Origin of the sequence: Clostridium sp. NSJ-145 (genome assembly GCF_021044725.1) — a bacterium.
In the GTDB taxonomy this organism is placed as follows: Bacteria; Bacillota; Clostridia; order Clostridiales; family Clostridiaceae; genus Clostridium; species Clostridium disporicum_B.
This window is the reverse complement of the sequence record NZ_JAJNOS010000001.1, coordinates 115,343-173,013: the sequence shown is the minus strand read 5'-3', so window position 1 is coordinate 173,013 and position 57,671 is coordinate 115,343. Positions and strand designations below refer to the sequence as shown.

Sequence of the window (57,671 nt, the reverse complement as noted above, 5' to 3'; positions counted from 1 at the left end):
ATTAAAGCAATATTTAAAAGAGAATTATGATAATTTATGTGATTTATGTAAATCTAGATTTGAAAAGAATCCAATGAGAATTTTAGATTGTAAAAATCATAAATGTAATGAAATAACTAAGAATGCACCAATAATATTAGATTTTATGTGTGATGAGTGTGATACTCACTTTACAAAGGTAAAAGAGTATTTAGATGCATTAAGTATTCCATATAAAGTTGATCCAGGTATAGTTAGAGGATTAGACTATTATACTAAAACTATTTTTGAAATTTTAAATGATGATTTCACAGTTTGTGGTGGTGGTAGATACGATAAGCTAATAGAACAACTTGGTGGACCTGAGATGCCTGCTGTTGGGTTTGGTATGGGTGTAGAGAGATTAATAATGATTTTAGAAAAGGAAGGTATTGAGATTCCAAACGAAATTCTTTTTGATCTTTACATTGGAGCTAGAGGAGAGGAAGCAAAGCTTGCTGCATTTACTTTAGCAAATAAATTAAGAGAAGTAGGTATAAAAACAGAAGTAAATCATATGGGAAGAAGCATAAAAGCAGAAATGAAGTATGCTAATAAAATAGGTGCTGCATTTACAACAATTTTAGGTGATGACGAACTTCAAAATAAAGTAATCAAACTTAAGAGAATGAGTGATGGAGAACAATTTGAAGTAAGTTTAGATCATATAGAAGAAATAGTTAATGTAATAAGATAATTAGGAGGAAATGACGATGGGTGAAGCTTTAAATGGCTTAAAAAGAAGCCTTATGTGTGGAGAACCTAGAGAAACTAATATAGGACAAAAAGTTACTCTTATGGGATGGGTTCAAAGAAATAGAAAATTAGGAGGTCTACAATTTATAGATCTTAGAGATAGAACTGGAATAATGCAAATAGTTTTTGGTGAAGAAATAAATGCTGAAAGCTTTGAAAAAGCAAAAGCTGTAAGACCAGAGTACTGTATAGCAGTTACAGGAGAAATAGTTAAGAGACAATCTCCTAATGAAAATATGGCAACTGGTATGGTTGAGTTAATGTGTGAAAGTATAAAAGTTCTTTCAGAATCTGAAACTCCTCCAATATATATAAAGGAAGATTTAGATGCAGCAGAGAATATAAGACTAAAGTATAGATATTTAGATCTTAGAAGACCTGACATGCAAAGAATTTTTATGATTAGAAGTAAAGCGGCTATGGCAGTAAGAAATTACTTAAGTGATAATGGTTTCTTAGAAGTTGAAACTCCAATACTAACTAAGAGTACACCAGAAGGAGCTAGAGATTATTTAGTTCCATCAAGAAACTATCCAGGAATGTTCTACGCACTTCCTCAATCACCTCAAATATTTAAACAATTATTAATGGTATCTGGATTTGATAGATACTTCCAAATAGCTAAATGTTTTAGAGATGAAGATTTAAGAGCAAATAGACAACCAGAGTTTACTCAAATAGATTTAGAAATGAGTTTTGCTGAGCAAGATGATGTAATGGCTATGAATGAAGGTCTTGTAGCCCATGTATTTAAAGAGGTATTAGGTCATGAAATAAAACTTCCAATTAGAAGAATGCCATTTAAAGAAGCTATGGAAAAGTACGGTTCAGACAAACCAGATTTAAGATTTGGAATGGAAATAACTGATATAACAGAAGCTGTTAAAGATATGGATTTTGTAGTATTTAAATCTGCTATAGAAAATGGTGGATCTGTTAGAGCTTTATGCTTAAAAGGTGGAGCTGATTTAGGAAGAAAGCAATTAGATAAATTAGTTGATTTTGTTAAGACATATAAAGCTAAAGGGCTTGCTTGGATTCAACTTAAAGAAGATGGGAATAAATCTTCTATAGCTAAATTCTTAACTGATGAAGTTACAGAGAACATAGTTAAAACTATGGGAGCTGAAAATGGAGATGCAATACTTATGGTTTCTGATAAAAATTCTGTTGTATTCCAAAGTTTAGGTGCACTTAGATTAGAATTAGCTAAACAATTTGATTTAATTAAAGATAAATCAGAATTTAACTTCTGTTGGATTACAGAATTCCCATTATTTGAATATGATGAAGAAGAGGGAAGATATTTTGCAGCTCACCATCCATTTACAGCACCAATGGATGAAGATTTAGATATGTTAGAATCAAACCCAGGAGCAGTTAGATCTAAGGCATATGACTTAGTTCTTAATGGTGAAGAGCTAGGTGGAGGATCAATAAGAATACATGATTCAAACTTACAAACAAGAATGTTCAAAGCTTTAGGATTTACAGAAGAATCAGCTCAAGAAAGATTTGGATTCTTAATAGATGCATTTAAGTTTGGACCACCACCACATGGAGGATTAGCATTTGGACTTGATAGAATGGTAATGTTCTTATCTGGAACAGACAATATTAAAGATGTTGTTGCATTCCCTAAAAACCAAAATGCATACTGTTACTTAAGTGAAGCACCAAACGTAGTTGATCAAAAACAATTAGATGAATTAGGAATTGCTAAAGTAGATAAAGCTGAATAATTGTAAAAGAGCTAAAGGAGATAACTTTAGCTCTTTTGTATTAATGAAGTTTACTTTTATAATCTGTTTTACAAAAGTACAAGGATAAAAAATTATATTTTGTATAAAATATATATTGTACTTACTATAGTAAAGATAGGAGGAACTTAAGATGAAAAAAGGTCCTATGAAAAATGTTAAGAGAAAACTTCATAAAGGTAAATTAAAAGGAAATCTTTTAGTTGAAATGGCTGATGATTTTATGGACTTAATTTCAAATGCAAAATTATATAAAAAGTTAACAAAGAAAAAATAGAAAAATCCCAGCTGTAAAGCTGGGATTTTATAATTAAAAAAGATTTTCTTATAATAATTTATATATTGAAATATGATTTTATAACAAAATTTCACAAATTCTAATTTAAGTGTTACAATATAGCATATGTAGGTATTAGGAGAGAAAATAATGGATAGTAATGATAAACTTAATAAAGATATTATAAATAGACTAAAGAGAATAGAAGGACAAGTTAAAGGCATACAAGGTATGGTTGAAAAAAATGTATGTTGTGATGATATATTAATTCAAGTGTCAGCTGTAAGATCTGCTATTAATAAGGTTGGAGGACTACTTATTGAGAGTTATGCAAATAATTGTTTGCAATTAGATGAAGAATCTAAAGAATATGAGAGTATAAAGAAGCTTATAAAAAATATAAATACTTTTATAAAGTAATTAGAATTACAAATAATGTAGATTATTAAAAAATAAATATATTGATATAGTTTATTAGTAAATTGATAAAAAAAATAATAAATTATTGACAAATAATTTATTAACTTGTACAATTCAAATATGAGTTAAGACATTTTGCAAATGAGATTTTATATTTCTCCTTAACTTAAAAAAGGAAATGATTTAGTTCATTTCCTTTTTTAATGTCTTTTATGTGTAGTTACTAATTTTGTTATAGTAGATACGAAAATTATTCCTAGAGCAAGTGTTCCAGCAGATGCTAGAGTATTTAAACCTAGATCTAATGAACTTGATACATTACCATTTACGGCTTCTAGCATAGTATAATACATACCACCACCAGGTACTAATGGAATAAGTGAACAAATTACTAAAGTAGTAACTGGTGTTTTTAATATTCTTGCAAATATTTCACAATAAGAGCTAAAAAATATAGCAGATATAAATAATGATGATAGCTCAGAAAAATTAAATTTTAGTGATAATGAATAGAAAAACCAACCAATAGCCCCACCAAGAGATGCAAAAAAAAGTTTTTTTCCTTTAATATTAAAAATTATTCCAAATCCTAATGTAGCTAAAAACGCTGAAAAAGTTTGAAAAATTAACATCTATATACCTCCAATATTAGATAACCAAAAGCTTAATACAGCTCCTGAACCTACTGCAATTGAGATAGCAACTAAAAAAGCCTCAGCTGCACGTGTAAGTCCTGATAATAAATCGCCAGCAATAGTATCTCTAATAGCATTAGTTATTGCAAGACCAGGAACTAATAGCATAATAGATCCTATTATAGTCTGATCAAGGTTTGCTGCTAAATTTATTTTTACAAGTATTATCGCTAAGAATGAAGCTACAGCAGCAGATAGACTATTTATAAAAAATTGATTTATTTGCATATCACTTCCTTTTATTGTTATGAATTTTATAATAAATCCTATTATAAAAGCTGCTAGAAAGTCTTTCATATTACCACCAAATAATATAGCAAAACCTGCAGCACCTAAAGCTGAGAAAAGTAATGTTATATTATTTGAATATCTTTCACTAATATTTATTTTTTGAAGCTCAGACTTAAAATCTTTAACTGAAAGATTCTTTGTAAGAATATTTCTAGATAAGTCATTTACTAAATCGATTTTATATAAATCAACAGTTCTTTTTGACACTCTCTTAATTAGAGAATAGGTTTGACCTTTATGGCAAATAGAAGCCATAATTCCTGTTGGAGTAGCAAAACTTTCTGCTTCTTCAGCACCAAAAGCTTTACAAATTCTACAAATTGTTTCTTCAACTCTATAAGTTTCTCCACCATTTTCAAGAATCATTTGTCCTGCAAAAGTAGCAACTTGAAGTATTTCATTCATAATTATCTCTCCTAAATTAATTTTACTTATGTATTATAACATTAGATAAGAGAAAAAAACAGTTGATATGTATTTAGAAAAAAATTATAATTTAGAAAAAAAGAAAAAGGTGATGAGAATGAATTTTAATAATTTAAAAGATAGTGATAAAGAAATTTTTGATTTAGTTCAAGGTGAATTAGATAGACAAAAAAATGGAATAGAGTTAATAGCTTCAGAAAATTTTACATCTAAAGCTGTAATGGAAGCAATGGGTTCTTATCTAACAAATAAATATGCGGAAGGATATCCAAATAAAAGATATTATGGAGGATGTCATATAGTTGATACAGTAGAAGAAATAGCACGAGAGAGAGCCAAAAAGTTATTTAATGCTGAACATGCTAATGTACAACCACATTCAGGATCACAAGCTAATATGGCTGTATATTTTTCAGTATTAAATCCAGGAGATACTGTATTAGGAATGGATTTAAGTAACGGGGGACATTTAACTCATGGGTCACCAGTAAATTTTTCAGGAAAGTTATTTAAATTTGCTTTCTATGGTGTAGATAAAATTACAGAAGAGATAGATTATGAAGAAGTTAGAAGAATAGCTGTAGAAACAAAACCTAAGCTTATTGTAGCAGGAGCTAGTGCTTATTCTAGAATAATTGATTTTAAAAAATTTAGAGATATATGTGATGAGGTAGGAGCTATTCTTATGGTTGATATGGCTCATATAGCTGGATTAGTTGCAGCAGGGGTACATCCTTCACCTATTCCATATGCAGATTTTGTTACATCCACAACACATAAAACATTAAGAGGACCTAGAGGTGGATTAATTTTATGTAAAGAAAAGTATGCTAAAGAATTAGATAAGAATATTTTTCCAGGGATGCAAGGTGGACCACTTATGCATGTTATAGCAGCAAAAGCTGTGTGTTTTAAAGAAGCTTTAGAAGAAGAATTTGTTACTTATATAAATGATGTAGTTAAAAATTGTAAAATCCTTTCAAGAGAATTAATTAATTTTGGATTTAAGATAGTATCAAATGGAACAGATAACCACCTGTTATTAGTAGATTTATCTAATAAGAATATTACAGGAAAAGAGGCAGAGAAACTATTAGATAGTATTGGAATTACTGTAAATAAAAATACTGTTCCGAATGAAACAAGAAGTCCGTTTATTACTTCAGGTATTAGAATAGGAACTGCTGCTGTTACAACAAGAGGATTTAAAGAAGAGGATATTATTGAAGTAGCTTCAATAATTAATGATGCAATATCTAATAGAGATTTAGATTTAGGAGAGTTGAAAAATAGAGTAACAGCTTTATGCGAGAAGCACCCATTATATAGTTAAAGATTAATTAAAGTTAATGATTAATTATGGAAAAGTATTATTTTGAAATAAAGCTTTAAAGTTTATATCTATATGGATTATAGTATAAATAAAATATTAAAATATAAATGATAAGCAATGGAGGAAAATATGAGATTAATATCTTGGAATGTAAATGGAATAAGAGCTTGTGTGCAGAAAGGATTTCTAGAGTTTTTTAAAGAAGTAGATGCAGATATTTTTTGTATTCAAGAAAGTAAATTACAAGAAGGACAAATAAACTTAGAGTTAGAAGGATATTATCAATATTGGAACTACGCAGAAAGAAAAGGATATTCAGGAACAGCAATATTTACAAAAGTTAAACCTTTAACTGTTTCATATGGAATTAATATTGAAGAGCATGATAAAGAAGGTAGAGTAATAACATTAGAATTTGATGATTATTATGTAATTACTGTATATACTCCAAATTCACAAAATGAATTAGCTAGATTAGATTATAGGATGAAGTGGGAGGATGATTTTAGAAACTATTTAAAAAGCTTAGAAAGAAATAAGCCTGTAATTTTATGTGGAGATCTAAATGTAGCACATAAAGAGATAGATTTGAAAAATCCTTCTACAAATAGGAAAAATGCTGGATTTACTGATGAAGAAAGAGAGAAGTTTTCTACTTTACTAAATTCAGGATTTATAGATACATTTAGATATTTTTATCCAGATTTAACTGGAAGCTATTCTTGGTGGTCATATAGATTTAATGCAAGAAAAAATAATGCTGGATGGAGAATTGATTATTTTGTAGTATCAGAAGCTTTAAAAGATAAGTTAGTTAGTGCTAAAATACATACAGAAATATTTGGTTCGGATCATTGTCCAGTAGAACTAGTAATTAAATAAGTTTAAATCAGAAATATAGATATAAGTAAAAATAATACTTATGTCTATATTTTTTATTATTATTCAATAATTTATATGTATTTGGGCAAACTTAATTTGAAAGTGTTATTTATAAGAATTTTTATAATATAAAAGTTAAAGGAGGTTATTGATATGAATAAAGCTTTCATAGCAATGCTATTAGCAACATCAATTATATTTGCAGGGTGCACATCGAAAGGGGTAAATGATGGAAGTAATACTTCAAATAATACTTCAACTAGTCAAAGTGAAAATAAAACGAATGATTCTAGTATAGGAGAAAATGTAAATGTTGATACAAAGGTAACTACAGCTGAAGAGGCAATGAAATTATTAGAAGATGGGAATGCTAGATTTCTAAGTGATAAAAGTGAGCTAAGAAATATAGATTCTGCACGAAGAAATGAGCTTAAGGATGGGCAAAATCCTTATGCTGTTATAGTTTCTTGTTCAGATTCAAGAGTAACACCTACAACTATATTTAATGCTGGTTTAGGAGAGATATTTGATATAAGAATAGCTGGAAATATTGTTGATGATGATGCATTAGGATCTATTGAGTATGGTGCAGAACATTTACATAGTCCTCTTATTGTTGTTATAGGGCATCAAAGTTGTGGAGCAGTAACTGCAACTTACAACAGCGTAGTAAAAGGTGAAAAAGCTACAGGACATATTGAAGATATAGTTGAAAAGATTGAACCAAATGTAAATTCAAATGGAACAATTGATGATGCTATAAGAGCTAATATAGATTCAGTAGTAAAAGAGATATCTGAGGATGAGATAATAAAAAATCTTATAAGTGAAGGCAAGGTAAAGGTAGTTGGAGCTTATTATGATTTAAATGGGAAAGTAACTTTTAACAAATGAAAAAATGAATAAAAAGAGTTATCTTTGGAAAAATAACCTATATGTAATGAATTTATTGTAAATTTATACATAACAAAATAGCAAGGAGGAATTTGTTTTGCATTTAACTATTAGAGAACAAGAAAAGTTAATGGTTGCTGTTGCGGCAGATGTAGCAAGAAAAAGAAAAAGTAAAGGCCTAAAACTTAATTATCCAGAAGCTATGGCAATAATAACTGATGAAATGTTAGAAGGCGCGAGAGAAGGTAAAACTGTAGAGCAATTAATGCAATATGGTACAACAATATTATCAAGGAATGATGTAATGGAAGGTGTTCCAGAAATGATTCATACAGTACAAGTAGAATGTACATTCCCAGATGGAACAAAACTAGTTACAGTTCATGATCCAATACAATAAGGAGGTAGAGTATGATACCTGGAGAATTAAAGATAAAAGAAGGAAATATTTTATATAATGAAGGCAAAGATGCTATAACTTTAGAAGTTGTAAATACTGGAGATAGACCAGTACAAATAGGGTCTCATTATCATTTCTATGAAGTAAATGATTCATTAGCATTTGATAGAAAAGCAGCTTGGGGAAAAAGATTAGATATTCCTTCAGGAACTGCTGTTAGATTTGAGCCTGGAGATAAAAAAGAAGTTAATTTAATAGACATTGGTGGATATAGAAGAGTTTATGGTATAAGAAACATGTGCGATGGATTCTTAGATGGAATGTCAAAAGGGAGTGGTGAAAAGTAATGAGTTTCGAAATAGATAGACATAGATATGCAGAGTTATTTGGACCAACTGAAGGAGATAGTATAAGACTTGGCGATACTGATCTTTTTATAAAAATAGAAAAAGACTACACTGGATATGGAAATGAGTGTAAGTTTGGTGGTGGAAAAACATTAAGAGATGGTATGGGGCAAAATGCGACCCAAACTAATAAGCATCCAGAAGTTGCAGATATGATAATTACTGGTGCAACAATAGTTGATTATACTGGTATATATAAAGCTGACGTAGGAATCAAAGATGGAAAAATTCTTGCTATAGGTAAGGGTGGTAACCCTGATACTATGGATAATGTTGATTTCGTAGTAGGAGTAGGAACAGAAGCACTAGCTGGAGAAGGAAGAATATTAACTGCTGGAGGAATAGATACTCACGTTCACTATATTCACCCAGGATGTGCACAAGTTGCATTAGAAGGTGGTATAACAACATTAGTAGGTGGAGGAACAGGACCTGTAGATGGTACAAATGCTGTTACTTCAACACCAGGACCTTGGAACATAAAACAAATGTTAAAATCTGCTGAAGGATGGCCTGTAAATGTTGGTATATTAGGAAAAGGAAGCGGAGCTAATATAGATGTAAATGCACAACAAATTGAAGCTGGAGCAATTGGATTAAAAGTTCATGAAGACTGGGGTGCTACAAGATCAGCTATAAATTACTCTTTGGAAACAGCTGAAAAATATGATATTCAAGTTGCATTACATAGTGATACATTAAATGAAGGTGGATTTGTAGAACATACAATTCAAGCAATTGCAGGAAGAGTAATTCATGCTTATCATACTGAAGGAGCTGGTGGAGGTCACGCACCAGACTTGATGGAAGTTGCATCTCAAATTAATGTTTTACCTGCATCAACTAATCCAACTAAACCATATACAGTAAATACTGTTGCAGAACATTTAGATATGATGATGGTTTGTCACCACTTAGATCCTAAAGTTCCAGAAGATATAGCTTTTGCTGATTCAAGAATTAGACACCAAACAATAGCAGCAGAAGATATATTCCAAGATATGGGAATATTTAGTATTATGAGTTCTGATACATTAGCTATGGGAAGAATTGGAGAAGTTGTGACAAGAACATGGCAAACAGCTTCAAAAATGAAAAAACAAAGAGGAACATTCCCTAATGATAGTGAGTATAACGACAATAACAGAGTTAGAAGATATATTGCTAAATATACTATAAATCCAGCAATAGCACAAGGAATGGATAAATATATAGGTTCTGTAGAAGTTGGTAAGTTTGCAGATTTAGTTCTTTGGGAGCCACCTTACTTTGGAGTTAAACCACATCTAATAATTAAAGGTGGAATGGCAATTAGAGGAATTATAGGAGATGCTAATGCATCTATTCCAACATGTCAACCTGTAGTATACAGAGATTGTTATGCTGCATTTGGAAAAGCAAAATTCCCAACATGTATAACTTTTGTTTCTAACTATGCATATGAACATGGAATAAAAGAAGAGTTAGGACTACAAAAAACTGTATTACCAGTTGGTGGAATTAGAAATTTAACTAAGAAAGATATGAAGTTAAACGATGCTACTCCTGAAATTAGAGTAGATCCACAAACTTATGATGTTACAGTTGATGGTGAATTAATTACATGCGAACCTGCAAGTGAATTACCATTAGCTCAAAGATACTTTTTATTCTAATTATAAGGAGAGAGCTATATGATCTTTAACCAAATAAAAGGGAATATAAGGGATATAGAAAATATAAATAATTATCATATTGAGAAAATATTTATAAATAGTGATGATACTTTAAAAAGAATTTTAAGAGTAACATCTGATCATAATAACGAGTATGGCATTGCTTTAGATAAAAATGAAGAATTAAAAGATGGAGATATTCTTTTAAATGATGGCAAAAATCTTGTAGTAATAAAAGTAAAAGGCGAAGATGTATTAGTTATTAAGCCTGATAATATTACAGAAATGGGGATAATTGCTCATTCTTTGGGTAATCGACATTTACAAGCACAGTTTAATGATGGAAAGATGATTATACAATATGATTCATTAGTAGAAGAAGAGTTAAAAAGAGATAAAATTAACTATTCAAGAGAAAATTTAAAATTAGAGAAAGCGTTCAGACATGTTGAGTTTGGACACACTCATACTCATGCACATGCAAATTGATAATGATATATTAAAACATTTAAGGGTTATCCAAATATGTGATTCTAACTTTCCTATAGGATCATTTAATCATTCTTATGGAATGGAAACTTATTTAAGATTAAAAAAAGTTTATGATACTAATACTTTTAATAGTTGGCTTGATGTTTATTTAAAAGAACAATTTATTTATAGTGATGGTTTAGCTATAAGGTTATTATATAGTTTTCTTGAAAAAAATGATATGGAATCTATATACGAACTTGATAGACTAATAACGGTTCAAACTGTAGCTAAAGAAAGCCGCAATGGAGGAAAGTTAGTTGCAAGTAGAATGATTAAGTTATTTATGGATTTATATGACTTTGATTTATTAAAAGATTATAATGATAAGTTAAGGAAAAAAGAAATATTTGGCCATCCCGCTCTAGTTTTTGGAATATTAATGTATTCTCTAAACTTTAATTTAAAAGAAGCAATAATTTATCATATGTATAGTACCGTTTCAACATTAATAAGTAATGCAGTAAGAACTATTCCCTTAGGACAGAAAGATGGGCAAATTCTATTAAAAAATTATAGTGAAGAATTTATACATCTTTATGAAAAAATAATGAATTTAGATTACGATGATTTTGGAGCTAATAGTCCAGGATTAGAGTTATCACAAATTAAACATGAAACAATGGAATTTAGATTGTTCATGTCATAGCTATAAAAATATAAAAATTAATACATATATTAATATGAATGAGGGGGTTCTCTCATTCATATTAAATAAAGATTATAAATAGAAGGGTGTTGAAAATATGAAGCCAGTTGTTATAGGTGTTGGTGGACCAGTTGGTAGTGGTAAAACTTTACTTATTGAAAGATTAACAAGAGTAATGAGCAAAGATTATAGTTGCGCAGTTATAACTAATGACATATATACAAAAGAAGATGCTAAGTTTATGGTTAAAAATTCAGTTTTATCTGAGGATAGGGTAATAGGAGTTGAGACTGGAGGATGTCCACATACTGCCATAAGAGAAGATGCATCAATGAATTTTGAAGCTCTTGAAGAATTAAAGAGTAGATTTGACGACTTAGATATTATATTTTTAGAAAGCGGAGGAGATAATTTAGCAGCAACATTTAGTCCGGATTTAGTAGATTTCTCAATATACATAATTGATGTTGCGCAAGGTGAAAAAATTCCAAGAAAAGCAGGTCAAGGAATGATAAAAAGTGATTTGTTTATTATAAATAAAATAGATTTAGCACCATATGTTGGAGCAAATTTAGAGATTATGAGAAAAGATACATTAGCTTTTAGATCCGAAAATAGTTTTATGTTTACCAATTTAAAAACAGATGAAGGAATTCAAGAAGTAATTAATTGGATAAAGAAAAATTGCTTACTAGAGGGTATTTCTTAATATGGAGCAGTTAGTAAAAAAAGAATATGCTGGTACTATTGAATTAGTATTAGAGCAAAGAGATAATAGAGTAATAACTACGAAAAAGTACTATGAAGGATTAGTAAAAGTATCTGCAAACATAAGAAATGATAGGGAAAGAATTCCAACATATTACTTGTTACAACTTGGTGGAGGATATATTGAAGGGGAAAAGTACAAAAATATATTTATCCTTAAAGATAATACTCGTGCAATAATAACTACACAAGCATCGACAAAAGTTTATAAGTGTGAGCATGGAGATAAGGTGTTACAAGAAACTACTATTGAGTTGGGGAAAAATAGTATTTTGGAATACATAGCTGATACAGTTATTTTATATAAAAATGCTATTTATAAACAAGTTAATAATATTTATTTAGATGAAAGTTCTACGCTTATTTATAGTGATGGTATTACTGCAGGATGGTCACCAGAAGGTGATAAATTTGCATATAGTAATGTTCAGCTAAAGAGTAATGTTTATATTAATAATAAAATAGTTTTATTAGATAATTTAATAGTTAATCCTAGAGAGAATGATGTAACTAAATTAGGCTTTTTTGAGGAGTATTTAAACTTTGGAACATTACTTATTATTAATAAAAATATTACTAGTAATGTTATTGAAGAATTAAGGAGAGAAGTGGAAAAACTCAATTTACCAATAGATTTTGGAATATCAGAATTAGAGGTAAATGGTTTTGTACTTAGAGTATTAGGTAACTTAACACAGCATATAGAGTCAGCCATGAGTGTTTGTCATAATTATATACGTAAAAACTTTCTAGGATCTAAGGATTTAGTTATGAGAAAAAACTAAGGATTATTATCTTAAAATAGCAAAAGATAAACTAAGAAGGAGTGATTTTATGATTATTCATGGCGATGTAGCATTTATAATTTTAGCTACAGCACTTGTTTTAATTATGACACCAGGATTAGCATTTTTTTATGGTGGATTGGTTGAAAGAAAAAATTCTTTAACTATTATGTTTCAAATATTTATTTCAATAGGAATTGTAACATTATTATGGGTATTTGGAGGATTTAGTTTAGTTTTTGGTGATGATATTGGTGGAGTTATTGGAAATCCTTTTCAATACTTTGCTTTTAAAGATATTACATATATGATTAATTTAAATTATAGCGATAATATACCATTTTTAATGTTTTTTATGTATCAATTAATGTTTGCCATAATAACAGCTCCTTTAATGACAGGAGCTTATGCAAATAGATTAACTGTAAGTGGATGGATTAAAATTTTAATAATTTGGATGATACTAGTTTACTTCCCTGTCGCTCACTGGGTATGGGGAGGAGGATTCTTAAGTAAGCTAGGATTTGTAGATTTTGCTGGTGGAGCGGTAATCCATATAACATCAGGATTTGGATGCTTAGGTGGAATATACGTCTTAGGTGAAAGAAAATACAAAAATGAGCATGGACCATTTAATTTAGGGTTAGTTGCAATTGGAGCTGCCTTGTTATTATTTGGTTGGTTTGGATTTAATGCAGGTGGAACTTTAGCAGCAGCTGAAACTGCAGCAATAGTATTTACAAATACAGCAATTGCAGGAGCCACAGGAATGATAGTTTGGGCAATTTTATATGCAATGCATAGTAAAAGAGCATCATTTTTAGAAATAATAATAGGTGCAGTTGCAGGTTTAGCAACAATAACACCAGCATCAGGATATGTAACCCCATTAAGTTCTGTATTAATTGGAGCAATTGCAGCAGTTGTATGTTTCTTCTGTGTTGAATTTGAAAGAAAAAAATGGGATGATGCTCTTGATGTATGGGGCGTTCATGGAATGGGTGGATTTATTGGTACATTATTAGTTGGTGTATTAGCTGATCCAAGAGTAAATGGGGTTTCAGCTGGTTTAAATCAATTTTTAATTCAATTATTAGGTTGTGGAATAATAATTGTTTATTCTGTTTTGATGACTTTTATTATATTCAAAGTAGTAGATAAGATTAAATCTATAAAAGTAAGTGATGAGATTCAATTAAAAGGATTAGATCAAGCGTTCTTTAAAGAAAATTATGAAACCAAGCCAGAACAATAATTGAAAAAACATAAAAAACATAGGAGGGAAAAAATGCTAGGAGTAGTTTTAATATATGTTGGAGTAGTTCTTATACTTAATGGAGTTGGAAGACTTTCTAATGTAGATGCAAAATCAGCATCAGTATTTAATGTATTTACTGGAATGCTATCATTTATATTAAATATTGTAGCAGTTATTCAAGGTAACTATTTTGCAGCTGGAACTGGATTGTTATTTGGTTTCACATATTTATATATTGCAGCAAGAGGTATATTTAATTTAGATGGTAGATTATACGGTTGGTATTGTTTATTCGTAGCAATAAATACAGTTCCATTAGCATTTATTGATGGATCAACATTAAAGTTTATTGATTTCACAATAGGAAATATATATTGGATATTTATATGGTTACTATGGGGATTACTATGGTTAACAGGTTTTATAGAATTAGTAATGAAAAAAGATTTAGGTAAATTTGTAGGATATTTATCAATTTTTGATGGTATATTTACTGCATGGATACCAGGATTTTTATTATTAATTAATATGTATCCTAAATAAAATTATATATTGGAAGAGGATTGTTACAGAAGTGTAGCAGTCTTTTTTTTGTAAGTTTTTATTTTTTATGATAAAAATTTATATCTTGTAAATAATTATATTTCACTTAATATAAAAGAGAAGATAGTATTATGTTAGAAAAAGTGTCTTATGGGGAAGAATATGTTAATAATAAATATTATGGTAATTTAATATGAAGTATTAACAAGAATAGAATTAGATGTTATATTAATAGATGTCGAATTAAAAAGAAATATTTTTTAATATAAATAAAAAGAAAATGAAAGATGTGATTAAATGGAGAATAAATTTTTACCTATAAGTAAAGAAGATATGATAGAAAGAGGCTGGGAACAGTGCGATTTTATTATAGTGACAGGAGATGCGTATGTAGATCATCATAGTTTTGGAACTGCTATAATTTCAAGAGTTTTAGAAAATGAGGGATATAAAGTAGGAATAATTCCTCAACCAGATTGGCATAGTACAGATGATTTTATGAAACTTGGAAGACCGCGTTTAGGATTCTTAGTAAATGCAGGTAATATGGATTCTATGGTTAATCATTATACTGTAAGTAAGAGATTAAGAGAAAAGGATCTATACTCTCCAGGTGGAAAAATGGGACTAAGACCAGATAGAGCTACAATAGTTTATTGTAATAAAATAAGAGAAGCTTATAAAAATATAAATATTTGTATTGGTGGAGTAGAAGCTAGTTTAAGAAGATTTGCTCATTATGATTATTGGGCTGATAAAGTAAGAAAATCTATTTTAACTGATAGTGGAGCAGATCTTTTAATTTATGGAATGAGTGAAAAACAAATTGTTGAAGTAGCAAGATGCTTAAATGAGGGATTTGATGCAAAATATATTAGACACGTACCAGGAACTTGCTATTTAGTAGATGACTTAGATGAAGTATATGAAGAACATATAGTTATTCCTTCATTTAAAGAAGTATCAACAGATAAAATAAAGTATTGTGAAGCTTTTAAAGTTACATATCAAGAACAAGATCCTATAAGAGGAAGAACTATAGTACAAGATCAAGGTGATAAATATTTAGTAGTAAATAAGCCAGAAGTTATATTAAATAGGGAAGAACTAGATGCAGTTTATGATCTTCCATTTACAAAACAATATCATCCATCATATGAAGAGGCAGGAGGAATTCCTGCTCTAGAAGAAGTTAAGTTTAGTATTATGAGTTCAAGAGGATGTTTTGGAAATTGCTCATTCTGTGCAATTACATTTCACCAAGGAAGAGCTGTTGAAAGTAGAAGTAAAGAGTCAATAGTAAAAGAAGCTAAAGAAATGACAGAGATGAAGGATTTTAAAGGGTATATACATGATGTTGGTGGACCAACAGCTAACTTTAGAAAACCAGCATGTAAACATCAGTTAACTATAGGTGCATGTAAAGTTAAGCAATGTCTAAGTCCAAGTCCATGTAAGAATCTAGAAGTAGATCACAAAGAATTTTTAGATGTTTTAAGATCTGTAAGAAAACTACCTAAAGTAAAAAAAGTTTTTGTACGATCTGGAATTAGATATGATTATGTTATGGCAGACAAAGATGATACATTCTTTAAGGAATTAGTAGAACATCACGTAAGCGGTCAGTTAAAAGTAGCACCTGAGCATGTATCAGAAGAAGTTTTAAAACATATGGGAAAACCTGCAGGAAAAACATATGAAGAATTTAGACAAAAATTCTTTAGAATTACTGAGAGATTAGGAAAGAAGCAATATATTATACCTTATTTAATGTCTAGTCATCCAGGAAGTACATTAAAAGAAGCTATAAAACTAGCAGAATATTTAAGAGATATTAAATATCAACCAGAACAAGTTCAAGATTTTTATCCAACACCAGGAACGTTATCAACAACTATGTTTTATACTGGATTAGATCCAATAACTATGAAAGAAGTATATGTTCCAAAAAGTAAAGAAGAAAAGGCTATGCAAAGAGCATTATTACAATTTAGTAAGCCTAAAAATTATAATATAGTTTATGATGCTTTAATGAAAGCTGGCAGAGAAGATTTAATTGGAAATGGGCCAAAATGCTTAATTAAATCAAAAGAGCAAAGATACAAAGAGGCACATGGTTTAGTGAGGAAAAAATCAAGTAATAACAATAAAAATAAAGAGTCTAATAATAGAAAAAATTCTAAAAATAGCTCAAAGCATAAAGGAAAAGATATTAGTAAAGGAAGAGAAAAATCTAAAAAGAGAAGATAATTAATAAAAAAGTTTACAGATTAAGTCTGTAAACTTTTTTTATAATTAATTTTTAATTGAACATAATTTACAAATATTTAATGTTTTCCCGTCTTCACCTTTTTTTGTCCATACTAGTTTTACTCTTTTTCTTCCACATACTGGACAAGTGCCCCTCCAACCAGGAATAGTTTTAATATACTTACCTCTTTTTTGTTTACTCATTTTTCCTCTCTCCTTTTTATTAACATTACATTACATTATATTAAGTAAAAGGAGATTTATGACTAAAATAACAAGGATAATTATTTTTAAAAATAGCAAAATAATAATGATAATACTTTTAAGGAGGAATGTAATATGCAAAGAAAAAAAATAGACATAGCTTTAGCAAATACTGTTGCAAAAAAGATGATAATAGATGGAGATCCTTGGGATGAAATAATGAGAGAAACTCACTTAAGACTTAAAGATCTTAAAAGAATTCAAAGAGATCAAATAGACACACATTTTTAATTTTATATACAACTTCCACTATTTATTTTTACCAATATGATTAACTATATACATATTAAGAGATGTTTTATAAAAGGAGGAAAATATGAAAAATAATAATAGAAGAGACTACACAAAAGATAATTATTTAAGGAATGGCACAAAAACTCAAAATCAATATGCTAAAAGTAGCTTTAATACTACTATAGAAGAACCAGAGTTAAATGAAAGTGGAGTAGAAGCTAAAAAAAGAGGTTTTTAAAATTTTAAAGTCCCTTAATTGGGACTTTTTAAACTTAAAATAAAAATATAATTTAAATTGACATAATAAAAAAATATATATTCTATAATAAAAATTCTTTTCATATTATTATATAAAAGAATTTTTAAAGGGAGAGTATATATGAATTTAGTAGTTTTTGCACCAGTAGGTGCTACACTAGCATTACTTTTTGCTGTATATTTTACTCGTATTATATTTAAGGTTGATGAAGGTACGGATAAGATGAAGTATATTGCGAATAGTATAAGAAGTGGAGCTAATGCATATCTAAAAAGACAATATAAAGGAGTATCCTATTTTTTTATAGGAATGTTTATAATTTTATTTATATTGGCTCAATTTAATTTTGTTTCAATCTTTGTTCCTTTTGCATTTATAACTGGAGGATTCTTTTCAGGTCTTAGTGGATATCTAGGAATGAAGATAGCAACTAATGCAAACTCAAGAACTGCAAATGCATGTAGTAAAAGTTTAAATAGTGGGTTGAGAGTTGCTTTTTCAAGTGGAGCAGTTATGGGCTTAGTTGTAGTTGGACTAGCATTATTAGATTTAAGTATTTGGTATTATATTTTAAATTGGTATTATAAAGCATTACCTATGGCAGAAAGAATAGGTTATATAACTTCATCTTTATTAACTTTTGGAATGGGTGCATCTTCTATGGCATTGTTTGCAAGAGTTGGTGGAGGAATATTTACTAAAGCTGCAGATGTAGGAGCAGATTTAGTAGGAAAGGTAGAGATAGGAATACCAGAAGATGATCCGAGAAATCCAGCAGTAATAGCTGACAATGTTGGGGATAATGTTGGGGACGTTGCAGGAATGGGAGCTGACCTTTATGAATCCTATGTTGGATCAATTGTATCTTCGTGTGCATTAGCTGTATCAGCAGGACTTTCTATAAATGGTGTAACAGTACCATTAGTAGTTGCATCTGTTGGTATTATTGCATCTATTATAGGAACGTTTTTTGTAAAATCTAAAGAAGATGTATCTCAAAAAGTATTGTTAGGTGCTTTAAGAAGGGGAGTATATTTTTCTTCAATAATAATAGCAATTGTTTCTTATTTTATAGTTGTAAATATTCTTGGAAAAGAACATATAGGAATATATTTTGCTATTTTAAGCGGACTAATAGCTGGATTATTAATAGGATTTTTTACTGAATATTTTACAAGTGATCATTATAAACCTACTAAATCTATAGCAAAGGCTTCTGAAACAGGACCAGCTACTGTTATAATAAATGGATTATCTGTAGGAATGTTATCTACTGCTTGCCCAGTAGTTATAGTAAGTATATCAATTTTAGTTAGTTATATTTGTGCAGGAGGATTAAATAATTTTAATCAAGGTCTTTATGGTATAGCTATATCGGCTGTAGGTATGTTATCTACTTTAGGTATAACATTAGCTACAGATGCATATGGACCTGTAGCTGATAATGCTGGTGGAATAGCAGAGATGGCAGGATTAGATAGAGAAGTTAGAAAGAGAACTGATGCATTAGATTCATTAGGGAATACAACAGCAGCAACTGGTAAAGGATTTGCTATTGGTTCAGCAGCTTTGACAGCATTAGCTTTTATAGCTGCCTATAAGGATTCAATAGAATCTTTAGTTATAAAAAACAATTTGGATTTTACATTTGATTTATCTATATTAAATCCTCAAGTTTTAATAGGTATTTTTATAGGTGGTGCAGTAACCTATGCATTTTCATCACTTACAATGAGTGCAGTAGGAAAAGCTGCAAGTAAGATTGTTGTTGAAGTAAGACGACAATTTAAAGAAATAAAAGGTCTTATGGAAGGTAAAGCAGAACCGGATTACGCATCATGTGTTGATATATGTACAAAGTCAGCATTACATGAGTTAGTTAAAATTGCAATAATAGCTGTAGCAACACCGCTAATAGTTGGATTGATTTTAGGACCAAATGGAGTTGCAGGATTGTTATGTGGTGCAACTGTATCAGGTTTTGTACTAGCTGTTATGATGTCAAACTCAGGTGGATCTTGGGATAATGCTAAAAAATATATTGAAGCAGGAAATTATGGAGGAAAAGGATCAGAATCTCATAAAGCAGCTGTTGTTGGTGATACAGTAGGTGATCCATTTAAAGATACGTCAGGACCAGCATTAAATATATTAATTAAGCTTATGTCAGTTGTTTCAATAGTATTTGGATTAGTAGTAGTAACATTCTCATTATTTTAATATTTATAATACTTTTCTATTTTGCTAATACTATTCTTGAGTAAAGTAAGAAAGGAGAAATAAGTATGGATAGAGTACATTATAATGTTACTGGATTAATAAATAATTCCACTAAGACTCAAATAAAAAATGCATTAGATAAGATAGACGGTATTCAAGAGGTATGTGTTGATCTTGGTAGAAGTAGTATTGAAGTGGCCTTTAATGAAAGTGTTACTGAAGCAGAAGTAAGAAATTGTATTGAAGAAACAGGATTTTCAATAGAATAATAAAAAGAAAAGGAGCAACTTTTGCTCCTTTTTTTAATAATATACATCTATAAAGTGAAATCTTATATTTTTATTGCTCCATCCTAAATCATAAGGAACTAACAATCTATCTGTATTGTGACATGTAACTAAAGGGTAACCTTTAGAATCAAGTCCAGTTACTGTTGAGATATGAGTTATACGTCCTTTCTTTTCATAGGCTACTATATCACCAGGTCTTAATTGAAATGCTGATTTATATGTTTCTTGGTAGCTACCCTTAGCTATGTATGAGCCTCTTCCGCTACTTATAATATAATTTTTAAATCCTTGAGCATTTACCCAAGCTTTAGTTGCATCGCCTTTATTATAATTCCAATAATCATTTTTTTTGAAGCCACCACCTTCATAAAGAATTTGAGATGCAAAGTTTGCACAATCGCCACCTTCAGGATTAAAATTTCTGTAATTAGGATTATACTTAAATAAAAACTCTTCATTATCTGAAACTCCGCAATATGTATGTGCATAGTCTATGGCTTTTTGACAACGTTCATTAATGGTAAACTCAGGTTTTTTGCAAGATAATATATAATCTTTTATTTCATCAGATTTAATATTTTCAAGATTTAAAGAATCAGCTAACGGATCTGTATACCATTCCTTTGTTATTATATAACGGTCTCCTTCTTTTCGTAAATTTAAATAATGATAAGTTCCAAGCTTAAATCTGTTTTGTTCAGATGGGGAGTCTAGATAACTATAGTAGAATTCAGTAGATACATAACATATTACTCCAAAAAGGTTAGGTTCTTTTTCTTTTACTTTTTTAACCTTTAAGATCGAATTGATTCTATCGAATTTTGCTCCTTGTTTCTCAGACCAATTTGAAAAATATTGAATTTTTGTAGTTTCATTTTCATATGCCCATTGCCCAACTTTTTTAGTTAAGTCGTAAAAGTCTTTTAAACCTTCAGTATCTTTAGATAGTATAGCAGAATTTCTATTTAAAAATAAGTTTTCTAATAAAGCTTGAAATTGATTTTTTAATTCTTCAGAATTATCTGTATTATTTTTTAAATCTATTATTTCCTCTTTCATAACAGTTAACTCATCTTTAGATAATGGGGTGGCAAAACAAATAGTATTAATATTATAAATTGCTAGGAAAAGAACTAATATAATCTTAAGTCTAAAGCTATTATGATACACATCTAGTCCTCCTTTTTTAAAAACGAAATTATGATAATAGTTTGCTCTAATTTGTTTTTTTATATGTAGTAATAATTTTTATATGTTTTTTTAAATAACCTTTAAAGAAAATTTTACATAGGATATAAAAAGAAATTTTATGAAGGGTTATTTATGAAAAACAAATTAGACTATTTATATGATAATGCTTTTACTATACCTTTTGATGATTCATCAAAATTAGTATTTATATCAGATGTTCATAGGGGTGATGGAACGTATTTTGACTCATTATTACCTAATGCTAATATATATATTACTGCTTTAAAATATTATTTAAGAAATGGATATACTTATATTGAAGTTGGAGATGGAGATGAATTATGGAAGAATAAAAATTTTAATGAAATAGCATATACATATGAAGAAGTATTTAAAATATTTAATAAATATAAGAAGAAAGATAATATTTATATAATTTATGGTAATCATGATATAATTAAAAGAAATAAAAAATTTAAGGATATTCAAGAGAATGCATTAAAGAAAATTGGTGCTGACTATGGAAGAGAATTTTTAAAATTTATAGAGGATATAGAATTTTATCCAGGATTGAATATGTTATATACACCATTAAATGAAAAGTTTTTAGTTACTCATGGGAATCAAATGGATTTTGGCAATAATGAATTGTGGTTTGTAAGTAGATTTTTGGTAAGATATATTTGGAAATTTTTATTTGGAATCGCAGGGTTTAGAGATCCTTCAAGCTCAGCTAAAAATAAGACAAGAAGGACAAGAGTAGATTTAGAACTACAAAATTGGGCTAGAGATAATGGGAAGATGTTATTGTGTGGACATACACATAATAGTAGATTTCCAGGTGAATTTGAACCACCATATTTTAATGATGGATGCTGTATATTACCTTATGCAATGACATCTATAGAGGTAGAAGGAGGAGATATAGCATTAATAAAATGGAGTGTTGATGCTCAAGATTCAGGAGTATTATGGGTAAAAAGAAAGATTATTGGTGGGCCAAGAAAGATTTCCACATTTTTATCATGGGCTAAGGAAGAAAGATTACGAGTTAATAGAGAAAATAATAAGAAAAAGAGGTAAGGGGATAATGATAGATTTACATTGTGATACAGCTGCTAGATTATATTATGAAGGTGGTAAATTAAGTGAAAATAAATATTCTGTAGATATAATGAAGTTAAAAAAAGGTGGAGTTAATGCACAAGTTTTCGCTCATTTTATAGATATGAACAATTGTAGAAATCCTTATGAGGAATTTCTGAATATGTATAATAACTTTTTAAAAGAATTAGATGAAAATAAGGAAAGTATTAATATAGTAACTAATATAAAAGAGTTAGAAAAGGTCAATAATGAAGGAAGAATAGGGGCATTTTTATCAATAGAAGAGGGGGAAGTTCTAGAAGGAAAAGTTGAGAGAGTAAAAAAAATATATGATTTAGGAATTAGGATAATTACCTTAACATGGAATTTTCCTAATAAAATAGGATATCCTAATATAGATTTTCTTTATAAAGATAAAGGCTTAACCCCGTGTGGTAGAGAAATTGTAGCTGAAATGGAGAGAGTTGGAATAATTCCAGATGTATCACATTTATCTGATAAAGGTTTTTTTGATGTATTAGAAATATGTAAGAAACCTTTTATTGCATCACATTCAAATGCAAGAGAAATAAAAAATCACCCTAGAAATCTTACAGATAATATGATAAGAAAATTATCTGAAAGAGGAGGTGTAATGGGAATGAACTTCTGTAGCAATTTTTTAGGTGAATATGAGATATCAAGGTTAGATGATATAGTTAGACATATTGATTATATAAAAAATGTTGGTGGTATAGACGTAATTGCTATAGGAAGTGATTTTGACGGAATTAGCAACAAGGTGGAGATTGAAGATATTAGTAAAATGGATATGCTAGCATATAGGTTAAAAGATAAAGGATACAAAGAAAGTGAAATTGATAAAATATTTAGTAAAAATGCATTAAGAGTATTTAATGAAGTATTAAGATAAAAAGATATTTTTATAAGAATTTACTTTATATTTCATTAATAGTAAAATAAACTTGAAATTAAAGTATAAAACTAAAAGACGGTGATAAATTTTATGGGAAAACTAACAGGAAAAGTTGTACTAGTTACTGGTGCATCAAGAGGTATTGGGAGAGCTATAGCTCTTGAATTAAGCAAGCAGGGAGCAAGTATAGCAATTAATTTTTCTAAGGATGTAGAAGGAGCAGAGAGTACATTAGAGGAAATAATATCTGATGGTGGATATGGAAAGTTATACAAAAAAGATATTTCGAGTGCTATAAATTGTAAAGAATTAATCCAAGATGTTGTAAGTACATTTGGTAAAATAGATATATTAATAAACAATGCAGGAATATCAAAAGTTGGATTATTTATGGATTTTGAAGATGATAGCATTGAAGAGTTGATAAATACGAATTTATTAGGTGCTATGTATTTATCAAAATATGCAATAGCTAATATGATTTCAAGGGGAAGTGGAAATATAATTAATATTTCTTCAATTTGGGGAGATGTTGGAGCATCTTGTGAGGTGGTATATTCAGCATCAAAAGGTGGTATAAATTTATTCACTAAAGCATTAGCTAAAGAGGTAGCATCATTTGGAATAAGGGTTAATGCTATAGCACCTGGGGTAATAAATACAGATATGAATAATTTCTTAGATGAAGATGAAAAGAGTGATTTAATAAATGAAATTCCTCAAGGTCGTTTTGGTGAATGTGATGAAATTGCAAAAGCTGTATCTTTTTTATGTGATGATAGCTGCAAGTACCTAACAGGTCAAATAATAAGAATAGATGGTGGAATAATATAAATAATATTTTAGGTTAAGATGGTGGAAACAGATGATAAAGGTTAAAATAGATAAAAATAAAAGGGGAGAACCTATATTTAAATTAGGATACAAAGAATTAGATGATAAAGAGTTAAGATTTTTAAAAAGGGCAATAATGGAGGGAAAAGAAATAAAAGGTATGTTCAAATATGAAATACCATTAAGATTTTTTATTCCTATTTTTAATAATATTGATAAAGATAATATTAAAGTAGATAGGTATAGTAAAGTTGAGTTTTTAGAGTTTTCTGATTTTTATGATGAAAAATATTTTTACTCCTTTGAAGTTACTCCTAAGTATATGAAAAAATGGAGAGAGGAAGGTTGTCCTAATATATTCAAAATTCAAATAGATAAAGATTCTATGGAAATTAAGAAGGAAATAATATTTAAAAAGATAAGTAGAATTTAAAGGAAGCTAGTATAGCTTCTTTTTTTATGTTAAAATTTAAAAAAATAGTTTTTATGCAAACTATTTTTACTGAAAGTATTGATAAGATAGTCTAATTATAATAATATATATTTCTAGAGAAAAATTATTAGTTGGAGGTTGTTATGAAAAAGTATGTAAATTTATCAATTTTTTATTTAGTATTAGGATTAGTATTTGGGGTATTTTTTAGAGAGTTTACTAAACTTAATGGTTTTATAGGTATAACGACGTTAAGTGCATTACATGGACATGCATTAATACTAGGCTTTATATTCTTTTTAATAGTCCTTATATTAGATAAGTTATTTGAAATATCAAAGGCTAAAGCATATAAAGGATGGTTAATAGCTTATAATGTTTCATTAGTATTTATGTTAATAACATTATTAGTTAGAGGTATTTTACAGGTTAATGGAAGTGATTTTGCTGGATTAAGTCATATTGCAGGATTAGCTCATACTATGTTAGGATTATCATTTATTTGGTTTGCAACTATATTATATAAAAAGGTAAAATAAAGATAAGCTGTGGCATTTGCCACAGCTTATTTTTTAATCATCAATATCTGTAGATTTAGGTAGTGTGAATTTAAATAGTACACCATTAGAAGTGTTAGATATTGAATAAATGCTATTGTGAATATCAAGTATTCTTTTAACTATAGATAGGCCTAATCCATAGCTTTTTTTTGTTCTATCACCAGATTTATCTAGTCTATAAAATTTTGCAAATATATTTTCTAATTCTTTTTCAGGTATATTTACTCCTGTATTTTCTATGTTTATTGTAAAATTATCATTTTCTTCTAATACAGAAATATTTATATTACTTCCTTCGGGAGAGTACTTTATTCCATTTGTAATTATATTTTGTATGACTTGCTCAATTTTTAGTATATCTCCAGTTACATAAGCATATGGTGGAATTGTTATAAAGTTAGCAGTTATTTTTTTATTACTTAGTTCTAAGGAGAATTTTTTAATCATTCCTTGTAGTAATCTTACAATATTAAAATCTTCTAAGGTTAATGTTGCATTATCAGTTTCCAGTCTAGAAAGATCTAACATACTGTTTAATAAAGAATTCATTTTATTAGCTTCATCAATTATAGTTTCTAAATATATTTTTCTATCTTCTCCAGTTACGATATCATCCTTTAATCCTTCTGCATATCCACTTATTATTCCTATTGGAGTTTTCAAGTCATGACTAACGCTAGTAACGAAATCTTTTCTCATATTTTCAAGATTACGTTCTCGTTCTATTTCATTTTCAAGTTTTAAGTTTTTATCTTTTAAGTCATCTAAGGCATTTTCAAGATTACTTGAAAGAAAGTTTAATGTTTTAGCTAAACTACCAATTTCATCTTGTGAGGTTACATCACATTTTGCATTAAAGTCTAGGTTAGACATCTTTGTGGCAACTCTATTAATTTTTATTAAAGGCTTACTGATTAATTTAGCGTATATATTTGAAAGAATTATAGCAACAAATAATATACAAATTAATAGATAAAAATAAAAGCTTTTAATAACAGAAGCAGCTTCTTGGATTGGTTGTATTGATGAAACCGAAATTATAATGGAATCATTAAAATTTTGAAGTGACATAGGAGAAACAACTCCTATTTTTTTATTATCGCTACTTTTATCAGTAAAAATTGTCCATTCAACGGTATCGTGAGTTAAAACCCTATCAATGAGTTCACGATTTGATAGTAGGTCTGCACAAAAAGCTGTTAAAGCTGTAGAATCATCCATACCACCTTCGTAGTTTGTTAAATATTTAAGCTTACCATCAAGGGAGAAGATAGCCATTTTGGAGTTGTTAGATTCTTCGTAAGAGCTTAGAGCATTATAAAGAGTATTTTTATTAACTAATTGATATGAGTACATAGTTCTAAAGGTATTAACTTCATTTTTTAAATCTTTAACTTTTTTCTCTAGATAAAAATCTTCAAAGAAAAGCAGTTGAACTACCATGTTAATAATAAATACTGATAAAATTAAACTAAAAGTTATTGTAAATAATTTTTTTGAGATGCTCTTATTCATGATTTACCTCAAATTTATAGCCACTACCTCTTACAGTAATTATGTAGTTTGCTTTAGAACCTAACTTTTCTCTTAAACGCTTTACGTTAGTATCAACAGTTCGAAGATCGCCATAATAATCTATTCCCCAGACGTTATCTAATATTGTATCCCTAGTTAATGAGATTCCTATGTTATCTGTTAGATAAACTAATAGTTCAAATTCTTTAGGTGATAGATTTAAGGTTGTACCATCTACCTTAACTTCATGAGCAAGTTTGTTTATACTTAATCCATTGAAATCTTTAGCTGATGAAAAAGAAGTGCCTCCGTCAGAAGTTCTTTTAAGTAAAGCCTTAACTTTAGCTATTAAAACTTTTGGTGAGAAAGGCTTAGTTATATAATCATCTGCTCCAAGTTCATATCCAAAAAGCTTATCTTCTTCTTGAGATTTAGCAGTTAATAAAATTATTGGTACATTAGAAACATTACGAATAGTTTCTAATACAGTAATTCCATCAACTCTAGGCATCATTATGTCTAATAAAATTAAATCTATGTTGTTGTTTTGAAAGGTATTAATCCCTTCGTCACCATCAGCAGCTTCAATTACATTAAATCCATCTTTTTTTAAATAGTCTCTAAGTAAAATTCTAATTCGTATTTCATCTTCTATAATTAAAATATTTCTTTCCATATATACTCCTTGTAAAGTTTTTTATTAAATATAATTATAGACTAAAGTAATATAATTATAAACTATGTTATTATTATTATTGTAATTAATTATTAAACATATTATAGTATTATACTAGAACATTAATTGGAGATGGGAGAGGCAATAGAGAATGATTAAGCTGAATTTTGACGTGAAAAAACATCTATTACCTAATGGGTTAGAGATATTAACAATAAAAAAAGATACACAGATATCATCTGTAAATATAGGGATAAAAGTTGGAGCACTATATGAGAAAGTAAGTGAAAAAGGAATTTCTCACTTTATTGAACATATGCTTTTTAAAGGAACAAATAAAAGAAGCTTTCAACTATTAAATGATGAGTTAGAAGCTTTAGGGGGAGAGTATAATGCATATACTGATTTTACTTCTACTGTTTACTCTATAAGTTGTTTAGAGGAAGAGTTGAAAAATGGTATAGAGATTTTAGCAGATATGGTTACTTCATCAATATTCCTTCAAGAAGAAATTGAAAAGGAAAGAGGAGTAATATTAGCAGAAATTAGAACAAGTAAAGATAGTGTTGAAGATTTAAGTTTTAAGAGAGCTAATGAAGTAGCATTTAAAAAAGGCCCTCTTAGATATGATGTTGCTGGAATGGAGAAAAATGTAAAAAGATTTAATCATGAAGATTTATATACTTTTTATAAAAAACATTATGTAGCTAATAATTCTGTTATTACAATAGTATCATCATATGAACATGAAGAGGCTCTTAAAATGATACAAGATCAATTTGGAAGTTGGAATAGCGGAGAAGTAAAGTCATTAAAAGTTAAAGACGAAAAAAATATAAATACTAAAGAAGTTACTGTAAAAGAGAATATTGAATTAAATACTATTATATATCTTTATACATTTTATGATTTAGATAAAGAATATGAATTACCATTAAGAATTTTAAATCATAGATTAGGAGAAAGTTCAAATTCTTTATTATTTAGAGAGATAAGAGAGAATAGAGGGTTAGCTTATGATATATACTCGCATCTTGATGTAACCAAACATGTGAAAACATTGTATATATATACAGCTGTAGATGAAGAAGATATAGATAGTGCAATAGAAGCTATTGATGAGACTTTAGCTGGAATAAAAATGGGCAAAATTGAGATTGGTGAAAAAGATTTAAATATAATGAAAAAGGTTCATAAAACTGCTGTAGTGTCAACATTAGAGGATCCAGTGGAATTATGTAGCTATATTTTAACTCAAAGAGTTGAGGGTGAGGATATATTTGAATTTTTAGATGATATGGATAGTTTAAATAATATAACTAAGGATAAAATTTATGATGTGGCAAATAAAGTATTAAATAATCCTACTATTCATATACTAAAGTCTTCATAAGGTGGCAATAATAATGAATATAATAACTAAAATAGAGATTGGTAAGCGTAATAGAGAGAGAGTTAATATATATATAGATGATGAATTTGCATTTTCATTAAGTGCAGAAATAGTATATAAAGAAAACTTGGCTCCTAAACAAGTTATTGATGTTGAGAAGCTTACAAGATTAGCAAGAGAAGATGAATTTATGAAATGTAAAAGCTCCGCTCTTAAAATAGTTGAAAGAAGCTACAAAACTGAAAAAGAAATATTTAATAAGTTGATTACAAAAGAATATAGTAAAGAATCTATAAATAGAACGATAGAATTTTTAAGAGAATATAATCTTATAAATGATAGAAACTACGTTAAAATGTATGTGAAAGACAAATTAAAGAGCCAAGGCAAAAATAAGATTAAGTATAATCTTAAAAGAAAAGGAATCTCTGATGAATTAATAATTGAAGAGCTTTCTAAAATAGATGATGAGGATTCTAAAAATGGAGCAATAATTTTAGCACAAAAGAAATATAATGAGTTAAAGAGAAGAGAAAGTGATCAATATAAACTATCACAAAAATTATACAGATTTCTTATAAGCAAAGGATACAATTATGACCTAGCATCTGATGTTATGAAAGAGGTTATAAAAAAGGATGAGTATTAATTAAAGGAGTATTCTTTATGGAGGAACTTATAGCATACACCATATGCTTTGCTTTTATTTTATTTGGAATTAAAGAAAGTATAAATCTACTAAATACACATAAAAATATTAAATATCCTATAAATAGAACATTATATTATTTATCAATTTTACTATCATTTTTAATAATTAATAGTAATTTGAATACTATTTTAGCGGATATAATTAAAATAAGTTCTAATTATTTTGCTTTTTATACTATTAGGAATGAGCTGATTAGGATTCTTTTATTGGTTTTGATATATTTTATTGTTCATTTTATAATTTATACACTTTTAAAGTTTGTAGTTAAATTATTATACCTATATAAAATATCACAAAAAAAAATTTCGATATTTATATCAGGCATATTAGGTGGAATAAAAGGAATTATTGTTACATTGATAATGTTTATAGGTATTGTAATATTTAATGTGACAATTGGTAGAAATTTTCCTATAAATATTTTTTCGAATATTAGTGGATATAGTATGATTTATGATACTATAAGTCAAAACTTTAATAGTAGTAATTCAAAAATAATATATAGTGATGAAAATAAGTATATACCTACTTCTAATGTGCTAATTTATTATAATGGTGTAACTTTAGAAGATGGTGTTAAGTCAAATAATGAAATAAATAATAAGGCTATTGAAATTACTAAGTATAAAGAAAGTGATTTAGAAAAAGCAAAAAGCTTATATGTATGGATAGGAAGTAATATAGAATATGACTTTGATAAAGCATATAAAACTTTAAATAATGAAAGTAGTGGGAATAGTGGAGCAACAGAAGCTTGGATAACAAGGAAAGGTATATGTTTTGACTATGCATGCCTTTATGTTGCTATGGCAAGGGCTGTTGATTTGAAAGTTAGATTAGTTACTGGTAGTGCATATGATGGAACACAATATGGACCTCATGCATGGAATGAAGTATATTTAGAAAAAGAAGAACGATGGGTGCCTATAGATCCAACATTTTATATGGCAGGAAATTATTTTGATAATAGTAATTTCTATGACGATCATATAAAAGAAATGATAGCAGGAGAATGGTAAAAGCGCTTTAATATTAAAGCGCTTTTTTATTAGCCATAATTAAATTAATTGCTTTTTCACAATCCTTATCTGTACTATCTAAAGACCATGCTCTGTTAAAGTATATTAAAGCTTTATTAGTATCTTCTTTCATAGCATAACAGTATGCTAAATTAAAGAAGTATTTGCTTTCTTTTTGAATAGAAAGTGCGTTTTTTATCATATCTATAGCAGCGTTAAAATTTTTTAGTTTTATAAAGCATACGCCAGCATTATAATAAGCACAAGCTGTATTTTCTTTAGTTTCAATAGATTTTTTATATAAATCTATTGCCTTATTATATTCTTTTAAATTATAAAGTTTATTCGCTTCACTAAAATAATCCATATGGACCTCCTGTACATATATATACCATTATTATAATTATTGGCATTATAGATGGTTATTATTCACATAAGATATATTATTAATAATATTTATTTTCAAGATTATTACTATTTTATTTAATTAATATTGTTAGTTTCTTAAAAAGAAAGTGTAAAAATTCATAAAAAGCCAATAAATACAACAAAAAGAGAAGTTGAACTAAAAATATCGACAAAATTTTATTTTTTCCTTTATTTTTTTTAGTCTCTTTAATATAATATATTTATCACTCAAAATCGGAGAAAATGTAGCAGGAGAGATATGATGATAGGAAATGATAAGTATATTTTAGTAGTAGGAGCATCAATAGTAGATATAATCGGATTTGGAAAAAAGGAATATAGTCCTAAAGATTCAATTCCAGGATGCATTAAAGTATCCTTAGGTGGGGTATGTAGAAATATAGCTGAGAATTTAGCAAGAGTAGGAGTAAATACAGAATTTATTTCTATTGTAGGTGATGATAGTAATGGAAGAAGCATATTAGAACATTCTAAAAGAATTGGTTATAGAATGGATAATTCATTAGTTTTAAAAGATGGATGCACTCCAACTTATATGGCGATTTTAAACACTGAAGGTGAGATGGAATCAGCCATAGTAGATATGGAAAGCTTAAATAAAATGGATGAAGCTTTTGTAGATTCTAAGGCTGAGATATTCGAAAATGCTGAATATACTGTTGTAGATTCAGATAATCCTATGCTGTTAGAGTACATGCTTAAAAAGTATAAAGGAAAGACTAAATTTGTATTAGACCCTGTTTCAGCAAATAAAGCGAAAAAAATTGGTCATTTAGTAAAGTATTTCCACACGGTAAAACCTAATAGATTTGAGGCTGAGGCTTTATGTGGTTTTAAAATTGATACTGATGATGATTTAAAAAGGGCAGCAAGGTATTTTCTAGATCAAGGAGTTGAAAATGTATTTATAAGCTTAGATGCTGATGGAATATATTATTTAACAAAAAATGAAGAAGGTAGACTTGCATGTGGTGACAAAGTTGATGTAAAGAATGTTACAGGAGCAGGAGATTCATTTGTTGCAGGATTAGGTTATGGCTATATGAACAAGTTTTCAACTATAGATACTCTTAAGTATGCTATAGCCATGTCTATAGTAACAATTACTCATGAGGAAACTATAAATCCTCATATGAGTCATGAATATGTTGAAGAATACATAAATAAAATTAATTGGGTAGAATAAAAATTATTGTAATATGTTTGTATAATAATTTTATAAGATACGTTAAAAAGGAAGGTAAAGTTTAAACTATACCTTCCTTTTTATGTTTATTGAATTTATTGAAAGACCATTTTTTTCAGCTAAATTTTTATAAATATTTAAAGTGTTAATATCGGAAAAGAAAACAGGAAATTTTAAATCGTAATTTCCCCAAATTGTAAAAGGAAAAGTATTTAAATATATTGTGCAGAAAAATAATGCACGAGTATTTAAAATTGTTATAAAGTCCATTAAATTATCATTGTCTAGAGTAAAGTAAACAGAATCATCTTTAAGATTTTTTAGTTCTTGTAGTAAAATTATTTTATTATTATGATCAAGGGCTTCTAGTAAATGTAATATTTCTTCACCATTAAGATTTTTAAGGTAGAAGTCTATAATAATATGACCAGAGTTTAATAATAAAGTATCTTTAAAAAATTTTAAAAATCTATTTTCTTTCTCTGTAAAAGAAAGTAATTTATCATTGCATTCTAATATTCCATTGCTGAAATTATCTAAACCATCACTTATATTATTAAATCGAATGTTTATAAGTTTTTTAAAATTTTCTTTAGATATCGGATATAAATTATTCATTATTACCTCCATATAATTAATAAGTTTATTATAGTCAGATAAGATGATATTTAGCAATATAGTAGAGTTAAAAAATAAGATGATTATAGAATTTTATAACATGGAAGCAATGAGAGAAGCATCATCTTTATGAATATTATAAAACAAATGGAAATTTTCTAATAGGATAAGAAAAGAGAAGATGTACAAGATATAGATGAGGTGATATTTACATGGGAAATCAAATGAAAAAAACTAAAAAACAAAAGAAAAATATAAGTCATAATCCACAAGTGGAGAGCGTAAAAGCATGTTTTGGTGAACCAAAAGCTAAACCATATGATCCGACTGACTTTAAAATATAAATAAAAGGAAGTGTGAATATGGATAAATATGATTATGTTTTTAAATGGTTAAAAAGTGCAACTAAGCCCGAACGTCATATAGATGAGATGGAAGCTTTTGCAAAAAAACATCCGATAATATTTATGAAATTCCACAAAGATTCATCTAAAATAGTTAATAATGATATTAATGATGAAAAGTATATTAAAGCTAAAGAAGAATTAACTAAATTATTTGATGAAAATGAAGAAGATTTTAGACCTGTATTTAATGCTATTAAAAGCAAGTTTAATTATTAATAAATAAAAAATTATTTTATGAGGTATGTTTATGGATAATAATAAAAATAGAATGAAAGATAGATCTAAATCAAAAAATGAACTTAGAAAAATTGATCCTACAGGTAATTCAGAAGTAGGGATTGAAAATGGAGAAAAAATAGGTGCTCATGCACATAATAAAAAGAGTTATAAAACTTATGAATGGATGAATGATTAAATTTAGTGATGACATACAATTAAGTATGTCATCTTTTTTTTATAATAATAATATTATTAATATATGTAACGTATATTTCAGATATATAAATAATTGATAGGAAGAGAGGTAGAATTATGTATAGAATAGGAATTGATGTAGGATCTACAACAGTAAAGTTGGTTGTTTTAGATAATAAAAATGAAATTATTTATAGTAAATATCAAAGACATTTTTCAGATATAAGAATAAGTATAGTGGATTTAGTTAAAAATGCATACGAAGCTTTAGGAAATATTGATTGTTCAATTGTTGTTACTGGATCAGGAGGGTTATCAGTTTCTAAATGGCTTAATTTAGATTTTATACAAGAGGTTATTGCCTGCTCTAAGACAGTTGAAGTCATGATTCCTGAAACAGATGTAGTTATAGAGCTTGGTGGAGAAGATGCAAAGATAACGTATTTTAATGGTGGCTTAGAACAAAGAATGAATGGAAGTTGTGCTGGTGGTACTGGTGCATTTATAGATCAGATGGCTGTTTTATTGAATACAGATGCTCAAGGATTAAATGAATATGCAAAATCTTTTAAAGTAATTTATCCAATTGCATCTAGATGTGGTGTATTTGCTAAAACAGATATTCAACCACTTATAAATCAAGGCGCACATAAAGAAGATATTGCTGCATCAATTTTTCAGGCTGTTGTGAATCAAACAATTAGTGGATTAGCTTGTGGAAAGCCTATAAGAGGAAATGTGGCATTTTTGGGAGGGCCACTAAACTTTCTATCTGAACTTAGAAATAGATTTGTAGAAACGTTAAGACTAACTAAAGAACAAACTATTACTCCTGAAAATGCAGAATTGTTTGTAGCTATAGGAGCCGCATTATTAAGTGATGAAAATAAACAAGTTTCTTTGAAAGATTTAGTTGAGAGTTTCAAAGGGATTTTAGCAATTAAAGAAAGTGATGTTAAAAGATTGACACCTTTATTTAGAGATGAAGAAGAATATAGAGTGTTTAAAGAAAGGCATAATAAAGCTATTGTAAAAAGAGGCGACTTATTAAGTTATAAAGGGAAAGCTTATTTAGGTATTGATGCTGGATCAACTACTACCAAAGTTGCATTAATAAATGATAAGAATGAGCTAATATATTCTTTTTATGAAGGTAATGACGGAGATCCATTAAAAAAAGTAATTAAAATTTTAAATGATATGTATAAAATAATTCCAAAAGACGTTGAGATTGTTAATTCTACGGTTACTGGTTATGGAGAGGATCTAATAAAAGCAGCTTTACATATAGATATAGGTGAAATTGAAACTATGGCTCACTATAAAGCTGCTAGTTATTTCTTACCGGAAGTAAATTTTATTCTAGATATAGGTGGACAAGATATGAAATCTATGGGGATAAAAAATGGGACTATAGATAGTATTCTTTTAAACGAAGCTTGCTCTTCAGGCTGTGGTTCATTTATTGAAGGTTTTGCTAAGTCTCTTGGCATGGATGTTAAAGAATTTGCAAAAGAAGGATTATTTTCGAAAGCACCAGTTGATTTGGGATCAAGATGTACAGTGTTTATGAACTCAAGAGTAAAACAAGCTCAAAAAGAAGGGGCTGAAGTTTCAGATATATCAGCAGGATTGTCCTACTCTGTAATAAAAAATGCTCTATTTAAAGTTATAAAAATGAGAAATGAAAATGATATGGGAGATAAAATAATAGTTCAAGGTGGAACTTTTTATAATGATGCAGTGCTTAGAAGTTTTGAGATTATTTCAGGTAAAGAGGTTATTAGACCAGACATAGCAGGCATAATGGGAGCTTTTGGATGTGCGATAATTGCAAAGGAGAGATATATAGAAGGAAGAAAATCAAGTATTCTATCTAGTGAAGAAATTAAGAAATTTCAGATAGAAACTGATTTTTCAAGATGTGGTAGATGCGGGAATAATTGTTTACTAACAATAAATAAATTTTCAAATGGAGAAGAATTTATTTCAGGTAATAGGTGTGAAAAAGCACTTGGTATAATTAAAAATAAAAATGAAGAAATTCCCAATCTATATAAGTATAAATACAAGAGAATATTTAGTTATAAACCATTACCAATAAAGGAAGCTAAAAGGGGTGTTATTGGTATTCCGAGAGTGCTAAATATTTATGAAAATTATCCATTTTGGTTTACTATGTTAACAAATTTAGGGTTTAGAGTAATACTTTCAGATGCTTCTAGCAAAAAGATATATGAGTTAGGTATAGAAACTATACCATCAGAGTCAGCTTGTTATCCTGCTAAGATAAGTCATGGACATATAATGAACCTTATCAATAGAGGGATAAAGACGATTTTCTATCCTTGTATTCCTTATGAAAAAAAGGAATTTAAAGATGCGACTAATCATTATAATTGTCCTATAGTAACATCTTATCCAGAGGTTATACGAACAAATATTGATGAATTAAAAGAGAGAAATGTTAAGCTTATAGAACCATTTTTATCTTTGGACAATTATAAAGTTTTAGCTAAAAGAATTGTTGAAGAATTTAAAGATTATAACATATCTTTAGATGAGGCTAAGGAGGCAATAAAAAAAGCTGCAGTTGAGAGATTAGAATGTAAAAGAGATATAGAGAAAAAAGGAGAAGAGGTTTTAGAATATTTAAAGGTAAATAACAAAAAAGGGATAGTTTTATGTGGAAGACCATATCATATTGATCCTGAAATAAATCACGGTATACCAGAAATAATTACATCTTATGGTATGGCAGTATTAACAGAAGATAGTATATCTCACTTGGGCAAACTAGATGATCCTTTAAGAGTTGTAGATCAATGGATGTATCATTCGAGACTTTATAGAGCAGCATCATTTATATCTAAGAATCCATATTTAGAAATAATACAATTAAATTCATTTGGATGTGGCTTAGATGCAGTAACAACAGATCAGGTATCAGATTTGATTATTTCAAAAGGAAAAATATATACAGCTTTAAAAATAGATGAAGGAAATAATTTAGGTGCAGCTAGGATAAGAATTAGATCTCTATATGCTGCTATAAAGGAAAGGGAAAGATTAAATTATAAACCGATAGAAGAGAAAATAGAATATAAACCACCTATATTTGTAAAGGAAATGAGAAAGAAACATACTATATTATCACCTCAAATGTCGCCTATACATTTTGATTTATTAGAAAAAGCAGTGAAAGAATGTGGATATAATGTAAAAGTATTACCAGCTATGGATATTAAATCTATTGATGAAGGGTTGAAGTATGTAAATAATGATGCTTGTTATCCATCAATAATAGTAGTTGGTCAAATCATAAATGCTTTAAAGTCAGGAAAGTATGATGTAAATAATACTTCAGTATTAATAACTCAAACAGGGGGAGGCTGTAGAGCTACAAATTATATTGGTTTTTTAAAGATGGCTCTTAAAGATGCAGGATTTGAAAATGTTCCTGTAATTTCACTTAATGCGTTAGGTATGGGTGAACAACCTGGTTTTAAAATAACACTTAAATTTATAAGTAGAGCTATAATGGCTTTAGTTTATGGAGATTTATTTATGAGAGTTTTATACAGAACAAGACCTTATGAGAAAAATAAAGGTGATGCTGAGAGATTGTATGAATTCTGGAATGAAAAAGTAAAAGAAAATCTTGAAAATGGTAATAGAGGTATCTTTAATAAAAATATAAAAGAAATAATAAAAGATTTTGATAATTTAGAATTAAATGATATTAAAAAGCCAAGAGTAGGTGTAGTAGGTGAAATATTAGTAAAATATCATCCAACGGCTAATAATGATATAGTTAATATTCTAGAAAGTGAAGGAGCAGAAGCTGTTGTTCCAGATTTGTTAGATTTCTTTATGTATTGTGCATATGATTCAGGATATAAAGCTGAGTATTTAGGAAAGAGTAAAATAAGTAAGAATATAGGGAATATAGTTATAAGCTATTTAGAGAGTTACAGAAAAGTTATGATAGAAGAACTTGCAAAAAGTAAAAGGTTTGATTCACCAAAGCATATAGCTGAATTAGCTAAATTGGCACAGCCAATTTTATCTATAGGAAATCAGACTGGTGAAGGTTGGTTTTTAACTGGGGAAATGATAGAGCTTATAAAAAGCGGAGTTAATAATATAGCTTGTGTACAACCTTTTGCATGCTTACCTAACCATGTGACAGGAAAAGGGATGATAAAGATACTAAGAGAACGATATCCGAATTCTAATATTGTAGCAATAGATTATGATCCAGGAGCATCTAACGTTAATCAAGTTAATAGGATAAAATTAATGTTATCAGTTGCAAAGAAAAATTTAGAATGTGATAGAGTTAGTAATAAAGAAATTGTAGATAATATATTGACAAAATAAAAAAAATATCATAGTATAAAGTAAAATTAATATATAAAAACTGTGAAAAAGAGGAGTAAGAATAGGAAGTATTAAGAGAGGAAGGCCTTGGCTGTAAGCCTTCTATATGAAATATTCTGAAGGTAGCTTTTGAGTTTCTTAGCTGAAATTATAGTAAGTTAAGACGGCTAATCTAGTCGTTATTAAATTAAGAGCCTGAGATTTAAAAAGGAAATATCTATTCATATTTAGTAGATGTAAGTTCCATTATCTAAATTAAAATTTAGAGTGTCACTCAGGAATAAAGGTGGTACCGCGAGTCTTCGTCCTTTTTTGGACTAAGGCTCTTTTTTATTTTTATGTAAAGTTAATTTTTGTAAAGTAGTCTTTATAAAGTAGTCTTTATATAAGAACTTTAAATATATAAGAAACTTATTCAGGAGGTTTTATTTATGGAAGAGAAAAAGAATTTATCTACAACGTATAATCCAAAAGAATTTGAAGAAAGAATCTATAAAACATGGGAAGAAAAGAAATATTTCACTCCTGTCGTTGATAAAACTAAAAAGCCATTCACAATAATGATGCCACCACCAAATATAACTGGTAAGCTTCACTTAGGGCATGCATTAGACAATACTATGCAAGATATGCTTATAAGATTTAAGAGAATGCAAGGATACTGCACATTATGGCTTCCAGGAACAGACCATGCTTCTATAGCTACAGAAGTAAAGGTTGAAAATGAACTTTTAAAAGAAGGTAAAGTTAAAAAGGAAATGGGAAGAGAAGCTTTCTTAGAAGAAGTTTGGAAATGGGCTGAAGAGTATAAGGGAACTATTAGAGGACAGCTTAAGAAATTAGGTGTTTCTTGTGACTTTACTAGAGAAGCATTTACTATGGATGAGAATCTAAATAAAGCTGTTAGAACAGTTTTCGTTAAGTTATATAATGATGGATTAATATATCAAGGAAACAGAATAACAAACTGGTGTCCAAAATGTACAACTGCTTTATCTGATGCAGAAATAGTTTATGAAGAAAAAGAAGGTAGCTTCTGGCATATAAATTATCCTTTATCTGATGGTTCTGGATACTTAGAAATAGCTACGACAAGACCAGAAACATTACTTGGAGATACTGCAGTTGCTGTTAATCCAAATGATGAAAGATTTAAACATCTTATTGGTAAGACTTTAAAATTACCTCTAACAGATAGAGAAATTCCAATAATCGGAGATGATTATGTTGATATTGAGTTTGGAACTGGTGCAGTTAAGATAACTCCAGCCCATGATCCAAACGACTTCCAAGTTGGGCAAAGACATAACTTACCACAAATTAGAGTTATGGATGACCACGGAGTAATTAATGAATTAGGTGGAAAATATCAAGGTTTAGATAGATATGAAGCTAGAAAACAAATGATTAAAGACTTAGATGAGCAAGGACTTTTAGTTAAGATAAAACCTCACACTCATAATGTTGGTACACATGATAGATGTGGAACTGTTGTTGAACCGATAATATCTCAACAATGGTATGTAAAGATGGAATCTTTAGCAAAACCAGCTATAGAAGTTGTTAAAGAAGGAAAAACTAAAATTGTTCCAGAAAGATTTGAAAAAATATACTTCAACTGGATGGAAAATATTCAAGACTGGTGTATTTCAAGACAATTATGGTGGGGACACAGAATACCTGTATTCTACTGTAACGATTGCGGACATATGATGGTAGAAGTTGATGCACCAACTAAATGTTCAAAATGTTCATCAGAAAACTTAAGACAAGATGAAGATGTATTAGATACTTGGTTCTCATCTGCATTATGGCCTTTCTCAACATTAGGTTGGCCTGAAAAGACACCAGATTTAGGTTACTTCTATCCAGGAAATGTATTAGTTACTGGCTATGATATAATATTCTTCTGGGTTGCTAGAATGATATTCTCAGGATTATACAACATGGATAAGACTCCATTTGATACAGTGTTAATGCACGGTATTATAAGAGATGCGAATGGTATAAAAATGAGTAAATCTTTAGGAAATGGTGTTGACCCACTAGAAGTAATTGAGGAATTTGGAGCAGATGCTTTAAGATTTATGTTAGTAACAGGAAGTTCACCAGGAAATGATATAAGATATATTCCAGAAAAAGTTGAATCAGCAAGAAACTTTGCTAATAAAATTTGGAATGCATCAAGATTTGTTATGATGAACCTTGATACTGAATTAATGAATAAATATGCTGATTGTACAGAATACAGCTTAGCTGATAAGTGGATTCTTTCAAGAATGAATACTGTAGTTAAAGAAGTTACAGAAAACTTAGAAAAATATGAACTTGGTATAGCAAACCAAAAGGTTTATGATTTCATGTGGACTGAATTCTGTGATTGGTATATAGAACTTGTAAAACCAGTATTCTTTAGTGATAATGAAAAAGCAAAGGGAGTAGCTTACAACGTATTGTATACTGTATTAACTACAGGTTTACAATTATTACACCCAGCAATGCCATATATAACTGAAGAGATATATACTACTTTAACTAATGGTGAATCTATAGCAATATCTAATTGGCCTGAATGTAATGAAAGTTTAGTAGATGCAAAAGCAGTAAAAGATATGGATTATATCATAGAATCTATTAAGGGATTAAGAAACTTAAGAGCTGAAATGAATGTACCACCATCAAGAAAGGCTAAGGTTATTTGCTATATTTCTAATGAAGCTAAGGACGCATTCACAGCAGGTATACCATATATTGAAAAATTAGGTTCAGCTTCAGAAGTAGAATTTATAGCTGATAAAGCTCTTGTTCCAGAAAATGCAGTATCTTTAGTAGTTAAAGGTGGAGAGTTATTTATGCCACTTCTTGACTTAGTAGATAAGGATAAGGAAGTTGAAAGATTAGGCAAAGAAAAGACTAAATTAGAAGGTGAAATAACTAGAATAGAAAAGAAACTTTCTAATCAAGGATTTGTTGCAAAAGCTCCTGAAGCAGTAGTTGAAGGTGAAAAAGCTAAGATGGCTAAGTATCAAGAAATGCTTGATGCAGTTTTAGTAAGAATTGAAGCATTTAAATAGTAGTATTGAGACTGTCTCGTAAGGGGCAGTCTTTTATATAGAAAATTAGGGGGAATCATGGATTTAGTAAAGGATGATGTAAAAAAATTATTTTTAAAATATTTCTTTCCAACGGTAGGAGCTGCATTAGTTACATCTATATATATTCTATTTGATACGATTTTTATTGGACAAGGAGTAGGTGGTGACGGACTTGCAGCTTTGAATATAGTGTTACCAATATACTCTTTAGTCTTTGGAGTTGGATATTTAATAGGAGTAGGTGGTTCTACTGTTTTAGGAATAGAAAGAGGAAGGGGGCATAATGATAAGGCCATAGATATATTTAGTTTATCAGTATATATATCTATAGCTTCAGCAGCACTTTTTCTAGTTGTGGGTAAATTTTTTATGGATGATATAGCCCTAATGCTAGGAGCTACTGATATAACTATTAGTTTGATAGAAGAATATATGAAAATAGTTGCTTTAGGTTTTGTTCCTTTTACAATAGGGTCTACACTTCAAGGATTTGTGAGAATAGATAAGAATCCAAAGCTTGCTATGATAGCTACAATTACTGGTGGATTAATAAATATTATATTAGATTATATATTTGTATTTCCTCTGAATATGGGAATGTATGGTGCAGGACTTGCAACAGTTCTTTCATATACTATAAGTATGGGGATATTGTTAACACATTTTTTATCTAAAAAAAATACTTTGAGACTAAATTATAGATGCTTTAGATATAAATATTTATCTAGAATAATTAGCAATGGAATTCCAAGTTTCTTTATAGAAATGTCTACAGGAGTAATAATATACTTATTTAATTTTCAACTATTGAAATTTATAGGAGAGACTGGCGTAACAGCATATAGCATAATATCTAACACAGCTATAATTTTTATTTCTATAAGTAATGGAATTTGTCAGACAATACAGCCTATAGTGAGTGTAAATATAGGAGCTAAAAAATATAAAAGAGCTATGAAGTTTAGAAAGATAGCATTCTATGTTGCTATTATATTTGGATTAACGGCTACTATTTTAGGGTTTTTATTCCCAGAAGAATTGATTAAAGTATTTGTAACTCCAACTGAAGAGATAAAACAAATTGCAGTTGTTGCCATTAGAATGTACTTTACAGCATTTATAATAATGGGAGCGAACATGGTATTAGCTGGATACTTTCAAGCTATAGAGATGCCAAAAGTAGCAATAATTATTTCATCATTACGTGGGTTAATAGTTGTAGGAATATTAATATTTGTATTACCATGTTTTTTAGGAGTAAGTGGAATATGGCTTAGTGTACCGATAACAGAATTAATTACTTTCATTGTAGCTATATATATAAGTAATAGAACTTTTAAAGAAAAATACGTATAAAATATCTGTACTAGCTTAAAATATTACTAAGAGGTGATGTTTTATGGCACAAAGAATTACAGACACTATAAAAGATAGTAGTGGAGAAATAACTCATTATATATTAGATAGTGGAGAAAAGCTTGAAAAAGCAGATGGTGTTAATAGAGCAAAAAATGGCGAGATTGAAGGAGTTATAATTGCTCATTCAAGAAAAGGTGAGGAGTACCTAAGAACTAAGCCAGATGGAAATGAAGGAAATAACCTATCTTCATTATAAAATATAAATATTAATCATAGATACCATTAATATTTTAATGGTATCTTTTTATTGTGTAAAATTTGATATTTTAAAAGTTTTTATTTATAATTATGTCTAAATAATGGGAGTAAATATACATTAGATTTTAAAGCAAAGAGGTAAAAAGATGAATTATAATGAAGCAATGAAATACATAACTGAAGTTGGAAATTTTGGGTCGAATTATGGACTAGAGAGAACTTTTAGATTATTAGAACTTTTAGGAAATCCACAAGATAATTTGAAATTAATACATGTTGCAGGCACTAATGGTAAAGGGTCTACCACAGCAATGATAACAAAAATGCTAAATGGATTAGGATATAAAGTTGGTATGTATACTTCACCTTTTCTGGAAGAGTTTGAAGAGAGAATTCAAATAAATGGAGAAAATATTCCTAAAGATGTTTTAGCGGAACTGGTGACTTATATTAAGCCCTATATAGATAAGGTTAAAGAGGAAGGATATGGTCACCCAACTGAATTTGAAATGATTACTGTTTTAATGCTTCTTTATTTTGAAAGAGAGAAGATAGATTTTGGAGTAGTTGAAGTTGGATTAGGTGGAAGATTAGATTCAACTAATGTAATTATCCCTATAGTATCAGTAATTACATCTATTAGCTTTGATCATACTAATTTATTAGGAAATAATCTAAGAGAAATTGCTGGAGAAAAATGTGGGATAATAAAAAGAAATATTCCTACTATAGTATTTCCTCAACAGGAAGAAGTTATGGATGTAGTTATTAAGAAATGCGAAAAAGAAAATTCAAAGTTATATATAGTTAATTTTAATGATGCCGAATTATTAGATATTGTTAAAGGTGATAAAACATTTCAAAAAGTAAAGATAAAAGGCGAAAAAGAGTATATATTAGAATTACCTTTATTAGGAGAGCATCAAATATATAACTTAGCTTTGGCTATAAAGGTTATGGAAGTTGTAGAGAAACAAGGATTTATACATTTAAATAATAAAGCGATTGAGAATAGTGTAAGAGAAGTAATGTGGAAGGGAAGATTAGAAGTATTAAGTAATAATCCCTTAATAGTTATTGATGGAGCACATAATATTCAAGGAATAACTACTTTAAAAAATAATATACAAAAATACTTCAATTATAAAGATGTATATTTGATTTTAGGTATTTTAGCTGATAAAGATGTAGAGATGATGGTTAAAGAGATTACACCATTAGCTAAAAAGGTTTATGCTGTAACTCCACACTCTATAAGAGCTGAATTAGCTCAAGACTTAAGAGATGAAATTATAAAGTATAATGAAAATTGTAAAGCATATGAAGATTATGAAGAAGCATTTAATAATGCTTTAAAAGATGCAAAAGAAAATGATTTAATAATTGCAAGTGGATCATTGTATATGATTGGTGATATGCGAAAATTAATTACTAGAAAATATATTAATAAAAAATAAAAAGCCTGTATTTACTATTATATTAGTATGTAATATACTATGTATAATACATGAGTTGTTAGGAGGAATAAATATGTCAAAACATTTACATATTATGGCTAAAGAAGGTTCTATAGCAGAAACAGTATTGCTACCAGGAGATCCTTTAAGAGCGAAATTTATAGCTGAAAATTTTTTAGAAGATGTAGTTTGTTATAATGAAGTTAGAGGAATGTATGGTTATACAGGAACATATAAAGGTAAAAGAGTATCAGTTCAAGGTACAGGAATGGGATTACCTTCACATTCTATTTATGTAAATGAATTAATACAATTTTATGGTGCTAAGAGATTAATAAGAATAGGTTCAGCTGGATCTTGTAACGATAATGTGAATGTAAGAGATATAGTACTTGCTCAAAGTGCATCAACAAATTCTGGAATTAACAAAAGAAGATTTAATGGTTTAGATTATGCACCAAGTGCTAATTTTCAATTATTATATGAAGCTTATAATATAGCAAAAGCAAAGAATGCAAATGTAAAGGTAGGAAATGTTTTATCAAGTGATTTATTTTATGATGATACAAATCATTTTTCATTAAAGACTTGGGCAGAATATGGTGTATTAGCAGTTGAAATGGAAACTGCAGAGCTTTATACACTTGCTGCAAAATATGGAGTAGAAGCTCTATCTATACTAACAATTTCAGATCATATTTTTAAAGGAGAAGAAACTTCACCAGAAGAAAGACAAAATACTTTCACAGATATGATGGAAATTGCTTTAGAATTAATAAAATAGTATTTTAAAGGAAAAGATTTTTAATCTTTTCTTTTTTTATTTACAAATTATAAAATAAAAGTAATTAATTTAGGTGATTGTACTAGAAAAGATTATTTTATAGGTTAAAATATAACGGTTCTCTTCATGTGAAAATTATAATAGATATAATATGAAGAGGTGTTTTTATGAAAAATGGATTAAAATATATAACATATATAATAGTGATTGCTTGTATAATATTTTTATTTAAACCTAAAATTTTAAAAGCTGTTGGATGGAGCTATAAAGATATATACAATGTTAATATTAAAACAGAAGAAATTGAGAGTATGTATAAGGATTTAGATATACAGTATTTAAGATATGAATGGGCGGAAGAATTAGATATTGATAATGAACCTACAATATTGGTTTATCATCATACAGCAATAAAGAACATATCTCCAGAAGATATAGATAAATTACATAAAAATAAAGGTTGGAAGGGAATTGGATATCATTATTATATAAGGAAAGATGGAACTATTTACAAGGGAAGAGAGGATGAGGCTGAAGGATCTCATGTGAAAGGATATAATAAGAAATCTATAGGTGTTTGCTTAGAGGGAAACTTCGAAGAAGAGTATTTAACAGATGAACAAATAGAAGCGTTAAAGAAGCTTTCAATATATATATGTTTAAAATATAATATAAAGGATATTCTTCCTCATAAAGAGTTAGGAAATACTCTTTGTCCAGGAAAGAATTTTCCATTAGAAGAAATTAAAAATGATATTATAAAAGAGCTTAAAAGTATTAAGTAATAAAGAAAAAAGAGTCGTTTTAAAGCAACTCTTTTTGTATATTAAGCATTTTTCATTGATAATAAAGCTTTAGCTAATTGATCAGGGCAAGAAGTTCCTTTAGAACCACATTGAATTCCTTGTAATTTATCAATTGCATCGTTAACATTCATACCTTTAACTAGTGAAGAAATACCAAGTAAATTTCCAGCACAACCTCTTACGAAATTAACATTTTCAATTTTATCATCTTTTACATCAATATGTATTTCTGTTGAACAAACACCAGAAGTCTTGTAAATATACATTTAAATGCCTCCCCATAATAAGTAATAACAATAATATTATAAATCCTTATACAATAAAAAGAAAGAATCAAAATAAAATTATGTAATATTGAAAAAATGTGCCAAGTTTTATAAAGATGCATATATTAAAAGTACAAGAGGTTTCAACCTAAAGGAGGTGAAATAAGGGTGAACTCTATATTAGTTTGTAACACAGGAGCAGATTCCCTTTCAAGAATTATTTTAAATGATTTGCATTTAGAAAAGATAACATTTAATTTAGGTGAGAAACCTATAGGACCTAATGGAATCGAGGTCTATGATGATGGGTTTATAACTACTAATAGTTACAGTGACTCAATATCATTTTTTGATAAAAAATATCTTAAAGAGATAAAAAATGCAAAAATAGGACCATCGCCTAATGATTTAATAGTATATAAAAAGAAAGTTTATACTATTTGTGGGGAATCAAATTCAGTAGTAGTATATGATATTCTAGAGGATAAAGCATTATATGAAATTGCTACAGGAAGCTGGCCTTATAGCGTAGAAGCTGATATTGAAAAAGGAATAGCATTCATAGCAAATTTTGAAAGTAATGATATTACAGTTATTAATATGGATAATAATAATGTTATAAAAAAGATAGATGCTAATGAGTATCCTACAAAGGTATTGTTATCTAAAGATAAAGAATTTTTGTATGTATGTGAAAGTTACTTAGGTCATGATAAAAGTGGTTTTTTAGATGTGATTTCAGCTAAAACATTAAAAAGTATAAAGAGAATTACTGTAGGTAGTTCCCCTATGGATGTTATAGAGGGGGAGGAAAACATATATGTATCAAATTTTACTGATGGAACAATAAGCGTAATAAATAAGGGCAACATGATTCTTCAAGAAAGTATATATGTTGGAGGAATGCCTAAAGGAATGATTACTCATGAAAATAAAATATTTGTTTCAGATTACTTAAAAGGAAAGATATATGTTATAGAAAATAACAAAATAAATAAAGTCATAGCAATCGAGTCTGAACCCAATGCCATGACTTTGTTTTAATCTTCATCAGAAAATAAACTTTGCATAATTCTAGTATAAATATCTGAAGGATTATCTTTCCATTTGCTGCATAATGCTTTAGCTTGAGATTTTGTTGGAACAGACACCTTCAAGTCGATTAATAGCATCTCATCTTCGAGAGCTTTAAGATTAACAATAAAAGAATCGCTATTTTCTATAGTATAATCGCTATAAATAGTTAATTCCTTTTTTATATTATCAATTACTGAGGAGATATAATTATCAATTATATCTCTTTTTATTGGTGAAATTCGTTGCGTGAAGAACGAAAGCACCTTTTCACCTTTAGTAGTAATCGTTAAAAGCTTTTTATCATTTTTTTCTATATATTTTAGAAACTCAGAAGATAATAGCTCAGTTATATATTGCTGTAAAGTAAAATAATTAATAAAATTATTTTCTAAAATTATTTCAGTTAACTGAGTATTTGATATTGGATGCTTTAATGATTTTATAACATATAAAACTAATAATTTATTTTCTGCTAATTCTGCTGAATTTTCGTACATACTAAACCTCCATTATATAAGGGTCTATTTTATTATAACATAAATTTAGAATTGTGGAATAATATAGGCATTAATATTATAAATAAAGAATATAAATTATTATGGACAAAGGAGGAGTGATATGTTTAGAAAAAGAAAGATTATAATAGCTATATTTTTGATTATTGGAACTATGGTTACATCTATTATAGGAGCAAAATCTATGTTAGTTAATGGTAATCTTGATAAGAAGCCTATTTTTAAAGTGAATACAGATAAAAAGCAAGTGGCATTAACCTTTGATGTTAATTGGGCTGAAAATGAATATCTGTATGACATATTAGATGTACTAAATAAATATAATGTAAAAGCGACATTTTTTGTAATGGGCAAGTGGATTATTTATCCAGAAGGGAATAAAGAAAAGCTAATAAAGATTAATGAGATGGGACATGAAATAGGAAATCATAGTTATGTTCATCCAAGTTTTTCAAAAATTGATGAGACTAGAATGTTAGAGGAATTAACAAAGACAGATAATATTATATACGAAACTATCGGGGTCAAGCCTACGCTATTTAGATTTCCAAGTGGAGATTATAATGATAAAGCATTACAATTTGTTTTAGAAAATGGATATAAATGTATACAGTGGAATTGTGATTCGGTTGACTGGAAGCAATCAGGTAAAGATATTGAATATGAAAGAGTTATGAAAAATGTAAGCGCTGGATCAATAATGCTATTTCATAATAATGCAAAGTATACTCCAAGTAATTTAGATAGAATAATTCCTAAACTCCAAGAAGAAGGATATGAATTTGTTACAGTTGGAGAGCTTACAGATTATGATGAGTACTATATAGATGAAAATGGAGAGCAACATAAAAAATAAATATTAGAAATATATTGAAATTGAAGATAATATTGTATTATAATGGAAATAAATCCTTGTGGGGTAAAAGCAATAAAAAATCAAACTAATTACTAAGGGAGAGAGGGGTAACGATGGATAATTTGATGTTAAATAACAAGATTTATCTTGAAGGAAAAATTGTAAGTGAATTAGAATTCAGTCATGAAATGTATGGAGAGGGATTCTATACTTTTTACATGGAGGTGCCAAGGTTAAGTGATTCTGTAGACTTATTAAATATTACAATATCCGAAAGGCTTATAAGTAATATGAATATATCTGTAGGAAATGAAATAATAGTTTTAGGACAATTAAGATCTTATAATAAGTTTGTTGATGGTTCTAATAAACTGATATTAACTGTGTTTGCTAGAAACATAGAGCCATGTATAGAAAGAAGTAAAAATCCAAATGAAATATTCTTAGATGGATATATATGTAAAGAACCTGTTTACAGAAAAACTCCGTTTGGAAGAGAAATCGCAGATGTTTTATTGGCTGTAAATAGAGCATATAATAAATCAGATTATATTCCAACTATAGCTTGGGGAAGAAACTCAAGATTTTGTCAAACACTTGAAGTTGGAGATAATATAAGGGTATGGGGTAGACTTCAAAGTAGAGAATATCAAAAAAAGGTAAATGATAATGAAGTAATCAAGAAGATTGCATATGAAGTATCTATATCTAAGATGGAAAGAGTTACAGAAGAAACAGAAAATAATAATACTACTACTTCTCCATCTGAAGAAGGTGCTGTATAATTCATTTATATAAAAAAGGAGCTAATAAGCTCCTTTTTTATATTATAAAATATTAACGTAAATCATCTATAAATTTAGTTTTGCTTTTAGTTTTAGCATCTACATTTTTTATTATTTTAGCGGGTGTCCCTGCAACAACAACTCCAGATGGAACATTTTTTGTAACAACAGAACCTGCGGCTACAACAGAACCTTGACCTATTTTGATACCTTCTAGTATAACTGCATTTGCACCTATAAGAACATCATCATCTATAATGCAAGGTTCTTGGCTTGGAGGTTCTAATACTCCGGCGATTATAGCACCAGCTCCTATATGAACTCTCTTACCAATTTTCCCCCTAGCGCCAATAACTGCATTCATATCAACCATGGTATAATCACCTATTTCTGCTCCGATATTAATTATTGCTCCCATCATTATAATCGAGCTTTTACCTATCTTAACACCCTCCCTAATTATAGCTCCAGGTTCAATTCTGGCATTTATTGAAATGATATCTAATAGTGGAATAGCAGAATTTTTTCTATCAGCTTCTAGACGATAATAGTTAATATTCTCTTTGTTATCAATTATAAACTTTGATATGTATTCAAATTCACCGAATAATATATAAAAGTTATTAGAGCCATACCACTCTATATTTTTATCGTTAATATCATTTAGAGAACCATTTATATAAGCTTTTATTGGTGTAGATTTTTTTATGTTTTTTATATATTTGACAATCTCATCATGATCATTAAAGTTATAACTCATAATATCCTTCCTTTCAAGATTTAGATTAAATAAATTAATCGTAATTATTATAATTATAATAAAGAAATAATAAGAATATGATTAAATGAAAATTATTTACTAAAGTATAAGTTTGTAATAAAATTTTTAAGAGGAGTGATTATTATGAAGCTAGAAAAAGGATTAGTTCAGGTATACACAGGAAATGGGAAAGGTAAAACTACAGCATCTATAGGCTTAGGAATAAGAGCATATGGTAACGGATTAAAAGTTATTATGATACAGTTTTTAAAAAGTGGTATTACTGGAGAACTAAATGTTTTAAATAATTTAGGAGAAAATTTTAAAGTTTATAGATTTGAAAAAGAAAAAGATTTTACTTGGAATCTTACTGATGAGCAAAAAGAAGAGTTAAAGAAAGAAATAACAGAGGGATTCGATTTTGCAAAGAAGGTAGTAAAAGAAGATCTGTGTGATATGTTAATTTTAGATGAAGTTATGGCATCTGTTAACGGAGGATATATTAAAGAGGATGATGTGGTAAAATTAATTGAAAACAAGCCAGAGAATATGGAAATTGTTTTAACAGGTAGAAATGTACCTAAATCTATAGCAGATAAAAGTGATTTGATAACAGAAATGAAAGATATAAAACATTACTTTAATAAGGGTGTTCCAGCTCGTAAAGGAATAGAATTTTAAATTAAAAAGAAGAGTTTTAAAACTCTTCTTTTTAATTTCCTGCAGGATTATAGTGCTCGCTAGATACACCTTCTCTCTTTACTGATTTATGCTTTCTATTAGGGTTATGATTATGACCTTCTTCGGTTATTGGAGTTTGATAATTACATTTTTCCATTCTAGCGTATTTATTATCGGGTTGACTATCTTTTGGCATATTAAACCTCCTATAAATTGTTTTACAATTATAGTATGTCTATATGCTATAAATATTATTAATAAAGATGATAAACATTAGTTTAGGCCTTTAATTAAAAATTAAGCATACTTTCCATATCATATAATCCAGGAGATGTAATTTTACTCATATACTCACAAGCTTTTAAAGCTCCAATAGCAAATACTTCCCTTGAAATAGCTTTATGGGTTAATTCAATTACTTCGCCGGTTCCAGCAAAGATTATTTCGTGATCACCCACTATTGAACCACCTCTTATTGCATGTAGAGCTATTTCTTCTTTTTTACGTTTATTTTTACCGTAGCGTCCATAAACAAAATTAGTTTTAGTGTCTATAGAGTTAGATATTGTATTAGCTAGTAATAAAGCTGTTCCACTAGGAGAGTCTACTTTTTGGTTGTGATGCTTTTCTATTATTTCAATATCATAATTATAGTATAAGAGGGGAGTAATTTTCTTTAAAAGTATATTTATTAGATTAATACCGTAAGACATATTAGCTGATTTAAAAATAGGAATAATATCAGCTTTTTCTTTTATCAAATCTAAGTCACTAGAGCTATATCCAGTAGTACATAATATTAATGGCTTTTTTGTTTTTTCGCTTAATAATATTAAGCTTTCTAGAGCTGTTGGTCTAGAAAAATCTAATAATACATCATAGGTGGTATTTATATTTGATAAGGAAGTAAAAACAGGAAATTGAGTATCACAAGGATATTTATCAACACCGGCTATAATATTTAAGTCTGGAAATTGACTTATAACATCTGTTATAACTTTTCCCATTTTTCCACAACATCCATTTAAAAGAATTTGAATCATAAAAACACCCCTTAAATTAAATTATAATTTTCTAAGGTTTTAAATAATTTAATTTTATTTGTATCATCCATTTCATAAAGTGGAAGTCTTAAATTTCCAACATTTTTTGATAATAAGTTAAGAGCTGTTTTAACAGGAATAGGATTGGTTTCTATAAACAGCATATTACAAAGCTCTAAATAGCCTAGTTGTAGTTTTAAAGCTTCATCATAATTTCCATTTAAAAATTCTGATGCAATATTATGAATTACTTTAGGAACTATATTAGCAGCCACTGATATAACACCAAGGCCACCTAATGACATTATAGGAATTATTTGATCGTCATTTCCAGAATAAATATCAATTGAATCACCACAAAGTGCTTTCATTTTAGCAATTTGACTAATATTACCGCTAGCTTCTTTTATAGCAATTACATTATTTAAAGTAGATAACATTAGAAGTTGGTCAGGAGTAATATTCAACCCTGTTCTACTAGGAACATTATATGCAATAATTGGAGTGTTTACAGAATTGTTAATTGCTTCAAAATGCTTTATAAGACCTTTATTATTAGTTTTATTATAGTATGGTGTAATGATAAGTAGGCCATCAACACCAACACTTTCTGCATATTTGCTCATGTTAATGGATTTAGTAGTATCGTTAGTACCTGTACCAGCAATAACTGGTATTCTATTTTTTACTACATCTACTGTGAATTTAATTGTATTTTTCCTTTCTTCTTCTGTCATAGTTGTAGCTTCACCAGTTGTACCACAGATTATTATAGCATCAGTTCCTTCAGAGATATGCCATTCAAGCAATTCTTCAAGTTTATTATAATTAACTCCAGAATCATTAAAAGGAGTAACTATTGCAACTCCAGAACCTTTAAAAATTGACATAATATGACCTCCTATAAATTATTTTATTAATGTTTCAAGGATTTGCACCGCATTTAAAGCAGCACCTTTTCTCAAGTTATCGCCTACAACCCAAAGATTAAGACCATTTTCAATGCTAAAATCTCTTCTGATTCTTCCAACAAAAACATTATCTTCTCCATCTACAATAATAGGCATAGGATATTTTAATGATTCTTTTTCATCATAAACAGTTAACCCACTAGTGTTGTTGAAAATAGTTATTATATCATCTAAATTATAACTATTTAAAAGCTCTACATTTATGCTCTCGCTATGACAGTTTAATACTGGAACTCTAACTGTCGTAGCTGTAATTTTTAAGTCATTATCATGAAGAATTTTTTTTGTTTCATTTATCATTTTTATTTCTTCTTTTGTATATCCATTATCTAAAAATACGTCAATTTGAGGGATACAATTATTAAAAATTTGATAAGGAAATTTAGTAGGGGTTATTCCAGAAGCACCATTTTTTAAATCGTTAATTCCTCCAATTCCTGCGCCAGATACAGCTTGATAAGTTGAATATATAATTCTCTTTAGTCCATAATTATCTTTTAATGCCTTTAGTGGAATCATAGCTTGTATTGTTGAACAATTTGGATTAGCAATTATACCTTTATGGTTTTTTAAATCTTCGGGATTTACTTCTGGAACTACTAGAGGAACATCATCATTCATTCGCCAAGCATTAGAGTTATCGATGACGATAGCACCATATTTAGTGAAAAGTGGAGCAAAGTATAAACTTGCATCACCACCTGCAGAAAAAAGAGCATAATCAATTTTTTTATCTTTTATATTATTTTCACTAGTTTCTTGAACTAAATAGCTATTACCTCTAAATTTAAGATGGGTTCCATTAGACTTTTTTGAAGCGAAAAGGTAAAGCTGATTAATTGGAAAATTTCTTTCTTCTAAAATACTTAGAAATTTTCTTCCAACGTTGCCGGTAGCTCCGACTATTGCAATATTGTACATAAGTTATCCTCCTACAAATAAGTAAAATAAATTTAAATTAAATAATCTTTATTTAGGAATTTTTAATCTAATTAAGTTAATTATTCACCATAGTAACAATATATGAGGGACAACTAAATAAGTTATAAAAATATAGGGGGATAAATATAATGTTGTTGGAGAAAATACATATAACAAATTTATTAAAGGGGAACTAATATGAGTAAAACACCATTAAAAAAAATTATTAAATCAAAATTAAAAAGTAATAAAGAATTAACACCTGAAGAGCTTTTAAGAGAAAAAATAAAATATGAAATAGCAGATGAATTAGGATTAAAGGAGAAAGTTGATGAGTATGGATGGGCAGGTTTAACAGCTGAAGAAACAGGGCGTATTGGAGGTATTATGACTAAAAGAAAGAAAGAATTAAAAATACCTACTAATGATGAGATCTTAGGTAGAAAGTAAATTAAATGTTATTTAGCATAAGAATAAAAAATATGATAAATAGAAGTTTCGGTTATCGTTGACTAAAAGTACTTTTACATATATTATAGTTTGTAGAAAAATATAGCTTTGGGTTAGTTATATTTCTACAAATTTTACCTAAATAAATCACTACAAGTGAGGGGGGATTTTATGGCATATGGTGAATTCGCCAAAATCTACGATGAACTTATAAATGAAGATATAAATTATGATGAAATGGTTAGTAGAATAATTGATATTTGTAAAGAAGAAAATATTAATTTTAATAACTATTTAGATGTAGCTTGCGGAACTGGAAATGTTACTATACGCTTAGCTACAAAATTTAAAGATGTTTTTGCTGTAGATTTATCAGAAGATATGCTACGTGAAGCTTTTGAGAAGTTTAAAGTTAATAAGATAAAAGGTAAAGTAATATGTCAAGATATGACTGAGTTAAGATTAAATAAAAAATTTGATTTAATAACATCAGTTCTGGATTCTACAAATTACATAATTGATGAAGAAGGAATAGTATCTTATTTTCAGTCTATAAATGAGCACCTAAACGATGATGGAATATTTATATTTGATATAAATTCATATTATAAACTATCACAAATATTAGGAAACAATATATATACATATAGTGAAGAAGAAGTTTTCTATACATGGGAAAATACTTTCGAAGATAGTTTGCTTTCAATGTTCTTGACCTTCTTTGTTAAAAATGGAGATTTATATGAAAGATTTGAGGAAGAACATTTAGAAAGAGCTTACAAAGAAGAAGATATTGAAAAATATTTAAAACTTGCAAATTTAGAGATAATAAATAAATTTGATGGATATACTGATTGTAAAGTTAAAGCGGATAGTGAAAGATTAGTGTATGTTGTAAAGAAGAGTAGATAATTTGGAGGGAAGTTAAATGAAAGATACAATTATAACAGCGACAGCTAAAGAAGGAATGGTTAGAATTATTGCAGGGTCAACTACAAATTTAGTTGAAAAAGCACGTGAGATACATGAATGTACACCAGTTGCAGCAGCAGCTTTAGGAAGATTGTTAACTGCAGGTGCTTTACTAGGAAGTACATTAAAATCAGAAAAAGATGTAACTACTCTTAAGATAAATGGTGGAGGAGATGCAGAAGGAGTAGTTGTAACTGCGTATAAAGGTGGTATAGTTAAAGGATATATAGGAAATCCTTATGGAGATTTACCATTAAACTCAAAGAATAAATTAGATGTTGGTGGATATATAGGAAAAAATGGAAATTTAATTGTGATTAAGGATTTAGGATTAAAGGATCCATATGTAGGGCAAGTACCAATATTTTCAGGAGAAATAGCTGAGGATTTAGCTTATTATTTTACAGTTTCAGAACAAACACCTTCTGCTGTAGCGTTAGGAGTTTTAGTTAATACTGATTATTCAATAAAATGTGCTGGTGGTTTTATAGTACAAATGATGCCAGGTGCTGATGATTTATTAGCAGATGTAATAACATATAGATTAGAAGAGATTCCGTCAATAACGACTCTTCTTGATGAAGGTAAAACAATCAAAGAAATAATAGAATATATTTTTGATGGTATGGATCTTAAAATATTAGAAGAAGTTGAACCTGAATTTAAGTGTAACTGTTCAAGAGAAAAAGTTGAAAAGGCATTAATATCTATAGGAGAGAAAGAGCTTAGAGAAATTGCTGAAGAAGGAAAAGATGAAGAGTTAAAATGTCATTTCTGTAATGCTAGCTATGTATTTACAAAAGAAGATATACAAAAATTATTAAATAGTTAATGTTTTACACCACTAAATTGTTATAGTTTAGTGGTGTTTTTTAATAACAAAATATATTCAACTTTTAAGATACTTATACGTATTATATAAAAGAGTAAATTTACAGACATAGTAAGCTGCCTCTATCAATTAACTTGCCTTCATGTAAATAAACTGGAGTAATATCATATTTGTTTAAAAAATGTTTTATTTCTTTTCCATATTTATATTTGTTTAAATTACCAAAAAAGGCTAAAGAGTTATCGGATATTTTTCCACCAACGCCACCAATAAAACCATAATTTAGTCCCGGTAATAATATATCTCCAGGAGGAAGTAGTAAAATATCATAACCTTCAGTTTTTAAAGTATCATATATTCCTTTATCATTTGTTATGATAGCTTTATTTCTAACCGGTAGTATTGAGCATTTAGAATAGCCTTGTTTAACGTTGATGAACTTTTTATTATCCAAGGAAGAGATAAGATTCTTATCTGTATATTTAAAATTATGGATAATATCATCGTCTAATATTGCGGCGTTTAACATGATATTTCCAGGATATTTTTCTGCAAGAGAACTAAAACTTTTTATATAGGTAATATCATATAGTTTAAGTTTTTCAATAAAAGTATCATCAATATCTTTTTGTATAATTATTTTTTTTTCTTTTTTATCAATTATATTTAATTGTATATCTACGTGACCATCAATAGCATCATATAATATTGGATTTTTTGGTACTTCTATAAAGTTTATATTAAGTTTTGATAGCGAATTTTTTTCAGTTGTTGTAGTTCTATAATCAATAAATGCAACCATATAAGCCCACCTTTAATAATTTTAATATAAACGTATATGAAAAATAATAAAAAATCAAGGGTTGTTTACCTAAGATTGATAGTATATAGATAATTTTTTTATACATACTATTATTAAGAAGGGAGTGAAATCTATGATAGTATTGAATTTACGTCGTAATGATGATTTTGATTTCGTAAAAGAGCTACAAGAATTGAGAGACATACTAAAGAAAAAAAACATTACGATAGGGATAGTAGAAAGTTTTGAAGGTGACACTCATTCAGTTAAGGTTATATGTGATGAAAAGTGTTATGACGAAAAAGTTAAAAATACACTTTATTTATATATAAGTAATATATTATATAATATTATACTTGAACAATATAGAAAAAAAGAGATGTTTGACTTTCTAATGGAAAATTACTTTTTTTTAAAGCAAGATGAAATATTAGAAGTTGAAGAGATTATTATGAGCGTTTTAAAAGGGGATTCTACAGTAAATGATGATAGAATGATATATTGTATAAATAAAGTGAATTCTATAATTGAAAAAATAAAAGAATGTTTAGAAGAAAATGAAGAGATTAATATTCAAGGGTTTATAACTTTTAGAATGAAAGAACTAAGGCAAGGGATTGAAGATATAATAGAAAAAGTTGTAGAAGAATACATGGTAGAAAAAGAATATAAGGAATTTGTGAAATTATTAAAATACTTTGTTGATATTCAAGAGAGCAGAATTGATGAAATAAATATTTATATACAAGATGGTGGAGGATATATTATTAAAGATAAATATGGTAATGATATATTTGAAGAATTTATTAAAGAACTTTCAGAGTGTAAGGTAGATACAGAAGCTAATATAGAGGATATTATAATAAGTGGCTTAATTACTAATGCACCTAAAAGTGTAATAATTCATGGGAAAGATAAATGTA

Annotated in this window: 63 protein-coding genes, 1 pseudogene and 1 other annotated feature (2 of these 65 running past the window's edge); of the genes and pseudogenes, 48 read left to right on the top strand and 16 right to left on the bottom strand. The window is 28.3% G+C overall.

The window, feature by feature from the left end; translation table 11 throughout:
• The 4 genes from hisS to LQE93_RS00905 form a co-directional block, all read left to right on the top strand.
• Positions 1-715: the 3' portion of a histidine--tRNA ligase gene (gene hisS / locus LQE93_RS00920; RefSeq protein WP_055268156.1), read on the top strand. 533 nt of this gene lie to the left of the window's left edge; the window shows 715 of its 1,248 coding nt (coding positions 534-1,248); its start codon lies beyond the left edge, outside the window; the stop codon is at positions 713-715.
• A gap of 16 nt (positions 716-731) precedes the next feature.
• Positions 732-2,516 (top strand): aspartate--tRNA ligase, encoded by a 1,785-nt coding sequence (gene aspS / locus LQE93_RS00915; protein WP_231071646.1) that lies wholly within the window; start codon positions 732-734, stop codon positions 2,514-2,516.
• Between the two features lie 151 nt (positions 2,517-2,667).
• Complete coding sequence (locus LQE93_RS00910; protein ID WP_156334270.1) at positions 2,668-2,811, top strand: hypothetical protein; 144 nt, start codon at positions 2,668-2,670, stop codon at positions 2,809-2,811.
• 150 nt (positions 2,812-2,961) lie between these two features.
• Entirely contained in the window at positions 2,962-3,231 is a 270-nt protein-coding gene (locus LQE93_RS00905) for a metal-sensitive transcriptional regulator (RefSeq protein ID WP_055268153.1), read from the top strand.
• A gap of 200 nt (positions 3,232-3,431) precedes the next feature.
• On the opposite strand, the gene LQE93_RS00900 is transcribed toward LQE93_RS00905, so the two are convergent.
• Both LQE93_RS00900 and LQE93_RS00895 read right to left on the bottom strand, forming a co-directional pair.
• The gene (locus LQE93_RS00900; RefSeq protein WP_055268151.1) at positions 3,432-3,863 is read right to left on the bottom strand and encodes a threonine/serine exporter family protein; all 432 of its coding nucleotides are present in this window, start codon (positions 3,861-3,863) and stop codon (positions 3,432-3,434) included.
• Complete coding sequence (locus LQE93_RS00895) at positions 3,864-4,628, bottom strand: threonine/serine exporter family protein (RefSeq protein WP_055268149.1); 765 nt, start codon at positions 4,626-4,628, stop codon at positions 3,864-3,866. It lies immediately after the preceding gene.
• 112 nt (positions 4,629-4,740) lie between these two features.
• On the opposite strand from LQE93_RS00895, the gene glyA reads away from it, so the two are divergent.
• From glyA to LQE93_RS00830, 13 genes are all read left to right on the top strand, one after another.
• Entirely contained in the window at positions 4,741-5,976 is a 1,236-nt protein-coding gene (glyA, locus tag LQE93_RS00890) for a serine hydroxymethyltransferase (RefSeq protein WP_055268170.1), read from the top strand.
• A gap of 129 nt (positions 5,977-6,105) precedes the next feature.
• Positions 6,106-6,858, top strand: coding sequence for an exodeoxyribonuclease III (locus tag LQE93_RS00885; RefSeq protein WP_055268147.1), 753 nt, complete (start codon positions 6,106-6,108; stop codon positions 6,856-6,858).
• A gap of 153 nt (positions 6,859-7,011) precedes the next feature.
• Positions 7,012-7,752 carry a carbonic anhydrase gene (locus LQE93_RS00880; protein ID WP_055268145.1) on the top strand — a complete coding sequence of 247 codons (741 nt, stop codon included), beginning with the start codon at positions 7,012-7,014 and terminating at the stop codon, positions 7,750-7,752.
• A 97-nt stretch (positions 7,753-7,849) separates the two neighbouring features.
• Positions 7,850-8,152 (top strand): urease subunit gamma, encoded by a 303-nt coding sequence (locus LQE93_RS00875; protein WP_055268143.1) that lies wholly within the window; start codon positions 7,850-7,852, stop codon positions 8,150-8,152.
• Positions 8,153-8,163: 11 nt separating this feature from the next.
• Positions 8,164-8,499: an urease subunit beta gene (gene ureB, locus LQE93_RS00870; RefSeq protein WP_055268141.1), complete on the top strand. Its 336-nt coding sequence runs from the start codon at positions 8,164-8,166 to the stop codon at positions 8,497-8,499.
• A complete protein-coding gene (gene ureC / locus LQE93_RS00865) occupies positions 8,499-10,214 on the top strand; it encodes an urease subunit alpha (protein ID WP_055268139.1) in 1,716 nt (571 codons plus the stop codon). The genes ureB and ureC overlap by 1 nt, the downstream gene beginning before the upstream one ends.
• Positions 10,215-10,232: 18 nt before the next feature.
• The gene (locus tag LQE93_RS00860; RefSeq protein WP_186838838.1) at positions 10,233-10,703 is read left to right on the top strand and encodes an urease accessory protein UreE; all 471 of its coding nucleotides are present in this window, start codon (positions 10,233-10,235) and stop codon (positions 10,701-10,703) included.
• Positions 10,687-11,394, top strand: a complete 708-nt coding sequence (locus tag LQE93_RS00855; RefSeq protein ID WP_055268135.1) for an urease accessory protein UreF — start codon at positions 10,687-10,689, stop codon at positions 11,392-11,394. Before LQE93_RS00860 ends, LQE93_RS00855 begins: the two co-directional genes overlap by 17 nt.
• Positions 11,395-11,491: 97 nt before the next feature.
• Positions 11,492-12,103, top strand: coding sequence for an urease accessory protein UreG (ureG, locus tag LQE93_RS00850; RefSeq protein ID WP_055268133.1), 612 nt, complete (start codon positions 11,492-11,494; stop codon positions 12,101-12,103).
• A 1-nt stretch (position 12,104) separates the two neighbouring features.
• Complete coding sequence (locus tag LQE93_RS00845; protein ID WP_231071644.1) at positions 12,105-12,947, top strand: urease accessory protein UreD; 843 nt, start codon at positions 12,105-12,107, stop codon at positions 12,945-12,947.
• A gap of 49 nt (positions 12,948-12,996) precedes the next feature.
• Positions 12,997-14,202: an ammonium transporter gene (locus LQE93_RS00840; RefSeq protein ID WP_055268129.1), complete on the top strand. Its 1,206-nt coding sequence runs from the start codon at positions 12,997-12,999 to the stop codon at positions 14,200-14,202.
• Between the two features lie 33 nt (positions 14,203-14,235).
• On the top strand, positions 14,236-14,748 hold the full coding sequence (locus LQE93_RS00835; RefSeq protein ID WP_055268127.1) for an AmiS/UreI family transporter: 513 nt from the start codon (positions 14,236-14,238) through the stop codon (positions 14,746-14,748).
• A 297-nt stretch (positions 14,749-15,045) separates the two neighbouring features.
• A complete protein-coding gene (locus LQE93_RS00830; protein ID WP_055268125.1) occupies positions 15,046-16,998 on the top strand; it encodes a YgiQ family radical SAM protein in 1,953 nt (650 codons plus the stop codon).
• A gap of 45 nt (positions 16,999-17,043) precedes the next feature.
• Here the strand turns inward: LQE93_RS00830 and LQE93_RS00825 are convergent, their stop codons facing one another.
• Positions 17,044-17,202, bottom strand: a complete 159-nt coding sequence (locus LQE93_RS00825; protein WP_172675781.1) for a hypothetical protein — start codon at positions 17,200-17,202, stop codon at positions 17,044-17,046.
• Between the two features lie 135 nt (positions 17,203-17,337).
• Between LQE93_RS00825 and LQE93_RS00820 the strand changes: the two genes are divergently transcribed.
• From LQE93_RS00820 to LQE93_RS00805, 4 genes are all read left to right on the top strand, one after another.
• Positions 17,338-17,493 carry a hypothetical protein gene (locus LQE93_RS00820; RefSeq protein WP_172675780.1) on the top strand — a complete coding sequence of 52 codons (156 nt, stop codon included), beginning with the start codon at positions 17,338-17,340 and terminating at the stop codon, positions 17,491-17,493.
• 85 nt (positions 17,494-17,578) lie between these two features.
• Positions 17,579-17,734, top strand: coding sequence for a hypothetical protein (locus LQE93_RS00815; protein ID WP_172675779.1), 156 nt, complete (start codon positions 17,579-17,581; stop codon positions 17,732-17,734).
• Between the two features lie 141 nt (positions 17,735-17,875).
• The gene (locus tag LQE93_RS00810) at positions 17,876-19,975 is read left to right on the top strand and encodes a sodium-translocating pyrophosphatase (RefSeq protein ID WP_055268123.1); all 2,100 of its coding nucleotides are present in this window, start codon (positions 17,876-17,878) and stop codon (positions 19,973-19,975) included.
• Between the two features lie 65 nt (positions 19,976-20,040).
• Entirely contained in the window at positions 20,041-20,244 is a 204-nt protein-coding gene (locus LQE93_RS00805) for a heavy-metal-associated domain-containing protein (RefSeq protein ID WP_231071642.1), read from the top strand.
• Positions 20,245-20,277: 33 nt separating this feature from the next.
• On the opposite strand, the gene LQE93_RS00800 is transcribed toward LQE93_RS00805, so the two are convergent.
• Positions 20,278-21,435 (bottom strand): amidase domain-containing protein, encoded by a 1,158-nt coding sequence (locus tag LQE93_RS00800; protein ID WP_442870528.1) that lies wholly within the window; start codon positions 21,433-21,435, stop codon positions 20,278-20,280.
• A gap of 153 nt (positions 21,436-21,588) precedes the next feature.
• Between LQE93_RS00800 and LQE93_RS00795 the strand changes: the two genes are divergently transcribed.
• From LQE93_RS00795 to LQE93_RS00775, 5 genes are all read left to right on the top strand, one after another.
• Entirely contained in the window at positions 21,589-22,539 is a 951-nt protein-coding gene (locus tag LQE93_RS00795) for a metallophosphoesterase (protein WP_186839636.1), read from the top strand.
• Positions 22,540-22,546: 7 nt separating this feature from the next.
• A complete protein-coding gene (locus LQE93_RS00790) occupies positions 22,547-23,476 on the top strand; it encodes a dipeptidase (RefSeq protein WP_231071640.1) in 930 nt (309 codons plus the stop codon).
• Between the two features lie 93 nt (positions 23,477-23,569).
• The gene (ymfI, locus tag LQE93_RS00785; protein ID WP_231071638.1) at positions 23,570-24,313 is read left to right on the top strand and encodes an elongation factor P 5-aminopentanone reductase; all 744 of its coding nucleotides are present in this window, start codon (positions 23,570-23,572) and stop codon (positions 24,311-24,313) included.
• Between the two features lie 31 nt (positions 24,314-24,344).
• On the top strand, positions 24,345-24,746 hold the full coding sequence (locus LQE93_RS00780) for a hypothetical protein (RefSeq protein ID WP_055268111.1): 402 nt from the start codon (positions 24,345-24,347) through the stop codon (positions 24,744-24,746).
• Positions 24,747-24,889: 143 nt separating this feature from the next.
• Positions 24,890-25,285, top strand: a complete 396-nt coding sequence (locus LQE93_RS00775; protein WP_055268109.1) for a DUF2871 domain-containing protein — start codon at positions 24,890-24,892, stop codon at positions 25,283-25,285.
• Between the two features lie 33 nt (positions 25,286-25,318).
• Here the strand turns inward: LQE93_RS00775 and LQE93_RS00770 are convergent, their stop codons facing one another.
• Positions 25,319-26,821 (bottom strand): HAMP domain-containing sensor histidine kinase, encoded by a 1,503-nt coding sequence (locus LQE93_RS00770; protein WP_231071637.1) that lies wholly within the window; start codon positions 26,819-26,821, stop codon positions 25,319-25,321.
• Complete coding sequence (locus tag LQE93_RS00765; RefSeq protein WP_186839638.1) at positions 26,814-27,497, bottom strand: response regulator transcription factor; 684 nt, start codon at positions 27,495-27,497, stop codon at positions 26,814-26,816. The genes LQE93_RS00770 and LQE93_RS00765 overlap by 8 nt, the downstream gene beginning before the upstream one ends.
• Before the next feature lie 151 nt (positions 27,498-27,648).
• On the opposite strand from LQE93_RS00765, the gene LQE93_RS00760 reads away from it, so the two are divergent.
• The 3 genes from LQE93_RS00760 to LQE93_RS00750 are packed head-to-tail and all read left to right on the top strand — an operon-like array spanning position 27,649 to position 30,621.
• Positions 27,649-28,890, top strand: coding sequence for a M16 family metallopeptidase (locus LQE93_RS00760; protein ID WP_231071636.1), 1,242 nt, complete (start codon positions 27,649-27,651; stop codon positions 28,888-28,890).
• A 13-nt stretch (positions 28,891-28,903) separates the two neighbouring features.
• Positions 28,904-29,539: a recombination regulator RecX gene (recX, locus tag LQE93_RS00755; RefSeq protein ID WP_231071635.1), complete on the top strand. Its 636-nt coding sequence runs from the start codon at positions 28,904-28,906 to the stop codon at positions 29,537-29,539.
• A gap of 17 nt (positions 29,540-29,556) precedes the next feature.
• Entirely contained in the window at positions 29,557-30,621 is a 1,065-nt protein-coding gene (locus LQE93_RS00750; RefSeq protein WP_055268099.1) for a transglutaminase-like domain-containing protein, read from the top strand.
• 13 nt (positions 30,622-30,634) lie between these two features.
• On the opposite strand, the gene LQE93_RS00745 is transcribed toward LQE93_RS00750, so the two are convergent.
• Positions 30,635-30,988, bottom strand: coding sequence for a tetratricopeptide repeat protein (locus LQE93_RS00745; RefSeq protein WP_055268097.1), 354 nt, complete (start codon positions 30,986-30,988; stop codon positions 30,635-30,637).
• A 300-nt stretch (positions 30,989-31,288) separates the two neighbouring features.
• Here LQE93_RS00745 and LQE93_RS00740 point away from each other — a divergent pair, with 300 nt between their 5' ends.
• Complete coding sequence (locus LQE93_RS00740; protein WP_055268095.1) at positions 31,289-32,236, top strand: carbohydrate kinase family protein; 948 nt, start codon at positions 31,289-31,291, stop codon at positions 32,234-32,236.
• Positions 32,237-32,302: 66 nt separating this feature from the next.
• Here LQE93_RS00740 and LQE93_RS00735 read toward each other — a convergent pair whose 3' ends face one another.
• Positions 32,303-32,854 carry a hypothetical protein gene (locus tag LQE93_RS00735; protein WP_186839551.1) on the bottom strand — a complete coding sequence of 184 codons (552 nt, stop codon included), beginning with the start codon at positions 32,852-32,854 and terminating at the stop codon, positions 32,303-32,305.
• A 212-nt stretch (positions 32,855-33,066) separates the two neighbouring features.
• Between LQE93_RS00735 and LQE93_RS16740 the strand changes: the two genes are divergently transcribed.
• From LQE93_RS16740 to LQE93_RS00690, 10 genes are all read left to right on the top strand, one after another.
• Positions 33,067-33,198 (top strand): CPC_1213 family protein, encoded by a 132-nt coding sequence (locus LQE93_RS16740; protein ID WP_269144303.1) that lies wholly within the window; start codon positions 33,067-33,069, stop codon positions 33,196-33,198.
• An 18-nt stretch (positions 33,199-33,216) separates the two neighbouring features.
• Positions 33,217-33,477: a hypothetical protein gene (locus LQE93_RS00730; RefSeq protein ID WP_055265992.1), complete on the top strand. Its 261-nt coding sequence runs from the start codon at positions 33,217-33,219 to the stop codon at positions 33,475-33,477.
• Between the two features lie 31 nt (positions 33,478-33,508).
• Entirely contained in the window at positions 33,509-33,676 is a 168-nt protein-coding gene (locus LQE93_RS00725; RefSeq protein WP_172675757.1) for a hypothetical protein, read from the top strand.
• Positions 33,677-33,792: 116 nt separating this feature from the next.
• Complete coding sequence (locus LQE93_RS00720; RefSeq protein WP_231071634.1) at positions 33,793-38,058, top strand: 2-hydroxyacyl-CoA dehydratase; 4,266 nt, start codon at positions 33,793-33,795, stop codon at positions 38,056-38,058.
• 33 nt (positions 38,059-38,091) lie between these two features.
• Positions 38,092-38,371: a binding site (T-box leader), on the top strand.
• 118 nt (positions 38,372-38,489) lie between these two features.
• Positions 38,490-41,132, top strand: coding sequence for a valine--tRNA ligase (locus LQE93_RS00715; RefSeq protein WP_231071632.1), 2,643 nt, complete (start codon positions 38,490-38,492; stop codon positions 41,130-41,132).
• Between the two features lie 57 nt (positions 41,133-41,189).
• Positions 41,190-42,509: an MATE family efflux transporter gene (locus LQE93_RS00710; protein ID WP_231071630.1), complete on the top strand. Its 1,320-nt coding sequence runs from the start codon at positions 41,190-41,192 to the stop codon at positions 42,507-42,509.
• 43 nt (positions 42,510-42,552) lie between these two features.
• Positions 42,553-42,768 (top strand): DUF3892 domain-containing protein, encoded by a 216-nt coding sequence (locus tag LQE93_RS00705; protein ID WP_055265983.1) that lies wholly within the window; start codon positions 42,553-42,555, stop codon positions 42,766-42,768.
• 148 nt (positions 42,769-42,916) lie between these two features.
• Complete coding sequence (locus LQE93_RS00700) at positions 42,917-44,227, top strand: bifunctional folylpolyglutamate synthase/dihydrofolate synthase (RefSeq protein WP_231071628.1); 1,311 nt, start codon at positions 42,917-42,919, stop codon at positions 44,225-44,227.
• A gap of 73 nt (positions 44,228-44,300) precedes the next feature.
• Entirely contained in the window at positions 44,301-45,011 is a 711-nt protein-coding gene (gene deoD / locus LQE93_RS00695; RefSeq protein ID WP_055265979.1) for a purine-nucleoside phosphorylase, read from the top strand.
• A gap of 167 nt (positions 45,012-45,178) precedes the next feature.
• Positions 45,179-45,796: a peptidoglycan recognition protein family protein gene (locus LQE93_RS00690; protein ID WP_070205677.1), complete on the top strand. Its 618-nt coding sequence runs from the start codon at positions 45,179-45,181 to the stop codon at positions 45,794-45,796.
• A gap of 41 nt (positions 45,797-45,837) precedes the next feature.
• Here the strand turns inward: LQE93_RS00690 and LQE93_RS00685 are convergent, their stop codons facing one another.
• A complete protein-coding gene (locus tag LQE93_RS00685) occupies positions 45,838-46,083 on the bottom strand; it encodes a TIGR03905 family TSCPD domain-containing protein (RefSeq protein ID WP_055265978.1) in 246 nt (81 codons plus the stop codon).
• A 168-nt stretch (positions 46,084-46,251) separates the two neighbouring features.
• Here LQE93_RS00685 and LQE93_RS00680 point away from each other — a divergent pair, with 168 nt between their 5' ends.
• Positions 46,252-47,127: a YncE family protein gene (locus LQE93_RS00680; protein WP_055265976.1), complete on the top strand. Its 876-nt coding sequence runs from the start codon at positions 46,252-46,254 to the stop codon at positions 47,125-47,127.
• On the opposite strand, the gene LQE93_RS00675 is transcribed toward LQE93_RS00680, so the two are convergent.
• Complete coding sequence (locus LQE93_RS00675) at positions 47,124-47,657, bottom strand: DUF4364 family protein (RefSeq protein ID WP_055265975.1); 534 nt, start codon at positions 47,655-47,657, stop codon at positions 47,124-47,126. The genes LQE93_RS00680 and LQE93_RS00675 overlap by 4 nt on opposite strands.
• A gap of 121 nt (positions 47,658-47,778) precedes the next feature.
• Here LQE93_RS00675 and LQE93_RS00670 point away from each other — a divergent pair, with 121 nt between their 5' ends.
• Both LQE93_RS00670 and LQE93_RS00665 read left to right on the top strand, forming a co-directional pair.
• The gene (locus tag LQE93_RS00670; protein ID WP_055265974.1) at positions 47,779-48,531 is read left to right on the top strand and encodes a polysaccharide deacetylase family protein; all 753 of its coding nucleotides are present in this window, start codon (positions 47,779-47,781) and stop codon (positions 48,529-48,531) included.
• Positions 48,532-48,644: 113 nt separating this feature from the next.
• The gene (locus LQE93_RS00665) at positions 48,645-49,316 is read left to right on the top strand and encodes a single-stranded DNA-binding protein (RefSeq protein ID WP_055265973.1); all 672 of its coding nucleotides are present in this window, start codon (positions 48,645-48,647) and stop codon (positions 49,314-49,316) included.
• A gap of 52 nt (positions 49,317-49,368) precedes the next feature.
• Here LQE93_RS00665 and dapD read toward each other — a convergent pair whose 3' ends face one another.
• On the bottom strand, positions 49,369-50,076 hold the full coding sequence (gene dapD / locus LQE93_RS00660) for a 2,3,4,5-tetrahydropyridine-2,6-dicarboxylate N-acetyltransferase (protein WP_055265971.1): 708 nt from the start codon (positions 50,074-50,076) through the stop codon (positions 49,369-49,371).
• Between the two features lie 141 nt (positions 50,077-50,217).
• Here dapD and LQE93_RS00655 point away from each other — a divergent pair, with 141 nt between their 5' ends.
• Complete coding sequence (locus LQE93_RS00655; RefSeq protein ID WP_055266002.1) at positions 50,218-50,757, top strand: cob(I)yrinic acid a,c-diamide adenosyltransferase; 540 nt, start codon at positions 50,218-50,220, stop codon at positions 50,755-50,757.
• 31 nt (positions 50,758-50,788) lie between these two features.
• Here the strand turns inward: LQE93_RS00655 and LQE93_RS00650 are convergent, their stop codons facing one another.
• The 4 genes from LQE93_RS00650 to LQE93_RS00635 all read right to left on the bottom strand — a co-directional run bounded on the left by LQE93_RS00650 (position 50,789) and on the right by LQE93_RS00635 (position 53,692).
• Complete coding sequence (locus LQE93_RS00650) at positions 50,789-50,953, bottom strand: hypothetical protein (protein ID WP_172675756.1); 165 nt, start codon at positions 50,951-50,953, stop codon at positions 50,789-50,791.
• Between the two features lie 94 nt (positions 50,954-51,047).
• A complete protein-coding gene (dapB, locus tag LQE93_RS00645) occupies positions 51,048-51,800 on the bottom strand; it encodes a 4-hydroxy-tetrahydrodipicolinate reductase (protein ID WP_055265969.1) in 753 nt (250 codons plus the stop codon).
• A gap of 11 nt (positions 51,801-51,811) precedes the next feature.
• Positions 51,812-52,690 (bottom strand): 4-hydroxy-tetrahydrodipicolinate synthase, encoded by an 879-nt coding sequence (gene dapA / locus LQE93_RS00640; protein ID WP_055265968.1) that lies wholly within the window; start codon positions 52,688-52,690, stop codon positions 51,812-51,814.
• Between the two features lie 18 nt (positions 52,691-52,708).
• Positions 52,709-53,692 carry an aspartate-semialdehyde dehydrogenase gene (locus tag LQE93_RS00635; RefSeq protein WP_055265964.1) on the bottom strand — a complete coding sequence of 328 codons (984 nt, stop codon included), beginning with the start codon at positions 53,690-53,692 and terminating at the stop codon, positions 52,709-52,711.
• A 198-nt stretch (positions 53,693-53,890) separates the two neighbouring features.
• On the opposite strand from LQE93_RS00635, the gene LQE93_RS00630 reads away from it, so the two are divergent.
• The 3 genes and pseudogenes from LQE93_RS00630 to hslO all read left to right on the top strand — a co-directional run bounded on the left by LQE93_RS00630 (position 53,891) and on the right by hslO (position 55,946).
• Positions 53,891-54,142, top strand: coding sequence for a small, acid-soluble spore protein, alpha/beta type (locus LQE93_RS00630; RefSeq protein WP_055265962.1), 252 nt, complete (start codon positions 53,891-53,893; stop codon positions 54,140-54,142).
• 138 nt (positions 54,143-54,280) lie between these two features.
• Positions 54,281-55,054 (top strand): annotated as a pseudogene (locus LQE93_RS00625) (class I SAM-dependent DNA methyltransferase); the annotation flags it as partial.
• 16 nt (positions 55,055-55,070) lie between these two features.
• Positions 55,071-55,946 carry an Hsp33 family molecular chaperone HslO gene (gene hslO / locus LQE93_RS00620; RefSeq protein WP_055265959.1) on the top strand — a complete coding sequence of 292 codons (876 nt, stop codon included), beginning with the start codon at positions 55,071-55,073 and terminating at the stop codon, positions 55,944-55,946.
• Positions 55,947-56,046: 100 nt separating this feature from the next.
• Here the strand turns inward: hslO and LQE93_RS00615 are convergent, their stop codons facing one another.
• Positions 56,047-56,748 (bottom strand): DUF6873 family GME fold protein, encoded by a 702-nt coding sequence (locus LQE93_RS00615; RefSeq protein ID WP_055265958.1) that lies wholly within the window; start codon positions 56,746-56,748, stop codon positions 56,047-56,049.
• Between the two features lie 133 nt (positions 56,749-56,881).
• On the opposite strand from LQE93_RS00615, the gene ytxC reads away from it, so the two are divergent.
• Positions 56,882-57,671, top strand: partial view of a putative sporulation protein YtxC gene (gene ytxC, locus LQE93_RS00610; protein WP_231071626.1) — the 5' portion only. Its footprint extends 101 nt past the window's final position; the window shows 790 of its 891 coding nt (coding positions 1-790); the start codon lies at positions 56,882-56,884; its stop codon lies beyond the right edge, outside the window.

Excerpts from the sequence above, each read along its gene's own strand:
- aspS (WP_231071646.1), top strand. The coding sequence starts at position 732 with ATGGGTGAAGCTTTAAATGGCTTAAAAAGAAGCCTTATGTGTGGAGAA.
- LQE93_RS00910 (WP_156334270.1), top strand. The coding sequence starts at position 2,668 with ATGAAAAAAGGTCCTATGAAAAATGTTAAGAGAAAACTTCATAAAGGT.
- LQE93_RS00905 (WP_055268153.1), top strand. The coding sequence starts at position 2,962 with ATGGATAGTAATGATAAACTTAATAAAGATATTATAAATAGACTAAAG.
- LQE93_RS00900 (WP_055268151.1), bottom strand. The coding sequence starts at position 3,863 with ATGTTAATTTTTCAAACTTTTTCAGCGTTTTTAGCTACATTAGGATTT.
- glyA (WP_055268170.1), top strand. The coding sequence starts at position 4,741 with ATGAATTTTAATAATTTAAAAGATAGTGATAAAGAAATTTTTGATTTA.
- LQE93_RS00885 (WP_055268147.1), top strand. The coding sequence starts at position 6,106 with ATGAGATTAATATCTTGGAATGTAAATGGAATAAGAGCTTGTGTGCAG.
- LQE93_RS00880 (WP_055268145.1), top strand. The coding sequence starts at position 7,012 with ATGAATAAAGCTTTCATAGCAATGCTATTAGCAACATCAATTATATTT.
- ureB (WP_055268141.1), top strand. The coding sequence starts at position 8,164 with ATGATACCTGGAGAATTAAAGATAAAAGAAGGAAATATTTTATATAAT.
- ureC (WP_055268139.1), top strand. The coding sequence starts at position 8,499 with ATGAGTTTCGAAATAGATAGACATAGATATGCAGAGTTATTTGGACCA.
- LQE93_RS00860 (WP_186838838.1), top strand. The coding sequence starts at position 10,233 with ATGATCTTTAACCAAATAAAAGGGAATATAAGGGATATAGAAAATATA.
- LQE93_RS00855 (WP_055268135.1), top strand. The coding sequence starts at position 10,687 with ATGCACATGCAAATTGATAATGATATATTAAAACATTTAAGGGTTATC.
- ureG (WP_055268133.1), top strand. The coding sequence starts at position 11,492 with ATGAAGCCAGTTGTTATAGGTGTTGGTGGACCAGTTGGTAGTGGTAAA.
- LQE93_RS00845 (WP_231071644.1), top strand. The coding sequence starts at position 12,105 with ATGGAGCAGTTAGTAAAAAAAGAATATGCTGGTACTATTGAATTAGTA.
- LQE93_RS00840 (WP_055268129.1), top strand. The coding sequence starts at position 12,997 with ATGATTATTCATGGCGATGTAGCATTTATAATTTTAGCTACAGCACTT.
- LQE93_RS00835 (WP_055268127.1), top strand. The coding sequence starts at position 14,236 with ATGCTAGGAGTAGTTTTAATATATGTTGGAGTAGTTCTTATACTTAAT.
- LQE93_RS00830 (WP_055268125.1), top strand. The coding sequence starts at position 15,046 with ATGGAGAATAAATTTTTACCTATAAGTAAAGAAGATATGATAGAAAGA.
- LQE93_RS00825 (WP_172675781.1), bottom strand. The coding sequence starts at position 17,202 with ATGAGTAAACAAAAAAGAGGTAAGTATATTAAAACTATTCCTGGTTGG.
- LQE93_RS00820 (WP_172675780.1), top strand. The coding sequence starts at position 17,338 with ATGCAAAGAAAAAAAATAGACATAGCTTTAGCAAATACTGTTGCAAAA.
- LQE93_RS00815 (WP_172675779.1), top strand. The coding sequence starts at position 17,579 with ATGAAAAATAATAATAGAAGAGACTACACAAAAGATAATTATTTAAGG.
- LQE93_RS00810 (WP_055268123.1), top strand. The coding sequence starts at position 17,876 with ATGAATTTAGTAGTTTTTGCACCAGTAGGTGCTACACTAGCATTACTT.
- LQE93_RS00805 (WP_231071642.1), top strand. The coding sequence starts at position 20,041 with ATGGATAGAGTACATTATAATGTTACTGGATTAATAAATAATTCCACT.
- LQE93_RS00795 (WP_186839636.1), top strand. The coding sequence starts at position 21,589 with ATGAAAAACAAATTAGACTATTTATATGATAATGCTTTTACTATACCT.
- LQE93_RS00790 (WP_231071640.1), top strand. The coding sequence starts at position 22,547 with ATGATAGATTTACATTGTGATACAGCTGCTAGATTATATTATGAAGGT.
- ymfI (WP_231071638.1), top strand. The coding sequence starts at position 23,570 with ATGGGAAAACTAACAGGAAAAGTTGTACTAGTTACTGGTGCATCAAGA.
- LQE93_RS00780 (WP_055268111.1), top strand. The coding sequence starts at position 24,345 with ATGATAAAGGTTAAAATAGATAAAAATAAAAGGGGAGAACCTATATTT.
- LQE93_RS00775 (WP_055268109.1), top strand. The coding sequence starts at position 24,890 with ATGAAAAAGTATGTAAATTTATCAATTTTTTATTTAGTATTAGGATTA.
- LQE93_RS00770 (WP_231071637.1), bottom strand. The coding sequence starts at position 26,821 with ATGAATAAGAGCATCTCAAAAAAATTATTTACAATAACTTTTAGTTTA.
- LQE93_RS00765 (WP_186839638.1), bottom strand. The coding sequence starts at position 27,497 with ATGGAAAGAAATATTTTAATTATAGAAGATGAAATACGAATTAGAATT.
- LQE93_RS00760 (WP_231071636.1), top strand. The coding sequence starts at position 27,649 with ATGATTAAGCTGAATTTTGACGTGAAAAAACATCTATTACCTAATGGG.
- recX (WP_231071635.1), top strand. The coding sequence starts at position 28,904 with ATGAATATAATAACTAAAATAGAGATTGGTAAGCGTAATAGAGAGAGA.
- LQE93_RS00750 (WP_055268099.1), top strand. The coding sequence starts at position 29,557 with ATGGAGGAACTTATAGCATACACCATATGCTTTGCTTTTATTTTATTT.
- LQE93_RS00745 (WP_055268097.1), bottom strand. The coding sequence starts at position 30,988 with ATGGATTATTTTAGTGAAGCGAATAAACTTTATAATTTAAAAGAATAT.
- LQE93_RS00740 (WP_055268095.1), top strand. The coding sequence starts at position 31,289 with ATGATGATAGGAAATGATAAGTATATTTTAGTAGTAGGAGCATCAATA.
- LQE93_RS00735 (WP_186839551.1), bottom strand. The coding sequence starts at position 32,854 with ATGAATAATTTATATCCGATATCTAAAGAAAATTTTAAAAAACTTATA.
- LQE93_RS16740 (WP_269144303.1), top strand. The coding sequence starts at position 33,067 with ATGGGAAATCAAATGAAAAAAACTAAAAAACAAAAGAAAAATATAAGT.
- LQE93_RS00730 (WP_055265992.1), top strand. The coding sequence starts at position 33,217 with ATGGATAAATATGATTATGTTTTTAAATGGTTAAAAAGTGCAACTAAG.
- LQE93_RS00725 (WP_172675757.1), top strand. The coding sequence starts at position 33,509 with ATGGATAATAATAAAAATAGAATGAAAGATAGATCTAAATCAAAAAAT.
- LQE93_RS00720 (WP_231071634.1), top strand. The coding sequence starts at position 33,793 with ATGTATAGAATAGGAATTGATGTAGGATCTACAACAGTAAAGTTGGTT.
- LQE93_RS00715 (WP_231071632.1), top strand. The coding sequence starts at position 38,490 with ATGGAAGAGAAAAAGAATTTATCTACAACGTATAATCCAAAAGAATTT.
- LQE93_RS00710 (WP_231071630.1), top strand. The coding sequence starts at position 41,190 with ATGGATTTAGTAAAGGATGATGTAAAAAAATTATTTTTAAAATATTTC.
- LQE93_RS00705 (WP_055265983.1), top strand. The coding sequence starts at position 42,553 with ATGGCACAAAGAATTACAGACACTATAAAAGATAGTAGTGGAGAAATA.
- LQE93_RS00700 (WP_231071628.1), top strand. The coding sequence starts at position 42,917 with ATGAATTATAATGAAGCAATGAAATACATAACTGAAGTTGGAAATTTT.
- deoD (WP_055265979.1), top strand. The coding sequence starts at position 44,301 with ATGTCAAAACATTTACATATTATGGCTAAAGAAGGTTCTATAGCAGAA.
- LQE93_RS00690 (WP_070205677.1), top strand. The coding sequence starts at position 45,179 with ATGAAAAATGGATTAAAATATATAACATATATAATAGTGATTGCTTGT.
- LQE93_RS00685 (WP_055265978.1), bottom strand. The coding sequence starts at position 46,083 with ATGTATATTTACAAGACTTCTGGTGTTTGTTCAACAGAAATACATATT.
- LQE93_RS00675 (WP_055265975.1), bottom strand. The coding sequence starts at position 47,657 with ATGTACGAAAATTCAGCAGAATTAGCAGAAAATAAATTATTAGTTTTA.
- LQE93_RS00670 (WP_055265974.1), top strand. The coding sequence starts at position 47,779 with ATGTTTAGAAAAAGAAAGATTATAATAGCTATATTTTTGATTATTGGA.
- LQE93_RS00665 (WP_055265973.1), top strand. The coding sequence starts at position 48,645 with ATGGATAATTTGATGTTAAATAACAAGATTTATCTTGAAGGAAAAATT.
- dapD (WP_055265971.1), bottom strand. The coding sequence starts at position 50,076 with ATGAGTTATAACTTTAATGATCATGATGAGATTGTCAAATATATAAAA.
- LQE93_RS00650 (WP_172675756.1), bottom strand. The coding sequence starts at position 50,953 with ATGCCAAAAGATAGTCAACCCGATAATAAATACGCTAGAATGGAAAAA.
- dapB (WP_055265969.1), bottom strand. The coding sequence starts at position 51,800 with ATGATTCAAATTCTTTTAAATGGATGTTGTGGAAAAATGGGAAAAGTT.
- dapA (WP_055265968.1), bottom strand. The coding sequence starts at position 52,690 with ATGTCAATTTTTAAAGGTTCTGGAGTTGCAATAGTTACTCCTTTTAAT.
- LQE93_RS00635 (WP_055265964.1), bottom strand. The coding sequence starts at position 53,692 with ATGTACAATATTGCAATAGTCGGAGCTACCGGCAACGTTGGAAGAAAA.
- LQE93_RS00630 (WP_055265962.1), top strand. The coding sequence starts at position 53,891 with ATGAGTAAAACACCATTAAAAAAAATTATTAAATCAAAATTAAAAAGT.
- hslO (WP_055265959.1), top strand. The coding sequence starts at position 55,071 with ATGAAAGATACAATTATAACAGCGACAGCTAAAGAAGGAATGGTTAGA.
- LQE93_RS00615 (WP_055265958.1), bottom strand. The coding sequence starts at position 56,748 with ATGGTTGCATTTATTGATTATAGAACTACAACAACTGAAAAAAATTCG.